The sequence below is a fragment of the Sphingomonas endolithica genome (genome assembly GCF_025231525.1).
Classification (GTDB): Bacteria; Pseudomonadota; Alphaproteobacteria; order Sphingomonadales; family Sphingomonadaceae; genus Sphingomonas; species Sphingomonas endolithica.
Genome location: NZ_CP103057.1, coordinates 623071 through 679354, shown reverse-complemented (window position 1 = coordinate 679354; position 56284 = coordinate 623071). Strand labels below are relative to the sequence as shown.

Below are 56284 nucleotides of genomic sequence, written 5' to 3'. Positions count from 1 at the left end.
GGCGACCGGGACCGCGTCGACATACGGCATCGGCATGATCCCCAACCCGCGCACCTCGATCTTGCCCGATATGGTAGACGGCGCATGCGCGATTAGCGCCGTGCCGTGCGCGGTGAGGATCGTGTAATCGTCGCTGACCAACACCGCGCCACGATCGATCAGGCGCAAGGCGAGGTCGGATTTGCCCGAGCCGGACGGCCCCTCGAGCAACACGGCATGACCATCGATCGCGACGGTGGAGACATGCAGCGTCTCACTAGGCCCTTCGGTCCTGTTCATCGCTGACTTGCCAAGGGTAAGGTCACTGCAAAGCGCGCACCGCTCAACCCATCCTCCCGCCCCGTGACGGCAATGCCACCCTGATGTCCCTCGACAATGGTGCGGGCGATGGCAAGGCCAAGACCGGAATGCTTCCCGAACGCTTCGCCCTCGGGGCGCAGCGAGTGAAAGCGGCTGAACACTTGCTCGCGCGCTTCCTCAGGCACGCCTGGTCCTTCGTCGTCCACATACACCGTCACATCCAGCTCATCAGCTTCTGCGGTGATCTTGATGAGCCCAAGATCAGGGGAAAAGGAGATTGCATTCTCCACCAGATTCTCGAACACGCGTTCCAGCCGCGCGCCATCACCCATGACACGCAACGGCGTGGCCCATGGCTTGTCGAAGCGCAATCGCACGCCGCGTTCGAGCCCGCGTTGCTCGCGCTGTGCGACCAGCCCGACAATCACAGCGGCAACATCGACCGGCTCGAACCTTGCGCGGCTGAGCTGCGCGTCCAACCGCGAAGCCTCCGAAATGTCCGTGATCAGGCGGTCGAGCCGATGCACGTCATCGCGCACGATGGCGAGCAGGCGTTCCTGCAAGTCCGCGTCCCGTACCATCGACAGGCTGTCGATCGCCGAGCGCATCGAGGCGAGGGGGTTCTTCATCTCGTGTGTGACATCTGCGGCAAAGGCCTCGGTCGCGTCGATCCTAGCGCGCAGCGCAAGGCTCATGTCGGACAAGGCGCGCGCCAGCATGCCCACTTCGTCCCGACGCGATGGTAGGCGCGGCACGACCACCTCGCGTGCACGTCCTAAGCGCACCCGCACCGCCGCTCGCGCCAACCGCCGCAAGGGCCGAACGATCGTCCGAGCGAGGAATAGCGAGAGCAGGATCGAAACCAAAGCCACGATCAACAGCACGACGCTCAAGCGGAATCGCTCGACGCGGACCGTTTGCGTGATGTCCGTCGCGTTGCTAGTCATCATCACCACGCCATGACCCGGCACCGCGGCTGCGGCCGTGATCACCGGTGTCCGGTCAGGCGCGCGCCAAACCGTGGCATGGGCCGGTCCTCCCGGGCGAGCGGCACGAACGTCCGGCCAGTCCTGCCCATCGCCACGCTCTCGGTACAGCGGCGCACGAGCGGCACCCACCACGGTATCGATCACCGCGTCCAGGAAGCGCGCCGATCGCTGTCCCCAATCCTGCTTGTCGGGATCCTGCAACACGACGTTGCGCAACCCGAGCGTTCGCGTGTCAGCCGTCAACCGACCTTCGGGGTCGAACAACCGCAAGCGAGCGCCTGTATCTCTTGCCAGTCGCAGCATGAGCGCATCGCTCCGTTCCGGAGCGACCGAGAGCAATGCCTCGGCAATCAGCCGAGCTTCGCTGGTCGACTGGACGATACGGCTGTCGAGAATGCGGCTGCGGTAGGAATCGAGATAGAAGAAACCGCCGGCCAGCAAGGCCAGCGCGAAGATGTTGACGGCCAGGATGCGTGGCGTGAGCGATACGCGCCCGGACCATCGTAGGCTGAGCTCGTCATCGTCGCGTCGGTCGATCATTCTTCCGAGAACCGATATCCCGCGCCGTACAGCGTCTCGATCGCATCAAACTGCGGATCGACCTGACGGAATTTCCGTCGCACCCGCTTGATGTGGCTGTCGATCGTGCGATCGTCGACATAGATGTCGTCCTGGTAGGCCGCATCCATCAACTGGTTGCGCGTCTTCACGATCCCCGGCCGCTGCGCAAGCGTCTCAAGGATCAGGAACTCGGTGACCGTCAAGGTCACTGCCAGGCCTGCCCATGTCACCCGGTGTCGCGCGGTATCCATCACCAGCCGGCCGCGCGCCAGCTCCCCGGCCGCCGCCAGCGGGGCACCTGCCTGATCGCCTTGCGATAATTCAGTACGGCGCAGGATCGCGCGGATGCGGGCGATCAACAAGCGCTGGCTGAACGGCTTTGCGATATAATCGTCCGCGCCCATGGCGAGGCCCAGCGCCTCGTCCATCTCGTCATCCTTGGACGTCAGGAAGATCACGGGCGTCAGCTGCTTTTCTCGCAACCGGCGGAGCAGCTCGAGCCCATCCATGCGCGGCATCTTGATGTCGAACACGCACAGATCTGGCGGATTGTCGGCCAATGCTTTCAGCGCCGTTTCGCCGTCGGAATATACCCGCGTGAGGAAGCCCTCGGCCTGCAAGGCGATCGAAACCGAGGTCAGGATGTTCCGATCGTCATCGACGAGCGCGATTGTTGCCGTCATCGGCGGTCAGCCCTTCCTCGCATCGGCGCGCACATTGCTTAGGTGATCGGTAGTGCAAAGCTGCATGCGGCTCAACCGAGGCGGCACAGCAATTGTCCCGTCTGGACAATTGAGGCGCAGCGTGGATAAGCGCGGTCACACAACGATAATGAGCCGAGCAGAACACCAGAATGGGTTCCTTGGCCTTCTAGGAGAGTGACAGACGTGAGCGATCGCATTCCGGACTCCGGCCTTGAAGCGCAGGGCATCGAAACGCGTGCAAACCTGCACTGGAACCTCGTCACCGCTCGCTTGATCGAGACCGCAGTGGCCAAAGGCGAGGGCAAATTGTCCGCCGATGGCCCGCTTGTCGTGGAAACCGGCGCCCATACCGGACGCTCGGCGCAGGACAAGTTCATCGTGCGCGATGCCGAGACGGAAGCGGTCGTATGGTGGGGCAAGAGTAACAAGGGCATGAGCCCGCACGAGTTCGCCGCCTTGAAAGCCGATTTCATGGCGGCGCTGAAGGACAAGGAAGACCTGTACATCCAGGACCTGTTCGGCGGCTCGCAGCCGGAAAACCGCGTCCGCGTCCGGGTCGTGACCGAACTCGCCTGGCACAATTTGTTCATCCGCACCATGCTGGTGCGGCCGCGCGAGTCCGAAATGCGCGGGTTCGAAGCAGACTATACGATCATCGACCTACCGAGCTTCCGAGCCAACCCGGCCAAGCATGGCTGCCGCAGCGAGGCCGTCATTGCGGTTAACTTTACCGAGAAGCTGATCCTGATCGGCGGCACGCGCTATGCCGGCGAGATGAAGAAAAGCGTGTTCGGGCTGCTCAACTATCTGCTGCCGGCCAACGGCGTGATGCCGATGCATTGCTCGGCCAATATCGGTCCGAAGGGCGATACGGCGGTGTTCTTCGGCCTGTCGGGTACCGGCAAGACGACGCTCAGCGCCGATGCCAGCCGCACGCTGATCGGCGATGACGAACATGGCTGGTCGGACACGGCGGTGTTCAATTTCGAGGGCGGTTGCTACGCCAAGATGATCCGCCTGTCGGCCGACGCAGAGCCCGAAATCTTTGCCACCACAAAGCGCTTTGGCACCGTGCTGGAGAACGTGGTGATGGACCCGGTCACACGGGCACTCGACCTGGAGGATAACAGCCTGGCCGAGAACAGCCGTGGCGCTTATCCGATCGACTTCATTCCCAATGCAAGCGCCGACAATATGGGGCCGGTGCCGCGCAACATCGTGATGCTGACAGCAGACGCATACGGCGTGCTGCCGCCGATCGCCAAGCTGACGCCCGATCAGGCCATGTACCACTTCCTCTCCGGCTACACCGCGCGCGTCGCGGGCACCGAGATCGGCGTGACCGAGCCGGATGCGACCTTCTCCACCTGCTTCGGCGCGCCGTTCATGCCGCGCCATCCCTCGGTCTATGGCAATCTACTCAAGAGCCGCATCGCCAAGGGCGGAGTGGATTGCTGGCTGGTCAATACCGGCTGGACCGGCGGCAAATACGGCACCGGCCAGCGCATGCCGATCAAGGCGACCCGCGCGCTGCTCAACGCTGCGCTCGACGGGTCGCTCAACGATGCCGAATTCCGCACCGATCCGAACTTCGGCTTCCAGGTGCCGGTGAGCGTGCCGGGTGTGGACAGCGCGATCCTCGATCCGCGCCAGACGTGGGCCGACAAGGAGAGCTACGATGCGACGGCCGCCAAGCTGGTCGACTTGTTCGTCGGAAACTTTGCCCAGTTTGCCGAACATGTCGATGAGGGCGTGCGGCAAGCGGCGCCGAGGACATCGGTAGCGGCATAAGGCGGCCTCGCCCGTCTTCGATCTCTCAACCGTTCCCGATCTTGGCCGGGACGGCTATGACACGGCCATCGGTTCGACGATCAAGATGCCGCTTTGGACCTCGACCACGCGCATCGTCGCACCGACGGGCGCGTCCGGCCCGCGGGCCGGCCACACGCCGTCAGCGACCCGGACGCGGCCATTGCCACCGCTGATCGACTGATCGACGGTTACGATCTCGCCCACGAGGCGGGCCGCACGGTCGTTGAGCAGCGGATCGGACGTGGCGACGGGATAGTCACGGTACCAGCGGCGGCCCACCACCACCGTCACCCCGCTCCAAATCGCAAAGGAAGCGAGCTGTGCCGCCGCGGGTAGGTCGGGCAGCGCCAGCGTAGCAACGCCGGTGACCGCAGCGGCGATGGCCAGGAAGACCAGGAACACACCGGGCACGACCAGTTCGGCGACACCCAGCACCAGCGCCGCGATCAACCACAAGCTGCCTGCGCTCATGCCGTCGATGGTCATTCGGCGCTCGGCTCGAACGGACCTTTCGGTCTTGCCGGCGGGGCAGGGGGCGCAGGCACCCTGGGTGCGGCCGGGGCGTCGGACAGCGCCTGTTTGGCGAGCTCGCCGATGCCGCCGAGCGTACCGATCAACTGCGTCGCCTCGACCGGGAACAGGATCGTCTTGGCATTGGGGGAGGTGGCGAACTTGCCGACCGCTTCGACATATTTCTGGGCGATGAAATAGTTGAGAGATTGCGCGCTGCCCTGCTCGATCGCGATCGAGACGAGCTGCGTCGCCTTGGCCTCCGCCTCGGCCGAGCGTTCGCGCGCTTCGGCGTCGCGGTACGCGGCCTCACGCCTGCCTTCCGCTTCGAGGATCTTGGACTGCTTCTGGCCCTCGGCGCGCAGGATCTCCGACGCACGACTGCCTTCCGCCTCCAGGATATTGGCGCGCTTCTCGCGTTCGGCCTTCATCTGGCGGCCCATGGCGTTGACGATATCGGCAGGCGGGCGGATGTCCTTCACCTCGACGCGGGTGATCTTGACGCCCCAGGCGGCAGTGGCGTGATCGACCACCACCAGTAGCCGGGCATTGATCTCGTCACGCTTCGACAAGGTCTCGTCGAGGTCCATCGAGCCCATCACGGTGCGCAGGTTGGTCGTCGTCAACTGCAGGATCGCGACGTACAGCTCGGACACTTCGTATGCCGCCTTGGCGGCATCCAGCACCTGGAAGAACACCACGCCGTCGACCGCGACCATCGCATTGTCCTTGGTGATGATCTCCTGCCCCGGAATGTCGATCACCTGCTCCATCATGTTGATCTTGCGACCGACACGGTAAAAGAACGCAGGATAGAAATTGAAGCCCGGCCGCGCGGTTGAGGTGAAGCGGCCGAAATGCTCGATCGTATATTGATAGCCCTGACGGACGATCTTGATGCTGGTGAACAGGTAGAGCAGCACCAGCGCCATCAGTAGCGCGCCTGCAGTCAATGCCATGATCTCGCCCTCTCCCGAATAGAGCCTAGCAATCTAGCAGAACCGTCGGCGGGCGATAGCGAAATGGCTACCGACCAACGATGTGAAAGTTGATGAAGTTTCGCTGAATCGCGCTGATTCTCTCAACTTTGCCGCCTTCCATTCCGGACTATATGGCCGACCTCCAGGCAAACAGAGCGATGCTTGTGCATAATGGGAACATAGGCAGAACATCCGAAAATAGCAAGCGGAAGTGGGACTCACGGCAGGGCAACATGCCAGGTTGAATTGCTCGGAGATGGTGCCTGCCGATCGCGCCTAGCGCGAATCGATGGTGTTGATTACATGGCACGCCACTCTTCTCCCCGCGCACCAGCGCCTGCAGGAACCGGCATCCCATGGATATTCGCCTCGGCCTCACTTTCGACGATGTCCTGCTGTACCCGAATGCGTCCGATATCGTGCCCAGCCAGGCGGACACCGCCAGTCAGGTGACCAAGTCGATCTCGCTGACCATTCCGATCCTGTCCTCGGCCATGGATACGGTGACCGAGGCTGACATGGCGATCGTCATGGCGCAATTGGGCGGCATCGGCGTGCTCCATCGGAACATGGAAATCGACGAACAGGTCGCCGCGGTGCGCCAGGTGAAGCGCTTCGAAAGCGGTATGGTGGTCAACCCGATCACGATCGCGCCCGATGCGACACTGGCCGAGGCGCAGGCGCTGATGAGCAGCAACCGGATCAGCGGCATTCCGGTCGTGGAGCGCGACGGCAAACTGGTCGGCATCCTGACCAACCGCGACGTGCGCTTCGCCGAGAACCCGCGCCAGCGCGTGGCCGAGCTGATGACGCACGAGAACCTCGCCACCGTCTCCGCCGATGTCGGCAAGGAAGAAGCGCGCCGGCTGCTGCACCAGCGGCGCATCGAAAAGCTATTGGTGGTCGACGAGGCCTATCGCTGCGTCGGCCTGATCACCGTCAAGGATATCGAGAAGGCCGTCACCTATCCCAACGCCACGAAGGACGAGAGCGGCCGCCTGCGGGTTGCCGCCGCCACCACGGTCGGCGACAAGGGCTTCGAGCGCACCGAGGCATTGATCGACGCCGGGCTAGACCTGGTGGTGATCGATACCGCGCACGGCCACAACAGCGATGTCGCGCGTGCGGTGGAGCGCGTGAAGCGGCTGAGCAATTCGGTCCAGGTGATCGCCGGCAACGTCGCCACGGCGGAAGCGACGCGCGCGTTGATCGATTCCGGCGCGGACGGGGTCAAGGTCGGGATCGGCCCGGGTTCGATCTGCACCACGCGCGTGGTCGCCGGCGTTGGCGTGCCGCAGCTAACCGCGGTGATGGATTGCGCCGAAGTCGGGCTCAAGGCGGGCGTGCCGGTGATCGCCGATGGCGGCCTGCGCACTTCGGGCGATCTCGCCAAGGCGCTGGCGGCAGGGGCATCGGCCTGCATGATCGGATCCTTGCTCGCCGGCACCGAGGAAGCACCGGGCGAAACCTTCCTGTACCAGGGCCGCGCCTATAAATCCTATCGTGGCATGGGGTCGGTCGGGGCGATGGGCCGGGGCTCGGCGGACCGTTACTTCCAGGGCGACATCAAGGACCAGCTGAAACTGGTTCCCGAGGGGATCGAAGGGCAGGTCGCCTTCAAGGGCCCCGCTCGCGACGTGATCCATCAGCTGGTCGGCGGCGTGAAGGCGGCAATGGGCTATACCGGCTCGGCGACGATTCCCGATCTTCAGAAACGCGCGCGCTTCGTGCAGATTACGGGTGCTGGATTGATGGAGAGCCACGTGCACGACGTGACGATCACGCGCGAGGCGCCGAACTATCCGACGCGGTAGTCCGTTTTTCTCCCCTCCCTGGAAGGGAGGGGCCGGGGGTGGGTCGGCCCTTGGTGGAACGTTGCTGGTGCCCCAGGCCTACCCACCCCCAACCCCTCCCTTCCAGGGAGGGGAGCAGAAAGATCAAGCATGACCCCCTCCGCCCGCATCCAGGCTGCGATCGACCTGCTCGACGCGATCGTCATCGCCGCGCGTGATCAAGGCGCTGCCGCCGACACGATCATCGCCAAATACTTCGCGCAGCGTCGATACGCCGGCAGCAAGGATCGGCGCGCGGTGCGCGAGCTGGTCTATGCCGCGATCCGCCGGCTGGGCGAGCGCCCCAAAAGCGGCCGCGCCGCGATGCTGGCGATGGCCGAGGCCGACCCGGAGATTGCGGCCTTGTTCGACGGCGGCACGCATGCGCCGCCCGCGATCGGCAAGGGTGAGAACGCTGCGGCGCCCGGCGTCGCGCCCGCCTGGATTATCGCCAAGCTACTCGCCTCGGGCATCGGCGAGGACGAGCTGCCTGCGCTGATCGACCGTGCCCCGCTCGACATCCGCATCAACCGCCTGCAAGCCGCGCCGGCACCGATCGATGCAGCCGAGCCTATCGCGGGCCTGCCCGATGCGCTGCGACTGCCATCGGGCACCAATATCGAGGCGCTCGACGCGTTCAAGGATGGCGCGATCGAGGTGCAGGACGCCGGCAGCCAGATCGTCGCGCTTGCGGCCATGGCGCAGGCCGGCCAGCGCATAGTCGATCTGTGCGCGGGCGCTGGCGGCAAGACGCTGACGCTGGCCGCGGCGATGGAGAATGACGGCGCGTTGCTCGCCACCGACACCGATCGCGCGCGGCTGTCGCGGCTCACGCCGCGTGCTGCACGTGCCGGCGCCAGCATCGTCGAGACGCGGCTGCTCAATCCCGGCCGCGAAAGCGAGATGCTGGCGGATTGGCATGACGGCGCGGATTGCGTGCTGATCGACGCGCCCTGTTCGGGCACCGGTACGTGGCGGCGCAATCCCGAGGCGCGCTGGCGGTTGACGCCGGAGCGGATCGACCGCCTCGCGGCGACCCAAGCCAATGTGCTGGAAATCGGGGCCGCGCTGGTCAAGCCCGGCGGCGTGTTGGTCTATATCGTTTGCTCTCTGCTCGACGAGGAAGGGGCAGGGCAGGCGGCGCGCTTCATGGCCGATCATCCGGGGTGGACCGCAGACGACCTGACGCTGCCGGCCGGTCGCCCGCACGGTGCCGGCATCCGCCTGACGCCGGCGCACGATGCCACCGACGGCTTTTTTGTCGCGCGCCTCCGGCGACCATGCTAGCCCGAACGACTGTGGGTAAACTCGGTATATCTGGGCTGGAGAGCATCATGCGTTATTCGTCCGTCGCCGCTGCCGTCGCGCTGACGCTGGTCACGGTGTCGACCTCGCTGCACGGCCAGCGCCCCGACGATCAGATCAACCCGCGATCGCTGGCGCTGCTGGCACAGGGCCGCGCGGCACAGGCGGCGGGAAATCTCGATGGCGCGACCGATCTGCTGGAGACCGCCCTGGCGGTCGATCCGCGTAACCGCGCCGCCTTCAACACGCTGGGCGACGTCGCGCAGGCACGTGGCCTGCCGGGCAAGGCGATCCGCCTGTACCGTGAGGCACTGCTGCTCGAACCCAATGATCGCGTCGCGCTGAAGGGGCAGGGCGAGGCGCTCGTTGCGAAGGGCGCCGTGATGCAGGCCAAGGCCAACCTCATCAAGATCCGGACCTTGTGCGGCAAGGCGGCCTGCCCGGAAGCGGGAACGCTCGCCGCCGTGATTGCCAAGGGGCCGCCGGTGCAGACGGCCGCGGCACAGACCAAGGTTCCCGACAAGGTGCCGCCTGCGCGGGATTGAGGTGGCGAGGCATGCTTGCTCCCCGGCGTAGGCAGGGGCCTAGTCGCGGCACAGACGTGATTTACGCTGCGCTTCGTTACGACCACCTGTCCGCCTAGGCCCCGGCCTTCGCCGGGGAACATTAGCGAGTTAGCCGCGCCCGGCCGTCCTTACCCGCCAAAAACCGTCAGCCCTGGCGATCCCGTCGCGATCTCACCGCTCGCCACGCGCGCCAGCATGGCCTGCGCATCTCGGTAGCCCGCCTGCCAGCGGTGCCGCACCGATTCCGGGGAGAAGTCCATGCCCTTGCCCGCAACCTCGCGCGACTGATCGGCATAGGCCAGCCGCACCAGCGTCATCGACGACGCGGCCAGCGCCGTATGTGCCTGATAGGCAATGCGCCAGCGCTCGATCGTCCGACGGCTCTGCGCGGCGAAGATGATGTCCTGTGCGCGCCCCATCGCCTCGCCCAGTGTCTGCGGCCGCCCGGCGGCGAGCGGCAGCAGATCGACCGCGACGCATAGGGTCGGCTTGGGCGAGGCTGTACCGAGCACCGGATCGAGCGGCAGGTTGGCCGACAACCCGCCATCGACGAAGATCCGGCCGTCGATCTCGACCGGCGGAAAGGTGGGCAGCAAGGCGGCGCTGGCCCGGATATGATCCGCGGTGATCGGCTGCTGCACGCTGTCGAACAACACGTCGTCGCCGCTTTCGAGATCGACCGCGCCCGCGGTGAAGCGCGGTGTGCCGCCGTTCAGCCGGTCGAAATCCACCATCCGGCGCAGCGTCGCCCCAAGCGGCTTGGAATCGAACAGGCTGGGCGCGGCCGCCAGCGGATCGGGGTCCCACCAGGATCCGAGCGGCCCGACCGCGCCGAAGATGCCCGGACGACCGGTCGCCATCGTCGCCATCACCGAGCTGGTCCGGCGCAGCGTCTCGTTGCTTGACGGCCACCATGCCAGATCGCCGGTGGAGTTGGTCGGCTGCCAAAAATCTGTCAGCCGCTGGAGCCGCTGCTCCGGCGCATTGCCGGCGATGAGCGCACCGTTGATCGCGCCGGCCGACGTGCCAACCACCCAATCCGGCAGATAATCATGTTCGTGGAGCGCCTGGTAGACGCCGGCATGATAGCTGCCCAGCGCGTTACCGCCGCCGAGCACGAGTGCGAGTGCAAAGGGTCGCTGGGTCATGGCGGTGCGCGGCTTTCGGTCGTGGACGATCGCAGGAGGCCGGTGGGCCGAGATCGATCAACGCGGCGCCGCCGGCCATGTATCCCTGATGCGTGCGCTCAGCCGCGCATGGCGCGAGCGACCGCGACGAAATCCGCGACACTCAGCGTCTCGGCCCGGCGGGTGGCGTCGATGCCGACCTGCTCCAGTGCAGCCAGCGCGCCGGGCAGGCCCTTGACGCTCTGCCGCAGCATCTTGCGGCGCTGCCCGAACGCCGCGCCGGTGAGGCGTTCCAGCGTGGCTAAATCCACCCCGTTCGGTGCCGCCTGGGGCAGGATATGCACCACCGCCGACATGACCTTGGGCGGCGGGGTGAAGGCCGAGCGGTGCACCGGCATCGCCAGCCGGGCGGTCGATCGCCACTGCGCCAGCACGGCAAGGCGGCCATACGCATCGTCTTTGATTGCGGCGACGATGCGATCGGCGACCTCCTTCTGGAACATCAGCGTCAGGCTCGCCCACCATGGCAGCCAGTCCGCCGACAGCCAGCGCACCAGCAGCGCGGTGCCGATATTATAAGGCAGGTTGGAGACGATGTGCGGCTTGCCTGCCATGTCGGCGAACAACGCTGCGATATCGAGCTCCAGCGCGTCCTCCTCGATCACCCGCAGCTTGCCGGGGAAAGCCTCGCTTAGTTCGGCAAGTGCGGGGATGCAGCGGCGGTCGCGCTCGACTGCGATGACCTGGGCACCGGCCTGGAGCAAGGCGCGGGTCAGGCCGCCGGGGCCTGGGCCGACCTCGAACACGGTCGCGCCATTCAGGTCGCCGGGGATGCGCGCGATCCGCTCCAGCAACTGGCTGTCGAGCAGGAAATTCTGGCCCAGCGCCTTGCTGGCGGTCAGGCCATGGCGCGCGATCACCTCGCGCAACGGGGGCAGGTCGGCGGTCACGATCAGCGCTGGGCGGCGCGGTGCGCGATCGCCTCGCCGGCCATGCGGATCGCCGCGATCATCGCACCGGGTTCCGCGGCATCCTTGCCGGCAATCCCAAACGCGGTGCCATGGTCGGGCGAGGTGCGCACGATCGGCAGCCCGAGCGTGATGTTGACGCCTTCGTCGAAATGCAGCGTCTTGATCGGGATGAGCGCCTGATCGTGATAGCAGCAGATCGCCGCATCATAGGTCGCGCGGGCGCGGGCATGGAACATCGTGTCGGCGGCAAACGGCCCGGTGGCGTCGATGCCTTCCTCGCGCAGCTGCGCGATCGCCGGCGCGATCAGATCGATCTCCTCGCGCCCGATCGCACCCCCTTCGCCGGCATGCGGGTTCAGCCCAGCAAAGGCCAGGCGCGGCTGTTCGATACCGAAGCTGCGTTGCAGCCCGCGGGCGGTGACCCGCGCCTTGGCGACGATCAGTTCGATCGACAGCAGCTCGGAGACCGCGGCCAGCGCGACATGCGTGGTGACCGGCACGACGCGCAGGGAAGGGCCGGCGAGCATCATCACCGCATTCTCGCCCGAAATGCCGCAGCGCTCGGCGATGAACTCGGTCTGCCCGGGGTAATTGAAGCCGATCTCGTATAGCTGTGACTTCGATACCGGCCCGGTCACCAGGCCACTGGCGGCATCGGATCGTGTCAGTCCGGCGGCGAGCTCGAGCGAGTGGAGCGCGCAGCGGGCGCCATCCACGTCGGGCGTCCCCGGCTGGATTTCTCCACCATCCTCGACCCGCAGCACGGGCAGGCCCTGATCGAAGGCTGCGACCGCGTCACCCGGATCGCTGATCATGGCGATCGGCCCAGACCAGCAGGCGGTGATCGCGCGGGGATCGCCGACGGCGAAGAACGGCAGCAACCGATGCTCGCCCCGCGCAGCCCAGGCCTTGGCGATGATCTCCGGCCCGATCCCGGCCGGGTCGCCCATCGACACTGCCAGCGGCGCGGTCATCTCAGCCGATCCTCACCGATATTCCACGATCGCATCGCGGCGGAGATCGCGCAGCAGCTGCTGCGCCCGCAGATTGACGCGCTGCTGTTCGATCTGGCCCTGCAATGCTTCGGCACGTGGCAAATTGCCGTTCGCCGGCTCGTCGCGCCCACACATCACCAATGCACGCACGCCGTCCTCGGCCGTGCCGAACGGCGGCGTGGACTGGCCGACCTGCATCTTGATCATGATTTCCTGCAGCGCCGGCGGCAGGTCGCGGATCGACACGGCATCGCTGTCCACCACTTCGGCATCGATCTGCGCGGCCACCTTGGCGACGTCGCCGCAGCCCTGGATCGCCTTGGTGGCAGTGGCAAAGGCCGCGACGCGGCTCGATGCCGTCGCCTGTGTCGTGCCGGCCGGGAAACGCACGGTCAGCTGCTTCAGCGACAGTCGCGCATCGCGCGGGTCGGCGGTCAGCACCTGGCGCTTGTCGACCAGGTACAGAACGGAGAAGCCACCCGGCACCTCGATTGGTCCGGCAATCTGGCCGACCTGCATCGTGTCCGCCACCTTGCCCAGCGCATCGGGCAGCTGCGAGCTGCGTACCCAACCCAGATCGCCGCCGACCGCGCGGGTCGATGCCTCGGAGAAGCTGCGGGCGAAATAGCCGAACGGTGCCTCGCCCTTCTGGATCTTCTCGATCATTTGGCGAAGCGTCCCGGCAACCTGCGCCGCGCGCTCGGGGGTCGCCGAGAGATAGATCTCGTTGACGTGATATTCCTCGGTGCCGCGCGATGCCTGCAGCCGGTCGAGGATCGCCTTGACCTCTTCCTCGCCGACGTTGACGTTCGGCTCGACGCGACGGCGCAGGAAGCGCTGCCAGGCAAGCTCGCCCTCGATCTGGCGCTTGAGCGAGCGTTCCGACGACCCGACCGAGCGCAGATACACGCGCATCTCGTCGGGCGACTTCTTGAAATTCTTCGCCACACCCGAGAAGCTTTGGGTAAGCTCGGGCTGCGTGATCGTGATGTCGTTGGCCTTGGCCTCCTGGATCTGCAGCGATTCGTCGATCAGCTGGTTCAGGATCTGCGTGCGCAGCTTCATGCGATCGTCGTCGGTCAGCTTCAGCTGGTTGGCCGCGACGATCAGCGCCACGCGCTGGTCGACATCGGTGCCGGTAATGACGGTGTCGTTGACGATCGCGGTCGGCTTGCGGACGTTCGGGTCGAACTTGCCGTACAGCTGCATGTTGTCGGGGATGTTCAGGCCAACGCCCGGCACGCTATCGTCGGATACGGTCTGCGCAACGCCGCTACCGGTCACGATCGCCACCCCTGCCAGCAACGCCGCCATGCGGCCGATCCGGGCCTTCGTCATCGAAATCATCACGTTTTCACAAATTCCCATATCGCGCCGTCCACACCCCGACGGCTGCCCGAGTAGAGCAAGGCAGGTGAACTCAAGCTTAGCGGCCCAGATTCTTGAACGCCAGTGTCAACAGGAAGCTGTTGCCGCTGCGCGCGTCGCCATTGTCTTGATAGTCGTGCTTCCACGTCAGCCCGAGGCGGAGGCAATCGTCCTCATAGGAGACGCCGAGCCGGTGCCGGACCGGATCGAAGCCGTCGGCCACGGAGAGGACATCCTCGTTACGATCGGTCAGATCGACCACCGCCGAGCCGAACACCGACCAGAATTTCGCGACCTGCACCCGCCCACCGATGCGCGCTTCCTCGCGATCCTGCAGATCTTCCAGTTCGTCGATGTCGCGGTTGAGGCGCAGATAGCCGACCAGCAGATAGGTGCTGCGCGATCCGATCGTCGCATCGATCTCGTTTCGCCGTACCTGGAAGCCGTCCTTGTCGAGCCGGTAGCGGTAGGTGAGCGAGACGAAATCCTTGTAGCGGATCTGCGTGCGGCCGACGAAGTCGGAGAAGCGGTCGGTTAGGCCCGTGCCGTCCGGGAAGATCGCCGGGCGCGAGCCCAGGCGGTAGCTCTGGCCGATATTGGAGGCGATCGAGAAGCCGGGAAGATCGAGCGCATAATCCAGCCCGTACGTGAAACGGGTGGCGTCCTCGACCCGGTCATATCCCGGGAAGCGATTGAGCGCGAACAGGTTCGAATCCTCGAGATCGACCGAACGTGCATCCTCGTTGGGGATCGAGATGTTGCGCGTCGGCGGCGCCGCGACGACCTGAAAGCGCGGGGTGACACGCTGCGTGCCGCCCATGAACTCGCCGATCATCGGCCATCTGACATCCACCGCGAGCGCCCCCACGGCGCGGGCATGGACGCCTTCGGTGCCGCTATAGCTGCCGATCGACGTCGCGAGCGTATCGTTGGCGTGATAGACGTCGCCGCGGGCATAGGCAGTGAACGTCACTTCCTGGCCCCAATTGGTCAGCTTGCGCAGATCCCACCGTGCGCTAGCAAAGGCGCGTTGCGTATCCTGCCCCTCGGTTCGCGTGAGCGCGAGGGTATTGAGCTGCAGCTCCACCTTCCCACCGAGCACGCCTTCGTCGAGGCGGCGGCGATAATCGATCTCGGGTAGCGCGATCGGCTGCAGGCCCTGCTTGTCGTTGAGCCGCAGCGTCTGCACCGCCCAGCCGGTGATCCCGAAATAGCTGTTGGCATCGATCCGCTCCAGGCTGGCGGTCGAGCGCAGGCGATCGTCATAGGAGATGTCGTAGCGGCGCAGGAACGTGCGATCGCTGACCACGCGCAGCGATCCGCTCACGCTCCAGTTCGGATCGAACTGAAAGCGCGCGACGCCGTCGAGATAGCCGCGAAAGCCGGTCTCGGCATCGTCCGCCGCATTGCCCAACAGATCGTCGCGCCGCTTGCCGTAGGTGGCATAGCCGTTCAGGCGGTAGGCCCCCTTGCTGGAGAGCGCGCTGTAATCGGCCTGGATCATCGGCAGCGCATCGGTGAACACGCGCGGTGTGACGGTCAGGCCGCGATTGGGCCCCAGGCCGAAATAATAAGGCTGGGCATATTCGAAGCCGTTGACGCGGTCGTAACGGAAATCGGGTGACAGCAGGCCGCTGACGTTGCCGCCGCCGCCGACGGGGTGCGAAAATGCCGGTAGCGGTATGCCGGGAAGGCCGAACACGTTGATGCGAGCACCGTTGTAATAGATGCGGCCGCGGTCGGGGCGGTACACTACGCGCACCGCGGTGATCTTCCACGAAGGCTCCTTCGGGCAGCCCGCCGAATTGGTCACCGTGCACGGCGTGTAGGCAGCGTCCTGCAGCGTCACCGTCTCGTCGAGACCGCGCGTGCCCTTGCGCGCCGCCAGCCGTCCGCCCCGTTCGAGCACGACGAGCATGTTGTCGACCACGCCGTCCTTCAACGAATCGGTGAGATCGATCGAGTCGCCATAGGCGGTGTCCCCGCCAGGATTGGTGACCGCGACGTTGCCGGTGGCAAGCACTTTGCCCGTCTTGCGATTCCACACGACCTTGTCGGCACGCAGGCGATCGCCACTACGGGTCATCCTGACGTCGCCATTTGCCGTCACGACATCATCGTTCATGTCGTATTGCAGCTCGCCGGCGCTGAACTGAACGTCGTCGCCCGCCTGCGCAGAGCCGGGGATATCGTCCACAGCGGGCGGGGCTACGACCGGAGTCTGGAGATCCTGCGCGGTAGCGGTGCCGGCCAGCAGCAGCGCGGCCGGCAGCGCGCACGTCGAGAGGAGATGGAAACGCTTCACGTCGGGAAACACACCCCCAAACGCGCCGGAATGACGCGCGAACCGCCGCCCTATCGCATCGCCTGCGCCGCGCGGCAATCGCGCGCGTGCTTTGCCAGCGCTTTCGCACTGGCCTAGAGGATCACGACTCACTGTTCCCGCTGTTCCGAGGTTACCCATGCAGATCGCTTTCTCCACCACACCCGCCGATCCGACGGCGACGCTTGCCTTGCCGATCGACAAGGATGCGCTGGCGCGGACGAGCTTCGCCGGGATGGACGATGCCGCCAAGCGCGTCGTGCTCGGCGCGGCGCACGGCAGCCGGTTCGACGGCGAGGCAGGCGCGGTGGTCGAGGCATTCGTGCCCGCTGGCGACAGCGTGCGGCGCGTGCTGCTGCTCGGCGTCGGCAACGGCAGCGAGACGGACTATGAACGTGCCGGCGGCGCATTGGTCGCCAAGCTGCTGACGAGCGGTGAGACCGCCGTGGCGGTCGATTTCGGCACGGCGGCGCCGACGCCCAAGGCAGCGGCACGCTTTGCCGGTGCCGCGGCGCAGCGCGCCTGGCGCCATGACGTCTACCGTACCAAGCTGCCCGAAAAGCACAAGCCGACGCTGGCCACGATCACGCTGATCGGCGCACCGGCGGGCAGCGACGCCGCCTGGGTCGAGCAGAAAGCCCTCACCGAAGGCATGGCGCTGACCCGCACGCTGGTGACCGACCCGCCAAACGTCATCTATCCCGAGACCTTCGTCGCCAAGGTGCTCGCCGAGACCGAGGGCCTGGGCCTAGAGGTCACCGTGCTCGACGAGGCCGCGATGGCGGCGCTCGGCATGGGCGCATTGCTCGGCGTCAGCCAGGGTTCGCGGCGCCAAGCGCAGGTGCTGGCACTGAAATGGAGCGGCAAGGGGGCGGGCGACCCCGACCTCGCGCTGGTCGGCAAGGGTGTCACGTTCGACAGCGGCGGCATCTCGATCAAGCCGGGTGCCGGCATGGAGGACATGAAGTGGGACATGGGCGGCGCGGGCGCCGTCGTCGGCGCGATGAAGGCGATCGCCGGGCGCAAGGCGAAGGCCAACGTCATCGGCGTGTGCGGCCTGGTCGAGAACATGCCCGATGGTAATGCGATCCGCCCGAGCGACGTGCTGACGTCGATGTCGGGGCAGACGATCGAAGTGCTCAATACAGACGCCGAGGGACGCTTGGTGCTGTGCGATTGCGTCACCTGGGTACAGCAGACGCACCATCCAAAGACGATCGTCGATCTCGCGACACTGACCGGCGCGATGATCGTGGCACTCGGCAACGAGCATGGCGGACTGTTCGCCAATGACGAAACATTGGCCGAGCAATTGCTGCAGGCGGGCCTGTCCAGCGGCGACAAATTGTGGCGCTTCCCGCTGTCGGATACCTACAACAAGCTGATCGATTCCCCGATCGCGGACATGAAGAATGTCGGCCCGCGCGGCGCAGGTTCGATCACTGCGGCGCAGTTCATCCAGCGCTTCGTCGATCCGGGCGTCAAATGGGCGCATCTCGACATTGCCGGCATGGTCTGGTCGGACAAGGCCGGCCCGAACTATGACAAGGGCGCGACGGGGTATGGCGTGCGGCTGCTCGACCGCTTCGTGGCGGACAATTTCGAAGGCTGATGAGACCGCCGCTCTTCGTCATCTCAGCGGAAACCGAATGCAGGTCGACTTCTACCATCTGACCACCACGCAGCTCGACCGTGCCCTGCCGCAGATTGCGGAAAAGGTGCTGGCGAGCGGCGCGCGACTGTTGATCGTCGCGGAAAGCGCCGCGCAGCGCTTGGCGCTCGACCGGCTGTTGTGGAGCTATGCGCCCGACAGCTTCCTGCCGCACGGGCAGGTCGGTAGCGGCAACGAGGCGGGGCAGCCCGTCTTGTTGAGCGACGCGGCCGATCCGATCAACGGCGCACGCCACATCGCGTTGGTCGACGGGGTGTGGCGTGATGCGGCGCTCGGTTTCGAGCGCGCCTTCCACTTCTTCGATGCCGATCGCATCGACCAAGCGCGCATCGCCTGGAAGGGGCTGGCCGACCGCACTGGCGTCGAGCGGCGCTACTGGAAGCAGAGTGACGGCCGCTGGGAACAGGCCGCCTGACGCTCCCGGCCTTGCATCGACAGGGCCGCCCGACTATCGAACCGCGACTTTCCGCTATCCCCATTTCAAGGAGCTTCACGGTCATGGCCGCGAACCGCACGTTTTCGATCATCAAGCCAGACGCCACGCGTCGCAACATCACCGGTGCCGTCACCAAGATGCTCGAGGAAGCCGGCCTGCGCGTCGTGGCCTCCAAGCGCATCCAGATGACCCGCGAGCAGGCCGAGGGCTTCTACGCGGTGCACAAGGAGCGCCCGTTCTTCGGTGAGCTGGTCGAGTTCATGATCTCCGGCCCGGTCGTCGTCCAGGTGCTGGAAGGCGAGAACGCCATGCAGCGCAACCGCGACATCATGGGCGCGACCAACCCGGCAAATGCCGAGCCCGGCACGATCCGCAAGGAACTCGCGGAATCGATCGAAGCCAACTCGGTGCACGGTTCGGACAGCGACGAGAATGCCGAGATCGAGATCGCGTATTTCTTCAAGCCCGAAGAAATTGTCGGCTGATAGCGGCCACATGCAATGGCGCGTGCGGGGGGCGGGGGCAGTGGATGCCGACCGCCTGTCGCTCGTCGCCAACGCGTGTTTTCTCGACACCTATTCGACCGCATTGAACGGCGACGACCTCGTCGCTCACTGCCTGAGGCATAACAATGCGGCCGTCTTCACGGCATGGCTGGGCGACCCGGCATCGGTGGTGACGCTGGCGGAGACCGAGCCGCACCATGCGCCGATCGGCTATACGGTGCTGACCGCGCCGCACTTCCCGATCGCGCTCGATATACATGATATCGAGCTCCGACGGATCTACACGCTGCGCCAGGCGCACGGCACCGGCATCGGTGCGGCGTTGATGGCGCGCGCGGTAGAGGATGCCGCACGGCTGGGCGCCAAGCGGATCCTGCTCGGCGTGTGGGAGCACAATGCCCGCGCCCGCGCTTTCTACGAGCGATCCGGCTTCCGGATCATCGGCGCGCGGCAGTTCCAGGTCGGCAGCGAAGTGCACGACGATCCGATCTACGCGCTGGAAATATAGCCTCTCGGCTGGCCTCTTACTTTATCGGCTTCGGCTTTTCGCGCGCCCAGACCGCCTCCAGCCGCGCTGGCGTAGCGGCACGGTCGCGCAGCTTGATGCCGGTCAGCTTCAACTCGCGGCCTTGCAGAACCCGGCCCTTGGTCTCCCAGGTGATATCGTAGATCGCCTTGTCCTGCCGCGCCACATCGGCATCCCAGTAATGGGCCGTGATGATTACCGGCAGGCGGCCGGTGCGATCGTCGGGGCCGCCATCGGTCATCTTCAGCAGCGCGTCATCGAACCAGCCGGCGTCGATCTTGGGCTCGATATCGGTCTGCGCCGCGATCGCCAGCGGCTTGGGGAAGGCAATGTCGATGCTCTGCACGTCATGGCCGGCATCGGCCAAGGTCAGTGCCTTACCGCTCCCGCTGGCCTTTAGCTTCACCAACGTGCGGACCTTCACCTCGCTGACCCGCTCGGCCTGTTTGATGGCATCGTCGGCGCGGCGCTCGGACCAGTTCATCCACAGGCCGAGCGCGGCGATGACGAGGCCAGCGACGCCCACCAGTTCGGCCAACGTCACCCAACGGCGGCGCGTGGCGGCAGCCTCCGCGCGATCGACCGCCGCAGTGACGGTGTCGGAGGAGGGCGGGGGGCTCCGGTCGCTCATCGTCCGCCTGCCTCCAGCAATCGTTGCGGCGCCGCCAATTCCCAGCTGATCGCGATGCGATCCTCCACGCGCTGCCAATCCAGTTCTTCGCCGTCGAGCCGCATTGCGACCCAGCCAGAGGAGCCGAGATAGGGCGGTGCGTAGTACAAGCCGGGGTCGCCCTCGATGAGCATCGCCTGCTCGTCCAGGCCGGTCGTATTGACGATCGCGACCGTCTCGCCATCGCCATGATGATCGTGCCAGAAATAGGCAAAGGCCATGCCGTCCTCGATGAAGAAGCCGGGTGCGCCATGCGACACTTTCTCGCAGGTGGATGGCAGCGCCAGCGCGGCTGCGCGGACTTTGGCGAGGATGGGTTCGGGGTCTGGGCTCATGATGCGCAGAAGTCTGCCAGAACTTTCGGGTAAAGGCGATGCTCGGCAGCAAGGACGCGGATGCCCAGCGTATCGGGCGTGTCGCCGGTAAGGATCGGCACGCGCGCCTGGCCGAGGATGCGCCCGCCATCGAGCTCCTCGGTTACCACATGGACCGAACAGCCGGCTTCCGCATCGCCAGCGGCGATGGCGCGGGCATGCGTGTCGAGCCCTTTATATTTGGGGAGCAAGGAAGGGTGGATGTTGACGATCCGCCCACGCCAGGCGGCGACGAACGCGTCGGACAGCAAGCGCATATAGCCGGCAAGCGCGATGATCTCGACGTCGGCCGCGCGCAATGCCGCGTCGATCTTAGCCTCATACTCGGCTTTGGCGATGCCCTTGGGGGAATGCGCGAAGGTGGGGATGCCGTGTTCTGCGGCCCAGGCGAGCCCGGGGGCCGCCGGCTTGTCGGAGGCGACGATGGCGATCTCGTAACCGCTCGCGGCTTCGACAAGCGCCATCATGTTCGATCCGCGACCCGAAATTAGAACGCCTACCTTGCGCGTCACCAGCTCCGCCCCCAGAGTTCCCCGGCGAAGGCCGGGGCCCAGTGGCGAAGGTGGAAGTCACGACGCACAGCACTTGCCAAAGATCGTCTCCCGACTGGGCCCCGGCCTCCGCCGGGGAGCAGGTTAGCCAAGATGCGTGGCCGTCCAGTCGGCGCGCGCGCCCCAGGTCTCGACCGAGCCGGTGACCGTGCAGCCCTTGTCGCCAGCCTCGATCACGCCGACCTCGAACACCGTCTCTCCTGCAGCCTCGAGCCCGGCGACAACGGCGCCGGCCTGGTCGGCGGCAACCACTACCACCATGCCGATCCCGCAGTTGAACGTCCGCGCCATTTCTTCCGGTTCGATCGCGCCTTGCGCCTGCAAGAAGGCCATCAGCCGCGGCTGCACCCAGCGGTCCGCATCGATCCGTGCATGCACCCCCTCGGGCAATACGCGCGGAACGTTCTCCAGCAGCCCGCCGCCGGTGATATGCGCCAGCCCCTTGATGCGGCGCTCGGCGAGCAGCGGCAGCAGGCTCTTCACGTAAATCCGCGTCGGCGCCATCAGCGCATCGATCAGCCGTACATCCTGGTCGAACAGCGCCGGGCGATCGAGCTTCCAGCCCTTGTCGGCGGCCAACCGGCGGACCAGCGAGAAACCGTTCGAGTGAACACCGGACGAGGCGAGCCCGAGGATGACGTCGCCCGGCGCGATTTCGCGGCCGGTCAACACCTGGTCTCGTTCGACGGCGCCGACGCAAAAGCCTGCCAGATCGTAGTCGCCTGGCGCGTACATGCCCGGCATCTCGGCGGTCTCGCCGCCGATCAAGGCGCAGCCCGCCTGCAGGCAACCCTCCGCGATCGAGGCGATGACGCGTTCGGCAACCACCGGGTCGAGCTTGGCCGTGGCATAATAATCGAGGAAGAATAACGGTTCGGCACCCTGCACGATCAGGTCGTTGGCGCACATCGCGACCAGGTCAATGCCCACGCCGTCATGCGCATCATGCTCGATCGCGAGTTTCAGCTTGGTGCCGACGCCATCGTTGGCGGCGACCAGCAACGGATCGCTGAAGCCCGCGGCCTTGAGGTCGAACATGCCCCCGAAGCCGCCGAGATCCGCATCGGCCCCCTTGCGACGCGTCGATTTGGCCAGCGGCCCGATCGCACGGACAAGGGCATTGCCGGCAGCGATGGACACGCCCGCCTGGGCATAGGTGTAGGGTGCGGGATCGCGCTCGGTTTCGCTCATCTGCGCGCCCTAGCCATATCCTGCTTGGATTTCCACGCCTGCTTCGCCAAAAGGGCCGCGATGTTCGCCCACGCCCCCCATTCGATCCGCATCGCCCTGTCGCTGGCGCTTGCCGCAAGCGGCGGGATGCTGCTTGCGCAGGACAGCACGCCCGGCATGGCACAAGCCGACAGCTCGGGCAGCTATGAGGTCGGCGGAGTCGATGTCGATGTAACCGGCCCGACGGCGGAGGCAGCGCGACTGGCCGGATGGCGGCTGGCGCAACGCAAGGGCTGGACCATGTTGTCGCAGCGGCTTGGCGCGGGCGTGGGCACGCTGTCGGACGGTACGCTGGATGCGATGGTCAGCGGAATTGTCGTCGAGAACGAGCAGATCGGGCCCAATCGCTACGTTGCCCGCCTTGGCGTGCTGTTCAACCGCGGGCGCGCCGGATCGCTGCTCGGCGGCGCGGGCTTGTCGCAGCGCTCACAGCCGATGCTCGTCCTGCCGCTGCAATGGTCCGGCGGGGTGGGGACGATCTTCGAGCAGCGCACGGACTGGGCGGACGCCTGGACGCGCTATCATACCGGCAACAGCACGGTCGATTATGTGCGCCCGGCCGGCACCGGCCCAGACGCGCTGCTGCTGAACGTCGGGCAGATCGGCCGGCCGGGTCGGCTGTGGTGGCGCACGATCCTCGATCAATATGGCGCGATCGACGTCCTGGTCCCCACGGTGCGACTGTACCGCCAATGGCCCGGCGGGCCGGTCGTCGGCGTGTTCGAGGCGCGGCACGGGCCCGATAACGCCTCGGTCGGCAAGTTCGTGTTGCGGGTGGAGCGGGCGGACGGCGTGCCGGCGCTGCTCGACGCCGGCGTCAAGCGGATCGACGAAGCCTATCAGGCGGCGCTGCGTGGTGGCGCGCTGACGACGGATGCCGGGCTGGTCTATGCTCCGCCGCCGACCACCATCGCGGCGCTGCTGCCCAAGCCGGAAGCGACGCCCACGCCGACCGGCACGTCGGCTACGACAAGCGGGCCGACCATCGCCGTCGCCGTACAGTTCGATACGCCGGGCGCCGGGGCGGTGAGTTCCACCGAGGCGGCGATGCGTGCGGTTCCCGGGGTGCGCAGCGCACTCACCAGCAGCCTTGCGCTGGGCGGAGTCTCCGTCATGCGGGTCAGCTTCGATGGCAATGCGGCGGCGTTCCAGGCTGCGCTGCAGGCACGTGGCTGGATCGTGCAAGGCAGCGGTGCCACGTTGCGCATCCGGCGGGCGCTGGCGCCGCCCCAGGTCAGCCGGGCGGCAGACAATCCGGCGGGCGGATGAGCGGGGGGCAGATCGCACTGCCGTTCGAATGGCCTGCCGACCCGCGCGACGACGAATTCCTGGTCGGCGAATCCAACGCGCGCGCGGTGCAGCAACTCGAACATTGGGCGTCCTGGCCGGTAATGACTCTGGTGCTGACAGGCCCGCGCAAGTCGGGTCGTAGCCTGCTGGCGCGGATCTTCGCCGCCAAAAGCGGTGGCACGATGATCGACGATGCCGAGCGCCAGCCCGAGGCCACCCTGTTTCATGCCTGGAACAGCGCGCAGGAAGCGCATCGTCCATTGATCGTGATCGCCGATGCCGCGCCGCCCGAATGGACGGTCAAGCTGCCCGATCTGCGTTCCCGCCTGGCCGCGAGCCCGGTTGCGCGGATCGGCGCGCCGGACGATGTGCTGATGCAGGCCTTGTTCGAGCGGCAGTTCCTGCGCCGTGGGCTGGATGCCCGGCCCGAGCTGATCCAGTGGCTGCTGGCGCGCGTCGAACGCAGCCACGTGGCATTACTGCGCGCGGTCGACATACTCGACCAGGCGGTGATGGAACGGCGGAAACGCTTGTCGATCCCCTTGGCAAAGGCCACATTGACCGAGGCCAGCATGATCATCGATCCCGCGCCAACCCTGCCATTCGAGGTTCCATGACCCGCCCCGCCCATATCGCGCATCTCACCGAGGATGACGACGACCAGTTTGCCGCCAGCGAGGGCAGCGAACGCTATTTCAATCGCGAGCTTTCCTGGCTGGCGTTCAATCGCCGCGTGCTGGAGGAGGCGTGCAATCCTGCGCATCCGCTGCTGGAGCGGGTCCGCTTCCTGTCGATCTCGGGGTCCAACCTCGACGAATTCTTCATGGTGCGTGTGGCCGGCTTGAAGGGCCAGCAGGTCCAGGAAGTCGATCGTCGCTCCGCAGACGGCCTGACCTCGGGCCAGCAGCTCGCCGCGATCGTCGCCGAGGCCGATGCGCTGATCGAGAGTCAACGCTCCGTGTGGCGCGATCTGCGTCGACAGTTGAGTGAAACCGGCATCGACGTGCTGGGATCGCGCACGATCGAAGAATTCCTGACCACGCAGGAAGTCGCCTGGCTGCAGAATCACTTCCGCGAACAGATATTCCCGATCCTGACGCCGCAGGCACTCGATCCCGCGCATCCCTTTCCGTTCATGTCGAACAAGGGGCTGGCGGTGATGTTCGATCTCGTCCGCATCTCGGACGAGGCACCGATCCGCGAACTGGTCATGCTGCCGAGCCAGATGCCGCGCTTCGTACGAGTACCGGGCGAACGCGCGCGGTTCGTCGCGGTCGAATCGCTGGTCAAGCATTTCGCCCCGCTGATCTTCCCCGGCTACAACGTGCTGGGCGGCGCGGAATTCCGCGTGCTGCGCGACAGCGATCTCGAGATCGAGGACGAGGCGGAGGATCTGGTCCGCTACTTCGCCAACGCGATCAAGCGCCGCCGCCGCGGCCGGGTCATTCGGCTGGAACTGGAAAGCGGCATGCCGCCGGCGCTCGGCGCCGCATTGCGCGAGGAACTGGGGGGAGAGCACGCCTTCGTCACCGAAAGCGGTGCCTTCTTGGGCGTCGGCGATCTCGACGCGATCGTCGATGAGGACCGCCCCGATCTGAAATTCCCCGCTTACGCACCACGCTTCCCCGAGCGCATCCGCGAATTCGGCGGCGATTGCTTTGCGGCGATCAAGGCCAAGGACATCGTCGTCCACCATCCCTACGAGACGTTCGAGGTGGTGCTCGCCTTCCTGAAGCAGGCGGCGAACGACCCCGACGTAGTCGCGATCAAGCAGACATTGTACCGCGCGGGCAAGCAGCCGGCGGTGATCAACGCGCTGATCGCGGCGGCCGAGGCGGGCAAGTCGGTGACCGCGGTGGTCGAGCTGAAGGCGCGTTTCGACGAGGAACAGAATATCGTCTGGGCCAGCGCGCTGGAGCGGGCGGGCGTGCAGGTGGTCTACGGCTTCATGGAGTGGAAGACGCACGCCAAGATCTCGATGGTCGTGCGGCGCGAGGGCTCGGTGTACCGCACCTACTGCCATTTCGGGACGGGCAATTATCACCCGATCACCGCCAAAATCTATACCGATATCAGCTTCTTCACCGCCGATCCCCGCATCGGGCAGGATGCCGCGCAGATGTTCAACTACATCACCGGCTATGTCGAGCCGGAGGGGATGGAGTTGGTCAGCCTGTCGCCGCGTGACCTGCGACCGCGGCTCGTCCGTCTGATCGACGACGAGATCGCCAACGCCAAGGGCGGCAAACCCGCGGCGATCTGGGCAAAGATGAATTCGCTGGTCGATCCTGCAGTGATCGAGAAATTGTACGAGGCGAGCAATGCCGGGGTCGAGATCGACCTGATCATCCGCGGCATCTGCTGCCTCAAGCCAGGCGTGCCCGATCTGTCCGAGAACATTCGCGTGAAATCGATCATCGGTCGGTTCCTCGAACACAGCCGGATCTGGGCGTTCGGCAATGGCCAGGCGTTGCCCAATGACGATGCCAAGCTGTTCATCTCCTCGGCGGACTGGATGCCGCGCAATTTCGATCGCCGGGTGGAATATATGCTGCCGATCCTCAACCGCACGGTGCACGACCAGATCCTCGATCAGGTGATGGTCGCCAATCTGCTCGACAATGAACAAAGCTGGGATCTGCAGGCCGATGGCAGCTATGTACGCGAACAGCCCGGCGAGCGGCCGTTCAATCTGCACCGCTATTTCATGACCAATCCCTCGCTATCCGGGCGCGGCGCGGCACTGAAGGGCAAGTCGGTTCCCAAATTGTCGTTCCGGCGCGGTCATTGAGCGTGAGCATTCCGGCGCTGCTGCGCAAAGTGCGCGCGGACACGCCGACCGAACCGCGCACCGGCATCATCGATATCGGGTCCAATTCGATTCGTTTGGTCGTCTATCAAGGGCCGGAGCGACTGCCGGCGATCCTGTTCAACGAAAAAGTGATGGCGGGTCTTGGGCGCGGGCTCGCGCAAACCGGTGCCATCCCGCAAGCGTCGCTCGACCTGGCGGAACAGGCGCTCGCGCGCTTTGCCGCCGTCGCACGCGAGATGGAGGTATCGAGCCTGCGTACCGTCGCCACCGCCGCGGTGCGCGATGCCTCCAATGGCGCGGCGTTGCTGCGGACGGTGCGGGACCTCGGGCTCGACGTCGAGACGCTGAGCGGTGAGCAGGAGGCGATGGCAGCGGGGCAGGGCGTGCTTTCCGGCATTCCCGATGCCGACGGCATCGTCGGTGACCTGGGCGGCGGCAGCCTCGAACTGGTACGGATCGCGCAAGGCGAACTGCGCGACCGCGTGTCCTTTCCGTTCGGCGTCTTGCGTATCGCGGCGCTGCGCGAAAAGGGACCGGGGGTGCTCGAGCGCACCGTGCATGCTGCCCTGAGGGATGCTGGCTGGCTCGGCGGCGGCGCAGGCGTGCCGCTGTATCTCGTCGGCGGATCGTGGCGCGCGCTCGGCCGGCTCGACATGCATCTGTGCGAATACCCGCTGCCGGTGATCCACCAATATTCGATGCCCGCCGCGTCGATCCTGCGCATGGGCCGCACGATCGCGCACGTGAACAAACAATGGCTGAAGGCCGTGCCCGGCCTGTCGTCCGGCCGCGCGACGACGCTGGGCGACAGCGCCGCTCTGCTGAGCGTCCTGCTCAAGCACCTCGGCAGCGATACGACGGTCGTTTCGGCATTCGGGCTGCGCGAGGGGCTGCTCTACGAGGCGCTCGATGCAGGCACGCGGGCGCAGGACCCGCTGATCGTGGCAACCCGCGACGAGGGACGGCGGCATGGCCGCTTCGCCGAGCATGGCGACCTGCTCGACCGCTGGATCGCGCCGCTGTTCCAGAGCGACGATGTGGACATGACGCGGTTGCGCCATGCCGCATGCCAGCTGGCGGATGTCGGCTGGCGGGCGAACCCCGAGTTTCGTGCCGAACGCGGCGTGGAGATCGCGCTCCACGGCAATTGGGTGGCGATCGACGCGCGCGGCCGCGCGCTGATGGCGCAGGCGTTGTTCACCAGCCTTGGAGGCGGCACGAACACGCCTGCACCACTGGCGATGCTGGCACCGGCCGACGATCTGAAATGCGCAGTGACCTGGGGTTTGGCGATGCGGCTGGGCCAACGGCTGAGTGGTGGCCTGGCCGGGCCGCTGCAACGCTCGCGGCTCAGCCAGGATATGGCGGCAGTGACGCTGCATTTGGCGGACCCTGACCGGGCATTGTATGGCGATGCGGTGGAGCGGCGGCACGCCGCGCTTGGTAATGCCGTCGGGCGGGCAACAGTGGTGGCGGGCTGATGCGCGCCGCAACCGCAGCGCCGTCAGGCAGGGCGAATGTAGCGAGGGTGGAGGAACGGACATCATGGCTGATCAGTCGATTACTGAACTTCTCGAAGCGAGCATCGGACGGGTTTGGAACGAGCGGGATGACCGCCAAAGGCTGACCGCGATCGATGAAATCTACCACTTCGATGCGATCATCTATGAGCCCGAGAGATCCGTCACAGGCCATGCGGCGATCTCAGCGGTGGTCGCGGGGGTGCTTGCCGATATGCCGCCCGGCTTCCGATTCGAAGTCATCGGCCAGACATTGGGGCACCACGGCGTTGCCGTAACCCACTGGCAAGGTGGACCGCCGGGGCAGATCATCGTCAGCGGCGCGGACGCCGCGCGCATCGTCGACGGCAAGATTCACGAACACTGGTTTTTCTTCAATCCGGCTGATTGAAGGTGGAAGCGAAGCCGCGCTCCAGCCAAATGGCGCGGCCTCTATCCGGAGCTGAACGGATTACCCGCAGGTAATCCGCTCGGCCTCGCCCTTTAGCCCGACCCACACGTTTACGCGGGTGTCACTGAATTCCATGGTCACGCGCATCTCCGGCGTGATCCGCCGTGCGGTGGCTGCACCCGATGCGCGCTGGACCTGGTCGGTCAGCGCCGGAGTCGCTTGTTGGCCGACGAAGCGCTGTGCCGGCTCAGCTTGGCATATGCCGGTCGGGCTAGGCAGCGGAGCGGGATGCTCCTGCGTACAGCCGGCAACAGCCAGCAGCAGGACCGGGGCGGCAATTACGAGCTTCATGCGATGTTCTCCGTACGTGTCATCTTGAGCTTCCCATCGACGACCGCAAAGGCGAGCCGCCCTTCGACCAGATCGAGCGCGTCGCGGCCGAACTGATCGAAACGCCAGCCTTGCAGGATCGACAGATCGTCGCGCGTGCCGGCGGCCAACGCCTCCAGGTCTTCGCTGCGCGCGAGCAACCGCGAGGCCACGTCGATTTCCTTGGAGCGGATCTTGAGCAGCAGCTTGAGCAGGTCGGCCACCAACGCCCCGTCCTTGCCAAGGCCCGGCTTGCGATCGTCGCGCTGCGGCATTTCACCCGCGTCCATCGGCACCGCTGCATCCAGCGCGGCCATCATGCGCGCGCCGATATCGTTATTGGCCCAGGCGGGGGAGAGCCCGCGTACCTTGGACAGATCGCCCTGCTTGCGCGGCGGATGGCCAGCGATGTCGGCAATCGTCTCGTCCTTGACGATGCGGCCGCGGGGGATGTCCTTTTGACGTGCCTCGATCTCGCGCCACCGCGCCAACGCCTTGAGCCGGCCCAACAGATCGGGCTTGCGGCCCGGAACCTTGATGCGCTTCCACGCTTCCTCGGGATCGTTGGCATAGTTGGCGGGATCGCCGATCCGTTCCATCTCCTGGTCGAGCCAGGCGCCGCGCCCGGTCTTGCGCAACCGGGCGAGCATCTTGGGGAAGATCTCCGCCAGATGCGTCACGTCGCCGATGGCATATTCGATCTGCCGTGCGTCCAAGGGCCGGCGGCTCCAGTCGGTGAAGCGCGCGCCCTTGTCGACGACAATGCCGAGATAGGCATCGACGAGGTTGGAATAACCGATCTGCTCGCCTTGCCCGAGCGCCATCGCCGCGACCTGCGTGTCGAACAAAGGGTAGGGCGTCTTGCCCGTTAAATTATAGATGATCTCCAGGTCCTGGCCGCCGGCGTGGAACACCTTCAGCACGTCTTGATTCTCGGTCATCAGATCGAGCAGCGGCTTCATGTCGAGCCCGGGCGCCATCGGATCGATCGCCGCCGCCTCGTTCACGTCGGCGATCTGGATGAGACACAGTTCCGGCCAGAACGTGTTCTCGCGCATGAATTCGGTATCGACGCAGACGAAGTCGGCCTGGGACAGACGGGCGCACAGATTGGCGAGAGTCGCACTGTCGGTGATGAGCGGATGGATATGCATGGGCGTGCCATAGCGAGGCGGGCGCGGCTTGACAAAGGCGGGCTGGAAAGGGAAGCGCACACCGCTTATCCGTCATCCCCGCGCAGGCGGGGATCCATAGCCTGGAACGCCGGAGAATATGGATCCCCGCCTGCGCGGGGATGACGGCAATTCATAGGAATCGACCATGCACGCCTATCGCACGCACACCTGCGCCCAGCTCCGCGCCGCCGATGTCGGCACCTCGGTCAAGCTTTCCGGCTGGGTCCATCGCAAGCGCGATCACGGCAATCTGCTGTTCGTCGATCTGCGCGATCATTACGGCATCACCCAGATCGTCACCGACAGCGACAGCCCGACGCACGCAATGCTCGACAAACTGCGCGCCGAGTCGGTGGTGACGATCACCGGCGACGTGGTGGCGCGCTCACCCGAGACGGTGAACGCCAATCTGCCCTCGGGCGAGGTCGAGATCCGCGCCCGCGACGTGGTGGTGCAGTCGTCGGCGCAGGAATTGCCGATGCCGGTGTTCGGCGAAAACGAATATCCGGAAGAGACGCGGCTGCGTTATCGCTTCCTCGATCTGCGCCGCGAGCGGCTGCACGCCAATGTGATGCTGCGCTCGAACGTCATCTCCAGCCTGCGCCAGCGCATGATCGGGCAGGGCTTCACCGAATTCCAGACGCCGATCCTGACCGCGTCGAGCCCTGAAGGCGCGCGCGACTATCTCGTGCCGAGCCGCGTGCATCCGGGCAAATTCTACGCCCTCCCGCAGGCGCCGCAGATGTTCAAGCAGCTGTTGATGGTGGCCGGCTTCGATCGCTATTTCCAGATCGCACCGTGCTTCCGCGACGAGGATGCGCGCGCCGATCGTAGCCCGGGCGAATTCTACCAGCTCGATTTTGAGATGAGCTATGTCACGCAGGAAGACGTGTTCGCCGCGATCGAGCCGGTGCTGCACGGCGTGTTCGAGGAATTCGCCGACTGGCAGGGCAAGGGTCGCAAGGTCAGCCCGCTGCCATTCAAGCGCATCCCCTATCGCGACTCGATGCTGAAATACGGCAACGACAAGCCCGATCTGCGCAACCCGATTTTGATCCACGACGTGAGCGAGCTGTTCCGCGGCTCGGGCTTCGGCCGGTTCGCGTCGATGGTCGAGGGCGGCGACGTGGTCCGCGCGCTGGCGGCACCCAACACGCACGAGAAGAGCCGCAAGTTCTTCGACGAGATGAACAGCTGGGCACAGTCGGAGGGCTTCCCCGGCCTCGGCTATGCGACGCAGAAGGACGGCGTGTTCGGCGGCCCGATCGCCAACAATCACGGCCAGGATGGCATGAAGGCGATCGCCGAGGCGCTCGGCCTTGGACCTAATGACGGCATCTTCTTCGCTGCGGGCAAGGAAGCGCAGGCGGCCAAGCTCGCTGGCCTGGCGCGTACCCGTGTCGCCACGCAGCTCGAGCTGATCGACGACAAGAAATTCGAATTCTGCTGGATCGTCGATTTCCCGATGTTCGAATATGACGAGGACGCCAAGAAGGTCGATTTCAGCCACAACCCCTTCTCGATGCCGCAGGGCGAGATGGACGCGCTGGAGACGATGAACCCGCTCGATATCCTGGCCTACCAGTACGACATCGTGTGCAATGGCATCGAATTGTCGTCCGGCGCGATCCGCAATCACAAGCCGGAGATAATGTACAAGGCGTTCGAGATCGCCGGCTACACTCAGGCCGATGTCGATCTGAACTTCGCCGGCATGATCAACGCGTTCAAGTGCGGTGCCCCGCCGCACGGCGGCTCCGCGCCGGGAGTCGATCGCATCGTCATGCTGCTGGCGGACGAACCGAACATCCGCGAGGTGATCACGTTCCCGATGACGCAGAAGGCCGAGGACCTGATGATGGGCGCGCCCAACTTCGCGACCGAGAAGCAGCTCAAGGAGTTGAACCTGAAAACGGTGGCGCCGGTCGCGGCTAGAACAGTCAGCGAAGCGGTTCGTCCGGAATAGGGCGTACCGCGGCGCTCGATTCCCGCCGTCATCCCGGACTTGGTCCGGGATCCAACCCGCGGCTAAGGAAAGTGACGGGCGGGGAAGCGCAGCGTAGCCGGCCAACTGGATCCGGACCAAGTCCGGGATGACGGATGAAAGGACGCCAAGCATGACGATCAACCTGGCCGACTACGAAGCCGGCAAGAAATATGACGGCGACTATTCGGACGATCTCGCCGCGCTGCAGGAGCGGCTGGCGCATATCCAGGTCGCCTATATCGTGTACAAGAAGCGGGCGGTGGTGTTGTTCGAGGGCTGGGATGCCGCCGGCAAGGGCGGGATCATCCAGCGGCTGACGGGCAATTGGGATCCGCGTAATTTCGAGGTCTGGCCGATCAAGGCGCCAAACCCTGACGAGCTCGCCCGCCATTTCCTGTGGCGCTTCTGGAAGCGGCTGCCGGCGGACGGCAATATCGGCGTGTTCGACCGCAGCTGGTATGGTCGCGTGCTGGTCGAACGCGTCGAGGGCTATGCCAAGGAAGCCGAATGGCGCCGTGGTTATGACGAGATCAATGAGTTCGAAGCGCAGCAGGTCGATTCGGGCACGACGATCGTCAAAATGTTCGTGCACACGACGGCGAAGGAGCAGGACGCGCGCCTGCTCGCCCGGCTGGACCACCCGTGGAAGCGGTGGAAAACCGGCGTGGACGATTATCGCAATCGCGAGAAGCGCGATTTGTATCTCGACGCCATGGCCGAGATGTTCCGCCGCACCGATACGCGCTGGGCACCGTGGCATGCAATCGACGGCAACAACAAGAAAGCGGCGCGGATCGCAGCGTTGAACGTGATCGCGGACCAGCTCGAAGCGAATGTCGACATGGCCCCACCCAAGCTCGATCCCGAGGTGGAGAAGATCGCGCGCAAGGCGTTGAAGAAGGACTAAGCGGGGGCGAATTCCCCGACATCGTCCATCACGTGCAGCACGCCGTCGGCGATTGCGAAATAGGCGCCGTGAAGCGTCAGTGTTCCCGCCGCTTCGCGTTCCGCCACGAACGGAAAGCTCCGCAGGTTGGCGATCGAGACGCGAACCGTCTCCAGCTCGAGTGCACGGACTGCTTCAGGCCCGTCGCCATGTTGCGCCACGATCCGGTCGCGCGCTTCATCGAGCATATCCACCCAATGCGCGATGAACCCGCCGGCTCCCGGCGCCTCTCCGGCAAAGCGGCGCGACAATGCCGCGCCCACGCCGCCACAGGCGCCGTGGCCCATTACCACGATCTCCGGCACCTCCAGCTGCGTCACCGCGAATTCCAGCGCCGCCGACACACCGTGACGCCCGCCGCCCATCTCGAAGGGAGGAACGAGGTTTGCCACGTTGCGCACGACGAAGATCTCGCCGGGGACGGTGTCGAACACCTGGGCGGGATCGACGCGACTGTCCGAGCAGGCGATCACCATCACGCGCGGGTTTTGCCCTTCGCTTAGTTCCACCCAGCGCTCGCGATGGCGGCGATACTCGCTGGAGCGAAAGCGGCCATAGCCATCGAGCAGATCGGTGAAATCGGTCATGCAGCCCCTCCTAGCGCGTGTTGTAACGGCTTCAAGCCATCGCTAGATGCAACCCATGAACGAGATGTCTCCGCTCGCCCGCCCCCCCCGTGAACGCAAGCCGGACTGGCTGCGCGTAAAAGCGCCGACCTCTGCCGGATTTGCCGCCACCCGCGCGCTGATGCGCTCGAAAAGCCTCACCACGGTGTGCGAGGAAGCGGCCTGCCCCAATATCGGCGAATGCTGGAGCAAGAAGCACGCGACGGTGATGATCCTGGGCGACACCTGCACCCGCGCCTGCGCCTTCTGCAACGTGAAGACGGGCATGCCGCGGGCAATCGACCGCGCCGAGCCGCAGAATGTCGCCGATGCGGCGGCGCAGATGGGGCTGCAGCATATCGTCGTCACCTCGGTCGATCGCGACGATCTGCCCGATGGCGGCGCGTCGCAGTTCGTGCGCGTGATCCAGGCGCTGCGCGCCACCACGCCGAATACGACGATCGAGATCCTCACCCCCGATTTCCGCAACAAGGCGCAGGCCGCGATCGAGTCGATCGTCGAAGCCCGCCCGGACGTGTACAATCACAATCTCGAGACGGTGCCGCGCCTGTACCCGACGATCCGACCGGGCGCGCGTTATTATGCCTCGTTGCGCCTGCTGGAGAGCGTGAAGCGGCACGATCCGTCGATCTTCACCAAGTCCGGCATGATGATGGGCCTCGGCGAGGAGCGGATGGAGGTCCATCAGGTGATGGACGACATGCGCAGCGCGGACGTCGATTTCCTGACGCTCGGCCAATATTTGCAGCCGACACCGCGCCACGCCAAGGTGCTCGACTTCGTGACGCCCCAGGCGTTCGATGCCTATGCCCAGATTGCCCGCGCCAAGGGCTTCATGCTTGTCGCCTCCTCGCCCCTGACACGGTCGAGCTATCACGCCGGCGACGATTTCGCGCGGCTTCGTGCGGCACGCGAGGCGAAGCTCGCGCGCGGCTGATGCCCAAGCATTCCGAAACCCGACGGCTGCCCTATAGCCGCGAGCAGATGTTCGATCTGGTCGCGGACGTCTCGCGCTATGCCGAGTTCCTGCCCTGGGTGACCGCGATCCGTGTGCGATCGAACAGCGACACGGAAATGGTCGCCGACATGATCGTCGGGTTCAAGGGCTTGCGCGAGACGTTCACCTCGAAGGTCGAGAAGCAGCGGCCGGATCACCTGTCGGTCGATTATATCGACGGGCCGCTGAAATACCTGCGTAACGACTGGACGTTCAGGCCCGATGGCGATGCCGGCTGCTTCGTCGACTTCACGGTCGATTTCGCGTTCAAGAATCGCGTGTTCGAGATGCTGGCCGGCCAGGTGTTCGGCAGCGCGCTGCGCAAGATGATCGGCGCGTTCGAGGAGCGTGCCGCCGTGCTCTACGCCTCTTCTGCCGTTTCCTCTGGCGGCAGCAGCAATTCCAGCGCGCACAAGGCCGCCTGAAGCCGGATACCACCGCGGCCGAGATCACCGAACTGCTTGCGGTCGGCGGTGATGTTACCCGGATCGGCGCCCTTTTCGGCGCGCGCGAACACCACGGTGCCGACCGGCTTCTTCAAGGATCCGCCGCCCGGGCCGGCGATTCCGGTGATCGCCACCGCGACGTCGGCGCCGCTCTGTTCCAGCGCCCCCTGCGCCATGCTCCACGCAACCGCCACGGATACCGCACCGAACGTGTCGATCACATCCGAACTGACCTTGAGGACGTCGTGCTTGGCGTCGTTGGAGTAAGTCACGAATCCGGATTCGAACATCTCGGACGAACCCGCAATCTCGGTGAGCGCCGCCGCGACCAGCCCGCCGGTGCAGCTTTCCGCGACGCTGACACGGCGGCCGATCGCCAGGTTGCGCTCCACCACTTCGCGCGCCGCTGCGACGAGTTCGGGGGGCAGGATGCTGTCGATCATGGCTGCGGCACCACGGGGCAGATCGTGAACGGCGCCTTGTCGCGCTTGCCCTGGGTGCCGAGCGTGAACAGCAGCACCAGGATCCCGGCGGTGTTCCGCGCGGGCAGGGGGCTGAGCAGGCTCACGACCCGGTCGACCTTGGGGCAGTCCGCCGGCTTGATCTCCTTGGCCAGCATCGGCGCCATCATCGCGCCGATCAGTGGCCGCATCAATGCGGGATCGACGCCCTTCATCTCCTCGCCCATCACTTTGCCCAGCGCAGTGCGCGCCTGCGGCCAGACTGTAGGCGCCTCGACCCGGTAGCGGCCGATCAATGCCGGCAATCCGCCGCGCAACGTCGCCTGCGGGGGCAGGCTTGCCGCACATGCCGTGCCCGCCGCGTTGATCACGTCGGGTAGCAGCGTGATCATCAGCGCTTCCGCTTCCGGTTCGCTGAGGCAGGGTGTCGCCGCCTGTGCGGTGGTTGCACCGAGCGCCGCCCAGAGTGCGATCGTATAGCCGATCCGTCGTTTCATGCCGTTCCCTGTCATGCTGCCCCCGCTACCGACACGCCTTACGCCACCGGGGCGATCCGGATCGTGGCGATCGACTGTGCGGCGATGCCTTCGCCCCGCCCGGTAAAGCCAAGGCGCTCGGTCGTCGTCGCCTTGATGCTAACGCTCGACAGCGGCAGCCGCAACAAGCCCGCGATCCGCGTGCGCATCGCGTCGCGGTGTGGGCCGATCTTGGGCGCCTCGCAGATCAGCGTCAGGTCGATGAAGTCGATCACGCCGCCAGCCTGGCGGACGAGGCTGGCGGCATGTTCCAGGAACTGAGCCGAATCGGCGCCCTTCCATTGCGGATCGCTGGGCGGAAAGTGCGTACCGATATCACCCGCCGCGATCGTGCCGAGCAGCGCATCGGTGATCGCATGGAGCGCGACGTCGGCGTCACTATGCCCCGACAGGCCCTTGTCGTGCGGGATCAGCACGCCGCCGAGCCACAATTCCTCGCCGACCTCGAGCCGGTGCACGTCGAAGCCGCTGGCGCTGCGGGAAATGAGCGCGGCGCCATGGCGCGCCTCGGCGGCGGCGAAATCGGCGGGGTAGGTGATCTTGTCGAGCATCGTGTCTCCTTCGACCATCGCAACGCTGCCGCCAAGCCGGCGCAGCATCTGCGCATCGTCTGTCGGCTCTTCGAACGACCAGGCGCGATGCGCGCGCAGGATCGCGTCGAAGCGAAACGCCTGCGGAGTCTGGACGCGCGAAAGGCCGGTCCGGTCGATCGTGTCGCCCTGCGCATTGGTGAGCGTATCGGCAACAGGCAGGGTGGGCAGGGCGCCTTCTGTCTCGTCCAGCGCGGTGAGCAGGCGATCGATTACGGCGGCCGACAGGAAGGGCCGCGCGGCATCGTGGATCAGCACGCGCGCGACTACACGCTCAGCCCTCACCCCGGACTTGTTCCGGGGTCCACCGTGGTTCTCATCCTGCGGCTGCGGGGTCTGCGGCACGGTGGACCCCGGAACAAGCCCAAGGTGACGGGCGGGGGTAGTGGTCAGCCCCTCCAACCCGGCTAGGACCGAAAGACGCCTTGTCGCGCCGCCGATCACATGCTCCACATCGCCAAGCGCGTCGCGGAGCGCCGTCTGCTGCCCCTCACCGATCACGACGATCACGCGATCAATCCACGGATGCGCGCTCAGCACGTCATAGCTATGGGCGATCATCGGCCTGCCGGCGACCTGCGCGAACTGTTTGGGCAGCTCGCTCCCGCTACGCGTGCCGGTGCCGGCGGCGACAATGATGGCAGCGGTGCGGGGCGTCGTCATGCCGCCCGCCTAGCCGAAGCAACACAGGGTCGCCAGCCTTGCCATTTAGCGCCCTCGGCGCTACTGCCCATTTTTCAGGCACGATCGATGAACAGCGCTCCCACCAAGACTTTGGCTCCCATTCAGGTCGGTCCCGTCCGGATCGAACGCCCGGTCGTGCTCGCGCCGATGACGGGTGTCACCGACATGCCGTTCCGCACCTTGGTGCGCCGCTATGGGTCGGGCCTCAACGTCACCGAAATGGTCGCCAGCCAAGCGGCGATCCGTGAGACGCGGCAGTCGCTGCAAAAGGCCGCCTGGCACGTCAGCGAGAATCCGGTGTCGATGCAGTTGGTCGGTTGTACGGCGCAGGAAATGGGCGAGGCGGCGAAGCTCAGCCAGGATCGTGGCGCCGCGATCATTGACATCAACATGGGCTGCCCGGTCCGCAAGGTGACCAATGGCGATGCCGGATCGGCGCTGATGCGCGACCTGGACAATGCCGCGGCGATCATCCGCGGCGTGGTCGATGCCGTCACCGTGCCGGTGACGCTGAAGATGCGCATGGGCTGGTGCCATGACAGCCTCAACGCCCCCGAATTGGCGAAGATCGCGCAGGATCTCGGCGTCAAGCTGATCGCCGTGCACGGGCGGACTCGCAACCAGATGTACAAAGGCTCCGCTGACTGGGCGTTCATCCGCCGCGTGAAGGATGCCGTCGATCTGCCGGTGATCGCCAATGGCGATATCTGTTCGATCGAGGATGCCGAGGCAGCGCTGGAGCAGTCCGGTGCCGACGGCGTGATGATCGGGCGCGGCGCTTACGGTCGACCTTGGCTGCTTGGGCAGGTGATGGAATGGTTCGCCACCGGGCGGCGCCTTCCCGATCCGAGCCTCGAAGAACAATATGACGTCATCGCCGAGCATTACGACGCGATGCTGCATCATTATGGCAATGAGGTCGGCGTCAACATGGCGCGCAAGCATATCGGCTGGTACACCCGCGGCATCCACGGCTCGGCTGAGTTTCGCAACCGTGTGAACCAGATTCCCGATCCCCGGCAGGTGCAGTCGATGCTGGCCGAGTTCTACGCACCATATCGCAGCCGCGCGGCGGCCTGACGGCATGGGCGGGGCGGCGGGGCCGGCCTTTGCCGAGCTGTTTGCCGCCCTGCCGGTGGCGGTCCTGGTGATCGATCCACAAAATCGGATAGCCCATGCCAATGCCGATGGCGAGGCACTGCTCAACCTGTCGGAGCGTGCCATGCTCGGCCAGCCGCTTGCCGCCATCTTGCGCCCGCCACCGGAGCATCTACGGCCCGACGGCCACGATTTCGCCGCCTTCGATGTAGAGTTGGCGCTGGTGCGGGGCGGGCGCATCCGCGTCGATTTCATCGAAGCGCGCATTGCCGACCATCCGGGCTGGCGCGCGATCACGCTGCACCATGCCGCCACGTCGCGTCGCCTGGGCCATAGCGCGGATCGTGCCTCGGCGGCGCGTGCCGCAGTGGGCGCGGCGGCGATGCTGGCGCATGAGATCAAGAACCCGTTGTCCGGCATTCGCGGTGCCGCGCAATTGCTCGCCATGGGCGCCGAGGACGCCGAGGAACTCACGACGCTGATCACGACCGAGGTCGACCGGGTCGCCGCGTTGATCGACCGGATGCAGGACTTCACCGACACCCGCCCATTGAGAATTGCGTCCGAAAATATTTACCCGCTGCTCGATCATGCCCGGCGGTTGGCGCTGGCCGGTTTTGCCAGCGGCGTGACGATCGAAGAGCGGTTCGATCCTTCTCTACCGCCAGTGCTGGTCGATCGCGATGCCATGCTGCAGGTCTTGCTCAACCTGTTGAAGAACGCCGCCGAAGCGCTGGTCGGGCAGGGGGGAGATGGGCTGCAGCCGCGCATCACCCTGTCGACCGCCTATCGTCACGGCATGGCGGTAAGCCCGTCGCCCGGCAAGCCGCGCCAGCCGCTACCGATCGAGATCTGCGTCGGCGACAATGGCCCGGGCGCGCCGGCCGAGATCGCCGACCATCTGTTCGACCCGTTCATCAGCGGCAAGCCCGAGGGGCAGGGGCTTGGGCTCGCGCTGGTCGACAAGCTGGTGCGCGATATGGGGGGGATGATCCAATATGCGCGAGAGGGTTCGCCCGAGACGACCGTCTTCCGCATTCTGCTGCCCCGCGGCCAATGACAGAGGTGGCGATGAACAGCCGTACGATCCTGGTCGTGGACGATGATGCGGCGATCCGCACCGTCATCGCGCAATCGCTGCGCCGGGAGGGCCATCGCGTCATGGCCGTCGCGTCGCTGGCCGAGATGGAGGCACAGCTCACCATCGCTACGCCGGACGTGCTGATTTCGGATGTCGTATTGCCCGACGGCAACGGGCTGGACCGGATCGCGCGGCTGACCACCGAGCTTCCCGGCCTGCCCGTGATCGTCCTTTCGGCGCAGAATACGTTGAGCACCGCTGTGCGTGCCACCGAAGTAGGCGCGTACGATTATCTGCCCAAGCCGTTCGACCTCGCGACCCTGTCGCAAGCAGTGCAGGGCGCGCTGGCGCGGAACAGGGGCGGGCCGATCGCCGCGGTCGGCGATGAGGACGCATTACCGCTGATCGGCCGCTCGCCGGCGATGCAGGATGTGTACCGCGTCATCGCCCGCGTCGTGGCCAACGATCTTACCGTGCTGATCTCCGGCGAGTCCGGCACCGGCAAGGAACTCGTCGCGCGCGCGATCCACGATCTCGGGCCGCGGCAGGGCTCGCCGTTCGTCGCGATCAACATGGCGGCGATCCCGCGCGAGCTGATCGAGGCGGAGTTGTTCGGCCATGAACGCGGTGCCTTTACCGGCGCGCAGGCCCGCGCGGCCGGGCGCTTCGAGCAGGCGGCAGGCGGCACCTTGTTCCTCGACGAGATTGGCGACATGCCGATGGAAGCGCAGACGCGGCTGCTGCGCGTGCTGCAATCGGGCGAATTCACCACAGTCGGCGGCGCGCGCACGATCCGTGCCGACGTGCGCATCGTGGCGGCCACCAACCGCGATCTTGCCGAGCTCGTGGCAAGCGGCCATTTCCGCGAGGATCTCTTCTACCGCCTGAACGTGGTGCCCGTGACATTGCCCGCGCTTCGTGCGCGGCGCCAGGACATCGCGCTGCTGGCGAGGCACTTCCTCGACAAGGCAGCGGACGATGGCTTGCCGCGCAAGCAACTGGAATCCGATGCGGTCGTCGCGCTCGAACATTATGACTGGCCGGGCAACGTCCGCGAACTCGAGAATATCATGCGGCGCATGGCGGTGCTCGCGCGCGACGAGCGGATCGACGGTGGCGAAGTGCGCGCGATGTTGGGGACGCCTGCCGTCGCAACACCGACGATCGCCACCGATCCGGGCATCGCCGCGGCAGTGCAGGGCCGGCTGGAACGATTCGCCCGCGAAGAGCCCGCCGCACTGGAGAACGGCACGTTGTACGACCGCATCATCGGAGAGGTGGAACGCCCGTTGATCGAGGCGATGCTCGCCCGGCATGGCCAGAACCAGCTACGCGCCGCCCGCGCGCTGGGCATCAACCGCAATACGCTACGGAAGCGGCTCGATGTGCTCGGCATTGAACCGGATACCGGGCGGTCGGAGCCGCCCCAGAGGTAGGACGAGCACGAAACTGTGTTCTAATGGCCACAATATCGTTGTAGTATGGCCACGATGGGCGCCGACACGGTAGCGATGGAAGATCCGGAGACGACGAACCGCCGGTTCAGCGTGACCCCTTTTGTCGAACTTCTCGTGCTCGCGGTCGCGGTCGCGATCGCCATCGCCAGCTATTTCACCGTCACGTACGAGGATTCGCCGGATCGGCTGTTGTCGCCGCCGGTGGTCGCGCTGCTGCTGGTCTCCAATCTGGTGCCGGGCGTTGCGTTGCTCGTGCTGATGGGGCGGCGCATCGCGATGCACCGTGCGGCAAGGTCGCCGATCGGCGGCAATGGCCGGCTGCACGTCCGCCTGGTGGCGATTTTCTCGGTCATCGCCACCGTGCCGATGCTGCTGGTCACGATCTTCGCCTCCTTGCTGTTCCAATACGGCGTGGATTTCTGGTTTTCCGACAAGGCGCGCGGGATGCTGGAGAATTCAAAGGTAATGGCGCAGGTTTCCTACACCCAGCTGCTTGAACGCTGGGAAGACGCCACCGTCACCGCAGCGAGCGATACTGCCGCCTTCCTGCGTGAACGGCCGATCGACGGGCCGGACTTTCCCGGCTTTTTTGGGACCCAGATCTATTATCGCAGCCTGTCCGAAGGCGCCGTGTTCGCTGTGTCGCCCAAGAGCGAGATACAAACGCTGGCCATCGTCAACCCCTATGAGATCGATCTACCCAGGCAGATCACGCCGGCCACCATTGCCAAGCTTCGGGCGGGGCAACGCAGCGTCGTCACCGTCACCCGTGACCGCATTCAGACGGTGACGATGTTGCCGGGGTCTGCCGACCTGTTCCTCTATGCCGCTCGGGTAACCGAGGCGAAGATCATGGAAGAACAGAGCGACCGTGCCGAAGCAGTTCTGAACGACTATCGTTCGTTGCTGGCGCGTTCCCGCTCGCTGCAGCTCCGCTTCAACGCCGCATTGCTGCTGGTCTCGCTGCTGATCGTCGGTATCGCCGTATGGATCGCATTGGAGGTGGCGGATCGGCTGGTGCGGCCGGTCGGAGAGCTGGTCGGCGCGGCTCGGCGCGTAGCGGAGGGCGATCTCACTGCCCGAGTGTCCGCGCCCAAGACGCGAGACGAGTTCGGCACGCTCGGCAATGCCTTCAACCTGATGACCGTGCGGCTGCAGGAACAGACCAGCGCGCTGGAAAGCCGTCGCGCGCTGATCGAGGCAGTGATGTCCGGCGTCAGTGCCGGGGTGGTGTCTATCGCCGCCGACGGCACGATCCGGCTGATCAACCGCTCGGCCGCGGCCTTGCTCAACACCGGTGCCGCAAGCCCGGTGGGCCGCCCGCTGGCCGACATCTCGCCGGAACTCGCCGAAGTGATCGGCACCGACAAGCGCGACGCGATCGTCGAGGTCGATGCCGGCGGCGAGGCACGGACGCTGGCGGTGCGCATTGCCCGTGCCGATACCGGCCCGATCCTCACTTTCGACGATATCACGCAGCAATTGCTCGATCAGCGTCGCGCCGCCTGGTCCGATGTCGCGCGGCGTATCGCCCATGAGATCAAGAACCCGCTGACCCCGATCCAGCTAGCCGCCGAACGCCTGCAGCGCCGCTACGGCAAGCAGATCGCCAATGACGACGGCACCTTCGCACGGCTGACAGAAACGATCGTGCGGCAGGTCGGCGACCTGCGCCGCATGGTCGATGAATTCTCCTCCTTTGCGCGTATGCCCAAGCCGCTGTTCAAGCACGAGTCGCTCGTCGACATCGCGCGCCAGTCGCTGTTCCTGCATGAAGTGGCACACGCCAATATCCGCTTCACGCTGATGCACGAGCCGGGGCCGGTCGATTTCGTCTGCGATCGCCGCCAGATCGGGCAGGCGCTGACCAACATTGTCAAGAACGCGGTCGAGGCGATCGAGGCCAAGGGCAATGCAGCCTCGGGCGAGGTAACGATGACGTTGAGCGGCGATCCGACCCGCTGGCTGACGATCGAGATCGCCGACAATGGCGTCGGCCTGCCGGCCGCGCGTGATCGCATCGTCGAGCCCTATATGACGACCCGGGCCCGCGGCACCGGCCTGGGGCTGGCGATCGTCAACAAGATCGTCGAGGAACATTGCGGCACCATGAGCTTCGGCGATCGCGACGGTGGCGGCACGGTGGTGACGATGCGCTTCGATGCCGCGGCCCTCGCACGGCTCGATGCCGGCGGCGCTAATGATGATGTCGGCAGCGATGCCGACGACAAGAACGACCGGCGCCCTGCCGATCTCAGAACACGGACATAACGCCATGGCGCTCGACATCCTCATCGTCGACGACGAACGCGATATCCGGGAACTCGTCGCCGGGGTCCTCGAAGACGAAGGCTATGAAGCCCGCAGCGCTGCCGACAGTGATTCGGCGCTGGAGGCGATCGCCGCGCGGCGGCCGTCGCTGGTGCTGCTCGACGTCTGGCTCAAGGGCTCGCGATTGGACGGCTTGGAACTGCTCGACGAGTTGAAGCGCCGCGATCCCTCGATCCCGGTGCTGGTCATTTCCGGACACGGCAATCTCGATACGGCGGTGGCCGCGGTCAGGCGTGGCGCGGTCGATTTCATCGAAAAGCCGTTCGAGGCCGAACGCCTGCTGCTGATGATCGCGCGCGCTACGGAGACCGAGGCGCTGCGCCGCGAAGTGGCGTCGCTCCGCGCCAGCGTCGGGCGGGACACAGATCTCACCGGCAACTCGACCGCGATAAATGGCGTGCGTGCGACCTTGAAGCGCGTTGCTTCGACCGGCAGCCGGGTGCTGGTGATGGGCGGGGCGGGCGTCGGCAAGGAAGTCGCCGCGCGCCTGCTGCACGGCTGGAGCCAGCGTGCCGACGCGCCGTTCATCATCGTCAGCGCGGCGCGTATGACGCCCGAACGCGTCGAGGAGGAATTGTTCGGCAGCGAAGAGAGCGGCGACCTGGTGCGCCCGGGATTGCTCGAACAAGCGCATGGCGGCACGCTGTTCCTGGACGAGATCGCCGACATGCCGATCGCTACGCAGGGGCGCATCCTGCGCGTGCTGACCGACCAGAGCTTCACGCGGGTAGGGGGGCAGCGCGTGGTAAAGGTCGATGTCCGCGTCGTCTCGGCCACGGCGCGTGATCTGGTGCACGAGATTGCCGAAGGCCGTTTTCGCGAAGACCTGTATTATCGCCTGAACGTCGTTCCCGTGCTCATCCCGAACCTGTCGGAGCGGCGTGAGGATATTCCGGCGCTGGTGAACCATTTCATGGCGCATTACGCCTCGGAACGTCGCGTGCCGACGCCGGAGATCGCCTCCGACGCGATGGTTGCGCTGCAGAGCTACGAATGGCCCGGCAACGTTCGCCAATTGCGCAATGTCGTGGAACGCACGATCATCATGGCGCCCGGCGACCGGATCGGGCGGATCGATCTCGATCTGCTGCCTGCCGAGGTACTGGGTGATCCGGGCGAATTGGGCGGCGGCGGCAGCGCGATCATGGGTTCGCCGCTGCGCGAGGCACGCGAGACCTTCGAACGCGAATATCTCCGCGTCCAGATCCGCCGCTTCTCGGGCAATATCTCCCGCACGGCGCACTTCATCGGCATGGAACGCTCCGCGCTGCACCGGAAGCTCAAGCTGCTGGGCATCACCGAGACGCGCGACGAGTGATCGGATGGCCGGCAACGTGCAGGCCGCTTTCACAGTCCACAGCCCGCGGCCCCAAGCCACGGCATCATCCCGGACTTGTTCCGGGGTCCACCGCGCTGCACGTTTTGCCTCCAAGGCACTATCCGCCTTGCAAGCCGCTGGGTTGAACAAGTCGGCAATTGTACCGCTTAAACAAGTCGTTCGCCGTCATCCCCGCGCAGGCGGGGATCCATATACTCGAACGTCTGCATTTCAGCCGCTAAGCCCGCCACTATGGATCCCCGCCTTCGCGGGGATGACAAATCATGTTTGAAAGGGATAGTTGCCGAACAAGTCCGGAGTGACGCTAATGGTAGTTCCCTCGGAGCGCGGCAGGCGTCGCGTCCGCGCCGCAAAAAAACCGCTGTCCTACACGCCTATGAACCTGCACAACCGCTACGAACATCGCGAGCCGGCCAATCCGACGCCCGGTTGAAAGTTGATAAAACCAACACGATACAGGCCGACTTTCTCAACTTTGTCTTCGCCCGGACCACCCTTTTTGCTGGACGCCGGTAGACGTTGGGGCGGGCAGTGCCTAAATTAGCGATGGCGGAGCAACCTGCGCCGGCCGACGCCGGGAAACGGCGCCATGCGGGAAATTCCCGCCAAGAACAAAGGATCGACCGATGGCCGACAAACAACCCGCTCTCCAGGATCTCTTCCTCAACGCCCTACGCCGGTCGAAGACGCCGGTGACGATGTTCCTCGTCAAGGGCGTCAAGCTGCAGGGGATCGTCACCTGGTTCGATAACTTCTCAGTGCTGCTGCGCCGCGACGGCCAGTCCCAGCTGATCTACAAGCACGCCATTTCGACGATCATGCCGTCCGGCGCGATCGATGTCGCCGCGATCGTCAATGCGGTGGGCGAGGCGCAGAAGCGGCAGCCATTGCTGCAGGAGATCTTCCTGAACGCGGTCCGCAAATCGGAGGACAGCGTCACCATGTTCCTGGTCAACGGTGTGATGCTGCAGGGGCAGATCGCGGCGTTCGACCTCTTCTGCATGCTGCTGCAGCGCGATGGCATGTCGCAACTGGTCTACAAGCACGCTGTGTCGACGATCCAACCGGCGCATCCGCTGAATTTGGCAGACGAGCCGGCCGATATGTCGGATGATGAAGAGCAGGATTGAGAGTGCAGCTTTGACCAACGGTTTCGAGCGTGATCGTGACGAGTTCGCCCGGGGCGCCCGGGCCGTTGTGGTGTTTCCAGAACACGGCGCATCCTCCCGCGATGTAGCCGCACGACTGGACGAGACCGCGGGGCTTGCAGCCGCGATCGGCGTCGTCGTCGCCGACAAGGTGTCGTTCCGTATTCGCGCGCCACGGCCCTCGACCCTGCTCGGCAGCGGGCAGGTCGAGATGCTGGCGACGACCGTACGAATGGAGGAAGCGGACCTCGTCGTGTTCGATGCGGCGCTCTCGCCGGTGCAGCAGCGCAATTTGGAGAAAGAGCTGAAGGCCAAGGTGATCGATCGTACCGGCTTGATCCTCGAAATCTTCGGCGAGCGCGCGGCAACGGCAGAGGGCCGTTTGCAGGTCGAACTCGCCCATCTCGACTACCAGGCCGGACGCCTGGTGCGCAGCTGGACTCACCTCGAACGCCAGCGCGGCGGCTTCGGCTTCCTGGGCGGCCCGGGTGAAACGCAGATCGAGGCCGATAGGCGCTTGATCCGCGATCGCATGGCCGGGCTGAAGAAGGAATTGGAAAAGGTCGCCCGCACGCGCGGGTTGCACCGTGATCGGCGGCAACGTGCGCCGTGGCCGGTGATCGCCTTGGTCGGCTATACCAATGCCGGCAAGTCCACCTTGTTCAACCGCCTGACCGGCGCTGCCGTGATGGCCGAGGATCTGCTCTTCGCCACGCTCGATCCGACGCTCCGGCAGATCAGCCTGCCCGGGATCGACAAGGTGATCCTGTCCGATACGGTCGGCTTCGTGTCCGAACTGCCCACGCAGTTGGTCGCGGCGTTCAAGGCGACGCTGGAAGAAGTGGTATCGGCCGACCTGCTGATCCACGTACGCGACATCGCGCACCCCGACACGACGGCGCAGCGCGACGATGTCGAGGCGGTATTGCGCGATATCGGGGTGGCCGACACCACGCCGCGGATCGAGGCATGGAACAAGCTCGACTTGTTGGACGAGCAAGACCGCGCCGAGCTGATCGGCGAAGCGGCACGGCGCGACGATGTCGTGGCGATCTCGGCGCTGAGCGGGGAAGGGGTCCCCGGACTGCTCGAGACGATCGCGACCTTGGTCACCGAAGGGCACCGTGACTATCATATCGAGCTGGATGCCGGTGACGGCGCCGGTGCGGCCTGGCTACACGCCCATGGCGAGGTGCTGGGTCAGGACGTCGAGGGTGACCGTGCCAGGTACGACGTGCGCATGGCTCCACGCGACTTCGACCGTTTCGGGCAACGCGCCGGGCACTAGCGTGGGCGCCGACCCCGATCTTGTGGCGGGTTGGCTTCACGCTCGCTCGATCGCCCGTGGGCTTCCGCTGCCCGTTCCCGATTGCGGTGGCTGGCGGGTGGACACGCGCTCCGAGGTTGAGTGCAGCCGCTATGTATTCGCTGCGCCAACGCCTGAGATCGTCGCACTGAGCCAGAAGATCGATCGGACGCGCATCTTCATCAAGCTGTGCACTGAGGATTCGGCGTTGCGGCAGTTGTTATCGACCCGTTGGCAGTTACAGGCCCCATCCTGGATGATGACCGGCCCGATGCACGTTCCTGGCGCCGAGCTACCGGTCGGCTATCATGTGGAGATCGACTGGACCGGTGGCTCGGTCCGAGTACAGGTCATTACGCAAGACAGTACTTTAGCCGCCAGCGGCTACGCTGCCGAGGCACAAGGCGTGTTCGTCTACGATAGGATCGTTACCGCCGGCGAGCACCGGCGGCGTGGACTCGGACGCGTGGTCATGTCGCAGCTTTCTCAGCAGCGGCGATCAGGCCTGTCACGCAATGTTCTGGTGGCAACGGTCGAGGGAAGGGCGCTCTACACCGCGCTCGGCTGGCAGGTGCATGCGCCGTATGCCAGCGCGGTCATTCCCGAGCCGGTGTCTTGACCGACTGCCACAACGCTTCCTTCTGCTCCAGCGGCAAGCCGGCGAACGTCTCGCCAGCCAGTTTTTCCATACCTTGGAAACGGCGCTCGAACTTTGCATTGGCGGAGCGCAACGCCGCCTCCGGATCAATGCCCAGGTGGCGCGCCCAATTGACGACCGAGAAGAGCAGGTCGCCAACCTCTTCTTCGCGTTCGGCCTCGGATGCAGCGTCGATCTCGGGAATCTCTTCGATCACCTTGGCACGCGGACCCTCGGCGTCGGGCCAGTCGAACCCGGTTCGCGCGGCACGTTTCTGTAGCTTTTCGGCACGCAACAAAGCGGGCAGCCCGATCGCCACGCCGTCCAGCGCGCCGCCTGCACCTTTGCGGCGACGTTCCTCGGCCTTGATCTGCTCCCAAAGGTGATGCCCGCCATTGGCCGTATCACCAAAGATATGGGGATGCCGACGTTCCATTTTGTCGCTGATCGAGGCTACGACATCGTTCAGCGCGAACACACCGGCTTCCTCGGCAATGCGGCTGTGAAAGATCACCTGCAGCAACAGATCGCCGAGTTCGTCCTTCAACTCAGCCATATCGTTTCGCGCGATCGCATCAGCAACCTCATACGCTTCCTCGATCGTGTACGGCGCGATCGAGGCAAAATCCTGGGCGACATCCCATTCGCAGCCGGTTTCGGGATCGCGCAGGCGTGCCATGATGGCGACTAAGCGATCGATCGGGGACGATGGGCCGCCCTGCTTACCCGACATCGGCAAGTCCGATAATATACATTATGTTAAATCCAAATCGATCAGGGGACGAATGAAGTATGCGGCTCAAGGATCAGGAAGCCGTTCTCCACGCGCCAGGATTTGAGCTGTGACAGAAAGTTCATGCCGATCACGTCGGTATCGCCAAATGCCGGCGACACTACGACCGGAAGATCGACCGCGTGGATCGCACCAAGATCGAGCTTCGCTACGGTCGCACGCTGTACGCTGATTTGCCCGTTGGCGGTGCTGATGATCGTCGGAAAGCTATTCTCAGCCAAATCCAGCCCAGCGGCCTGTGCAGTGCGCGCCGAGATCGCCGTCGTTGCGGCGCCACTATCCACCAGCATGCGACGCTGCACGCCGTTAATGGCGACGGATGCCCAGAAATGACCATCCTCCGCCATTCGTATGCGGACTGTTCCACCGGATACCGCTTGATCGCTGATGCCGAGCGTGTCTGCCGCTGATTGGAACATGGGTGCGACGCGTGGCCAGTTGCCGACGAGCACGATCAAGACGCCGAAGATCGCCACCCAGGCAAGCGCCATCTTGATCATCGAGCCGAGCGGCAGCCGGCGGGCGATCAACGCCGACAGCGGCAACACCAACATCAGCGCCAGATAGGCGAAGCTGGCGCCATCATCGTTCATACAGTGAATTCCAGCCCGTCATAGCCGGGCTCCACGCCGGGAGGGAGTTCGCGCAACAGTGTCGCATAGTCCATGGACTGGTCCATATGGATCAGTGCCGATCGCCCGGGATGCAACTCCCCTACCCAGCCGAGCACTGCCGCGAGTTCCGGGTGCGACGGATGCGGATAGCGCCGCAGCGCGTCAACAATCCACACGTCGAGATCCTGATACAGAGACCTCATTTCGCTAGTCAACACGTTGAAATCGGTAGCATATCCGATCGATGCGCCGCTGTTATCGAAGCGCAGGCCGGCGGAATGGATGCTGCCGTGCGGTTGATCGACCACCCGCACCTGAATGTCGCCGATCGTCAGGCCGTCGGGCAATTGTTCACCTGCGACGATCGGTGGATAGCCGTCATTGCCGCCGAACACATAGCCGAAGCGCGTCGTGAGCGCCGTCAGTGTGGCTTGCCGGGCCAGTCCGCGTACCGGTCGCCCGCGGGCGTGATACACCTGCCGCAGATCGTCGATGCCGTGGCAGTGGTCGGCATGATCATGCGTCCAGATCACGGCATCCACGTCGGCCACATCGGCAGCGAGCAGCTGTTCACGCATCTCAGGGCTGGTATCCACCAGGATGCGCGTCGTTGCCGTTTCTACCAGGATCGACGCGCGCGTACGGCGGTTGCGTGGCTCCGTGGGATCGCAGGCGCCCCAATCGTTGCCGATCCGAGGCACGCCGGACGAGGTACCCGAGCCAAGAATGCGAACCTTCATCGTCACTGCAGGGTTTTCGCAAACAGACGATGGAAGTTGTTTGCCGTCGCTTGGGTCAGATCCTCTACGCTCTCACCGCGCAGCGCGGCGAGGAACGCCGCGGTATCCGCCACGAAGGCGGGTTCGCCCGTCTTGCCACGATGCGGCACCGGCGCCAGAAATGGGGCGTCCGTCTCGACCAGCAGCCGATCGAGCGGCAGCCGCGTAGCGGTTTCCTGCAGATCGCGCGCGTTCTTGAACGTGACGATCCCGGAGATCGAGATCATGAACCCAAGATCGAGCGCGATGTCAGCGAAGGCTCCGCTCGCGGTGAAGCAATGGATGACGCCAAGATAAGCCCCCTTCCCCATCTCCTCGCGCAGGATCGTTGCCGTATCCTCCTCTGCATCGCGCGTGTGCACGACGATCGGCAACTGAGTCTCGCGAGCGGCGGCGATGTGCGCCCGGAAGCTCGCTCGCTGGCGCTCGCGGTCGCTATGCTCGTAATAATAATCCAGCCCACTCTCGCCCAGGCCGACGACGCGCGGATGCGCTGCGCGCTCCACCAGCTTGGCCGTATCGACATGCGCGTGCTTGTCGGCTTCGTGCGGATGGATGCCGACCGTCGCCCAGACATCGCGTTCGCGCTCCGCCGTGCCCAGCACGTCATCCCACTCGCTTTCACGCGTGGCGATGTTCAGCATGGCCGTCACGCCGCGCGCGCGGGCACGTTCCAGCACCGCCTGCTGATCCTCGACCAAGCCCTTGTAATTGAGGTGACAATGGCTGTCCGCAAGCATCAGGCGGGCTCCGCTGGAAGGTCAAGCCGCGGGAACACGCCCTGCGGCGCAGGCAAGGTGATTCCGGCGCTAAGCCGCACGGCCAGCGCGGCAAAATCGCGTGCATCTGACGTCTGCGCAAGGAGATCGAGCAGCTTGTCGGCGCTGTCCGGCACCACCCAGCGCACGAGGATGGCGAGTTGGCGCACCACCTCGGCCGTATGGTACAACACGCCATCGGCACGCGCCGGATCGGTCTTGCGCAGTGCCCAGGGTGCCATCTCGGCGAAGTAACCATTGGCGATGCGTACGCCCTCCCAGATCGCCTCCAGCGCTTCGTTGAGCTTCAGTTCCGCCATCAGCGCGGTGACGCTGGCAAGAATGTCCCCCAACTCAGGCGCGGGGGTCTCGACCGTATCGGCCGGCACCACACCGCCGCAATTCTTGGCGATGATCGACAGGCAGCGCTGCGCAAGGTTGCCCAGCCCATTGGCAAGATCGGCATTGGCGCGCGTGACGATCGCCTCTGCCGAATAGCTGCCGTCCTGCCCAAAGCTAACTTCACGCAGCAGGAAGTAGCGCAGCGCATCAACCCCGAACGTGTCGGCCAGCGCGATCGGATCGACGACGTTGCCGATCGACTTCGACATCTTCTCGCCACGGTGGAGCAGGAAGCCGTGGCCGAACACCGTCTTCGGCAACGCCAACTTCGCAGACAGCAGAAATGCCGGCCAGTAAACCGCATGAAAGCGCACGATATCCTTGCCGATCAGGTGCAGGTGGGCAGGCCACCATCTGGCAAGTTCGTCTGCAGTGTCGGGATAGCCGGCGCCGGTCAGGTAGTTGGTCAGCGCATCGACCCACACGTACATGACGTGCCCGTCGCTGCCCGGCACCTTGACGCCCCAATCGAAGCTCGTGCGCGATACGGATAAGTCCATCAGCCCGCCTTCGATGAACTTGACCACCTCGTTGCGGCGGCTCTCGGGGCGGATAAACTCGGGGTTGGCCGCGATATGGTCGAGCAACGGCTGCTGGTATTTCGACAGGCGGAAGAACCAGCTTTCCTCGGCGGTCCATTCGACCGGCGTACCCTGGGGGGAAAGCTTACCCCCCTCCCCGTCGACCAGCTCCTTCTCTTCGTAAAATGCCTCGTCGCGCACCGAATACCAGCCTTCATAGCGGCTGAGATACAGGTCGCCATTATCCGCCATCGCCTGCCAGATCGCCTGGCTGGCGCGGTGGTGATCTGCCTCGGTGGTGCGGATGAAGCGATCATAGCTGATGTTCAATGCATCATCCATGTCGCGAAAATGGCCCGACATTTCCGCGGCGAGATCAGCCACGGCAACGCCCTTGTCACGGGCGGCTTGCACCATCTTCAGCCCATGTTCGTCGGTGCCGGTCTGGAAACGCACATCGCGCCCGGCCTGACGGTGGAAGCGGGCAATCGCGTCAGCCGCAATCGCCTCATAAGCGTGGCCGATATGCGGGCGTCCGTTGGGGTAGCTGATTGCGGTGGTGATGTAATAGGGGTCGGCCATGCGCGTGGCTCTAGCGCGATTTCCTAGAGGGTGGAACCACCAGATCCCCGTTCATGTCGAGCGACGTCGACACTCCGCCCCGCGATCCACCTCTCTATTGGCTGCGAGCGAGCGTTACCGGTCGGGCGCAAGCGTCGCCACCAAGCCCGCCATCTCGAACACCGTCGCTTGCGCGTCCAGCGATAGCGCCCGTGCGCTGGCCGAGAGCGCGCGCGCCGCGTCGTAACTGTCGAGCGCGGTGCGCAACGCCGGGCCTTGCCGCCCCGGCGCCGCAGCGGCGATGAAGGCCGGTGCCCGGTCGAGGAACGCTTCATAGCGCGGCTGGGCTGCCTTGGGCGCCAGCAGCTTGGCAAGTTTGGCACGGCGCGCGTTGCTCGGGTCACCATCGGCAGCGATCGCGCCGAGCGTGGCGTCGAGCTGCGCCATGTCGAGCCCGGCAAAGCGCAGAGCACGGCCCGGTGAGCCCTGCCCCACAGCCACCAAGGCGGCGATCTCGGCATCGGGCGCGTTCGGCTGTTCGGCACGGAGCACCTGCGCCATCGCCTCGTCGTCCAGCGCCTCGAAGCGCAGCATCCGGCAGCGCGAGCGGATCGTCGGCAGCAGCCGCCCGGGCGCGTGGCTGATCAGCAGGAAGATAGTACCCTGCGGCGGCTCCTCGAGACTCTTCAACAAGGCATTCGAAGCACCTGGGCGCTCGACCTCGTCGATCGCATCAATGATGATCACGCGACGAGAGGATTGCGACGGCGCCATGGCAAACATCGGGCCCAGCGCACGCACCTGTGCGATCGGGATGCTTCGCGCCAATTCCGTGGTCTTGTCGTCCTTCGGCTGTCGCGAGAGCACGCGGTAGTCGGGGTGCGCGCCAGATGCGATCAGCCGACTGGTCGGATGATCGTCGGGCACGTCGAAACCGGGCGGCAGCGGGGCACCCGCCGTTCCTTCGGCGAGCAGACGCCGCGCCGCGATGCGCGCGAAGCTCGCCTTGCCAACACCCTCCGGCCCGGCGAACAGCCATGCATGGTGGAGCGAGCCGCTCGACATGGCCGAGAGGAACGCCGCCTGCGCCGCCGCATTGCCGATCGGCAACGTCATGGCAGCAGGTCGGTGAGACCTGCGAGCAATGCCGCAGTAACCGCCTCCCGATCGGCAGCCGCGTCGATCAGACGAATGCGGTCGGGCTCTTGCGCGGCATAGGCGCGAAACGCAGCGGCGACATCCGCATGAAAGCCGTGATCGCGGGCCGCAAACCGATCGGCGGCAGCACCGTCACGCCCCTCGGCTCGCGCTCGGCCTTGTTCCACCGGCACCTCGAGCACGAAGGTGCGATCTGGTAGGAGGCCGCGCGCGCCAAAGGCGTGCAACGCGATCAACGCCGCATCGTCGATCCCGCCCGCCGCGCCCTGATAGGCACGGCTGCTGTCGACGAAGCGGTCGCAAATCACCCAGGTGCCGGCGCCGATCGCGGGCTGGATGAGTTTTTCGACGTGATCGGCGCGCGCGGCGGCAAACAGTAGCGCCTCGGCATGCGGGCTCCACCGTGTCACCGCGCCCTGCATCAGCAGATTGCGGATTGCCTCCGCGCCTTCGCTACCGCCGGGTTCGCGCGTGACGCGTACGGGAATACCGCGGCCCTCCAGCGCAGCTGCAAGCGCACGTACTTGCGTCGATTTACCTGCTCCCTCGCCGCCTTCGAGCGAGATGAAGCGTCCCCTCACCCGCCGAACAGGCCCTTGAGCCCGGCCCAGGCGCGGCCGAAGAAGCCGGCTTCGGCGACATCGCTTTCGGCGACCAGCGGCAGTGTCTGCGTGGTAAGATCAGGACCGCTGACGACGAGATCGGCGATATGCTGGCCGGCCTTGATCGGCGCCTTAATCGGGCCGTTATAGACGACGCGCAATTGCATGTCCGGGCTGGTGCCCGCGGGCACGGTGACGGAGAGCGCTGTCGGCGCGACCAGCCCGACAGTCGGTGCGGCGCCAAGCTGCACCTCGGCATTCTCGATTTTGCGGCCCTTGGCGGCGATCGGCTTTGCCTGCCACGCACGGAAGCCCCAATTCATGAACTTGACCGATTCCTCGATCCGCTGGTTCGCACTGGTCAGGCCGGCCATCACCATCACCAGGCGGCGGCCGCTCTGATCGGCGGAGCCGGTAAAGCCATAGCCCGCCTCGTCGGTGTGCCCGGTCTTCAAGCCATCGGCGCCGGGCACGCGGCCAAGCAACGGATCGCGATTGGCCTGCGTGATATCTGCGCCCGCGCCCAGCGTCTTGCCCCAGGTGAACGAAGGCAGCGAGTAGAACTTCTTGTAGTAAGCCGGATGATCCTGGATCGTCGCGGCTGCTAGCTTGGCGAGATCGCGCGCGGTGACATAGGTCACGCCATTGTCGGGCCAGCCGTTCGACGTACCAAAATGGCTGTTGTTCAGGCCGATGCGCTTGGCCGCCTGGTTCATCCGCTCGGTGAACGCCGCCTCGGTGCCGGAGATGCCCTCCGCCAGCACGACACAGGCGTCGTTGCCCGACAAGGTGACAATGCCCTTCAGCAGGTTCTCGACGCTGACATTCTCGCCCGTCGACAGGAACATGGTCGATCCCGCTTGCGGCCCGTGCCACTTCTGCCACGTCTCGGGGCGCACCGGGAAAGTCTGGTTGAGCTTAAGCTCGCCCTTCTTCAGCATGTCGAACGCGACATAGACGGTCATCATCTTGGCCATCGACGCCGGAGGCATGCGACGATCCGCATCCTTGGAGAACAGCACCGCGCCGGTCGACAGGTCGGTCAGATAGGCGACCGGTGCCGGCGTCGGGAAATCGGGCGCTGCCGCCCCTGGGGTCGCGGCGATGATGGCCAAGGCGGAGGCGGCGAGCAATTTCTTCATGGGGCAGTCCGTGGCGCTTGGAGGAATGGTTAGTTCGTTTTCACGATCCTGGCGCCGCCATAGCCGCGCCGCGCGGCGTCGTCACGCGCCTGTTGCGCCGCGCGCATGTTTGCGAACGGCCCGATCTGTACCCGGTAGAACGCGCCGGCGCGCGCGACCCGGCCGCGCAGGCTGGTGGCAAGCGCCTGTGCGCGGCCTTCGTTGGAGAGGGCCGCGACTTGCACGAAGATGCCCGCGGTAACGGGACGAGCCGGCGCTGGCGGGACGTACGGTGCGCCTGCGGGCACAGGTCGCGTAGCAGGACGACGCGGCGGCGGCGGCACTGCCGCATCGGCTCGCGTTGGCAGCTTGCGGCGGAGCGCGGCCAGCAATGCCGGCGGCGAATCGATGCGCGGCGGCGCGGCACGCCCGCCACGTAGCGCCATGATGTCCGAGGGCGGCGCGTTGACCAGCCGCACGCGCACCGGCGCCGGGCCGTTCAGACCCAGTTGTGTTGCGGCACCGCGCGACAGATCGATCTCGCTATCGGGAGCCGCGCCGCTGCTATCGGTGACCAGCACCAGGATCGTGCGGCCGCTGTCGAGTGCCGTTACCTCGACGACCGACCCGATCGGCAAACGGCGGTGCACCGCGGTGACCGCCTCGCCCTCTTCACTAGATCGCCCAGCATAGCCGACCGCATCATAGCGCTGCGCCTCGCCCGACGTACCGCGCGGGCCGGTGCCGCCGGCAATCTCCGGCGGCAGCGTGGCAGGCGGCGCGATCGGGCGCGCGGCATCACGCTCGCCGGGCGGCGCATAGCTTGCGCCAGGCTGCGACGGTGGCAGGTCCACCTGCTCGAGCGGTGCTTCGCTGGCGCGACCGGCAGGATAGCCGTCGTCCTGGATCGGGCCCGTCATGCCCGCGGCTGGATGAGAGGGGCGCGCCGCGCGATACCCCTGATCGCTGGCGCAAGCGCCGAGCATCAGGAGGACGCCCAGCGTCAGCGTGGGAGAGATGAGCTTATTGTTCGACAGCATCCGCGAGCAACCCGACTGAAAGAGCGTAGAAATTCGAGCAATTATAATCCAGGATCACCCGATAATTTCCGGTTAGCAGATATCCCGTTCGTCCAGGGCCGTCAGGCTCGATCAACGTGGCGAGCACGCGATCGTCCGGCCAGGTGCGCGTCTGCGGGCTGAAGCCCAGCGCACGCCATTCCGCCATCGTCTTCCACTGGCTATGCCGCGCGAACACGCGCGGACAGCGCGGCGACACCAGCCGGTTGGTTACTGCCGAGCGATCGAACGCCGCCGGCACGTTGACCGCCAGCCCCCAGGGCTGCCCTGCCCGCCACCCGGCATTGCTGAAGTAATTGCCGATCGACGCGAGCGTATCGGCATCGCTGTTCCAGATGTCGCTGCGCCCATCCCCATCGCC

Annotated in this window: 55 protein-coding genes (2 of these 55 running past the window's edge); 25 read left to right on the top strand and 30 right to left on the bottom strand. The window is 65.5% G+C overall.

From position 1 onward, the window contains the following. The 3 genes in view from NV382_RS03305 to NV382_RS03295 are tightly spaced (each overlapping or abutting the next) and all read right to left on the bottom strand, a layout consistent with a single transcriptional unit that may run on beyond the window. On the bottom strand, nucleotides 1–279 hold the 5' portion of the coding sequence (locus NV382_RS03305; protein ID WP_260599119.1) for an HPr kinase/phosphorylase. 153 nt of this gene lie to the left of the window's left edge; 279 of the gene's 432 nt are visible here — the first part of the coding sequence; its start codon is at nucleotides 277–279; its stop codon lies beyond the left edge, outside the window. Then, the gene (locus NV382_RS03300; protein WP_260599118.1) at nucleotides 276–1829 is read right to left on the bottom strand and encodes a sensor histidine kinase; all 1554 of its coding nucleotides are present in this window, start codon (nucleotides 1827–1829) and stop codon (nucleotides 276–278) included. The genes NV382_RS03305 and NV382_RS03300 overlap by 4 nt, the downstream gene beginning before the upstream one ends. Beyond that, on the bottom strand, nucleotides 1826–2533 hold the full coding sequence (locus NV382_RS03295) for a response regulator transcription factor (protein ID WP_260599117.1): 708 nt from the start codon (nucleotides 2531–2533) through the stop codon (nucleotides 1826–1828). Before NV382_RS03295 ends, NV382_RS03300 begins: the two co-directional genes overlap by 4 nt. A 204-nt stretch (nucleotides 2534–2737) precedes the next feature. Here NV382_RS03295 and NV382_RS03290 point away from each other — a divergent pair, with 204 nt between their 5' ends. Beyond that, entirely contained in the window at nucleotides 2738–4345 is a 1608-nt protein-coding gene (locus NV382_RS03290) for a phosphoenolpyruvate carboxykinase (RefSeq protein WP_260599116.1), read from the top strand. 54 nt (nucleotides 4346–4399) lie between these two features. On the opposite strand, the gene NV382_RS03285 is transcribed toward NV382_RS03290, so the two are convergent. Beyond that, a complete protein-coding gene (locus NV382_RS03285; RefSeq protein WP_260599115.1) occupies nucleotides 4400–4852 on the bottom strand; it encodes an NfeD family protein in 453 nt (150 codons plus the stop codon). Beyond that, nucleotides 4849–5835, bottom strand: coding sequence for an SPFH domain-containing protein (locus NV382_RS03280; RefSeq protein ID WP_260599114.1), 987 nt, complete (start codon nucleotides 5833–5835; stop codon nucleotides 4849–4851). The genes NV382_RS03285 and NV382_RS03280 overlap by 4 nt, the downstream gene beginning before the upstream one ends. A gap of 377 nt (nucleotides 5836–6212) precedes the next feature. Here NV382_RS03280 and guaB point away from each other — a divergent pair, with 377 nt between their 5' ends. The 3 genes from guaB (at nucleotide 6213) to NV382_RS03265 (ending at nucleotide 9538) form a co-directional block, all read left to right on the top strand. Then, nucleotides 6213–7670, top strand: a complete 1458-nt coding sequence (gene guaB, locus NV382_RS03275) for an IMP dehydrogenase (protein ID WP_260599113.1) — start codon at nucleotides 6213–6215, stop codon at nucleotides 7668–7670. 129 nt (nucleotides 7671–7799) lie between these two features. Then, on the top strand, nucleotides 7800–8975 hold the full coding sequence (locus NV382_RS03270; RefSeq protein WP_260599112.1) for an RsmB/NOP family class I SAM-dependent RNA methyltransferase: 1176 nt from the start codon (nucleotides 7800–7802) through the stop codon (nucleotides 8973–8975). A 47-nt stretch (nucleotides 8976–9022) separates the two neighbouring features. Continuing rightward, the gene (locus tag NV382_RS03265; protein WP_260599111.1) at nucleotides 9023–9538 is read left to right on the top strand and encodes a tetratricopeptide repeat protein; all 516 of its coding nucleotides are present in this window, start codon (nucleotides 9023–9025) and stop codon (nucleotides 9536–9538) included. A 149-nt stretch (nucleotides 9539–9687) separates the two neighbouring features. Here the strand turns inward: NV382_RS03265 and NV382_RS03260 are convergent, their stop codons facing one another. From NV382_RS03260 to NV382_RS03240, 5 genes are all read right to left on the bottom strand, one after another. Continuing rightward, nucleotides 9688–10707, bottom strand: coding sequence for a patatin-like phospholipase family protein (locus NV382_RS03260; protein ID WP_260599110.1), 1020 nt, complete (start codon nucleotides 10705–10707; stop codon nucleotides 9688–9690). A 98-nt stretch (nucleotides 10708–10805) separates the two neighbouring features. Next, a complete protein-coding gene (gene rsmA / locus NV382_RS03255) occupies nucleotides 10806–11639 on the bottom strand; it encodes a 16S rRNA (adenine(1518)-N(6)/adenine(1519)-N(6))-dimethyltransferase RsmA (protein ID WP_260600292.1) in 834 nt (277 codons plus the stop codon). Beyond that, nucleotides 11639–12631, bottom strand: coding sequence for a 4-hydroxythreonine-4-phosphate dehydrogenase PdxA (gene pdxA / locus NV382_RS03250; RefSeq protein ID WP_260599109.1), 993 nt, complete (start codon nucleotides 12629–12631; stop codon nucleotides 11639–11641). Before pdxA ends, rsmA begins: the two co-directional genes overlap by 1 nt. 12 nt (nucleotides 12632–12643) lie before the next feature. Further along, nucleotides 12644–13999, bottom strand: a complete 1356-nt coding sequence (locus NV382_RS03245) for a peptidylprolyl isomerase (protein ID WP_260599108.1) — start codon at nucleotides 13997–13999, stop codon at nucleotides 12644–12646. Between the two features lie 79 nt (nucleotides 14000–14078). Beyond that, nucleotides 14079–16325, bottom strand: coding sequence for an LPS-assembly protein LptD (locus tag NV382_RS03240; RefSeq protein ID WP_260600291.1), 2247 nt, complete (start codon nucleotides 16323–16325; stop codon nucleotides 14079–14081). Between the two features lie 157 nt (nucleotides 16326–16482). Between NV382_RS03240 and NV382_RS03235 the strand changes: the two genes are divergently transcribed. From NV382_RS03235 to NV382_RS03220, 4 genes are all read left to right on the top strand, one after another. Then, nucleotides 16483–17955 carry a leucyl aminopeptidase gene (locus tag NV382_RS03235; protein WP_260599107.1) on the top strand — a complete coding sequence of 491 codons (1473 nt, stop codon included), beginning with the start codon at nucleotides 16483–16485 and terminating at the stop codon, nucleotides 17953–17955. Between the two features lie 37 nt (nucleotides 17956–17992). After that, nucleotides 17993–18430, top strand: a complete 438-nt coding sequence (locus NV382_RS03230; RefSeq protein ID WP_260599106.1) for a DNA polymerase III subunit chi — start codon at nucleotides 17993–17995, stop codon at nucleotides 18428–18430. An 83-nt stretch (nucleotides 18431–18513) separates the two neighbouring features. Continuing rightward, nucleotides 18514–18936: a nucleoside-diphosphate kinase gene (gene ndk, locus NV382_RS03225; RefSeq protein WP_260599105.1), complete on the top strand. Its 423-nt coding sequence runs from the start codon at nucleotides 18514–18516 to the stop codon at nucleotides 18934–18936. A 10-nt stretch (nucleotides 18937–18946) separates the two neighbouring features. After that, nucleotides 18947–19465 carry a GNAT family N-acetyltransferase gene (locus tag NV382_RS03220; protein WP_260599104.1) on the top strand — a complete coding sequence of 173 codons (519 nt, stop codon included), beginning with the start codon at nucleotides 18947–18949 and terminating at the stop codon, nucleotides 19463–19465. 16 nt (nucleotides 19466–19481) lie between these two features. On the opposite strand, the gene NV382_RS03215 is transcribed toward NV382_RS03220, so the two are convergent. The 4 genes from NV382_RS03215 to purM all read right to left on the bottom strand — a co-directional run bounded on the left by NV382_RS03215 (nucleotide 19482) and on the right by purM (nucleotide 22269). Continuing rightward, entirely contained in the window at nucleotides 19482–20114 is a 633-nt protein-coding gene (locus tag NV382_RS03215; protein WP_260599103.1) for a phage holin family protein, read from the bottom strand. Then, nucleotides 20111–20488 (bottom strand): MmcQ/YjbR family DNA-binding protein, encoded by a 378-nt coding sequence (locus NV382_RS03210; protein WP_260599102.1) that lies wholly within the window; start codon nucleotides 20486–20488, stop codon nucleotides 20111–20113. The genes NV382_RS03215 and NV382_RS03210 overlap by 4 nt, the downstream gene beginning before the upstream one ends. After that, nucleotides 20485–20994: a phosphoribosylglycinamide formyltransferase gene (gene purN, locus NV382_RS03205; RefSeq protein ID WP_260600290.1), complete on the bottom strand. Its 510-nt coding sequence runs from the start codon at nucleotides 20992–20994 to the stop codon at nucleotides 20485–20487. Before purN ends, NV382_RS03210 begins: the two co-directional genes overlap by 4 nt. 168 nt (nucleotides 20995–21162) lie before the next feature. Then, nucleotides 21163–22269, bottom strand: a complete 1107-nt coding sequence (gene purM, locus NV382_RS03200; protein WP_260599101.1) for a phosphoribosylformylglycinamidine cyclo-ligase — start codon at nucleotides 22267–22269, stop codon at nucleotides 21163–21165. A 60-nt stretch (nucleotides 22270–22329) separates the two neighbouring features. On the opposite strand from purM, the gene NV382_RS03195 reads away from it, so the two are divergent. From NV382_RS03195 to NV382_RS03175, 5 genes are all read left to right on the top strand, one after another. Next, the gene (locus NV382_RS03195) at nucleotides 22330–23577 is read left to right on the top strand and encodes a cyclin family protein (protein ID WP_260599100.1); all 1248 of its coding nucleotides are present in this window, start codon (nucleotides 22330–22332) and stop codon (nucleotides 23575–23577) included. Then, nucleotides 23574–24215 (top strand): HdaA/DnaA family protein, encoded by a 642-nt coding sequence (locus NV382_RS03190; RefSeq protein ID WP_260599099.1) that lies wholly within the window; start codon nucleotides 23574–23576, stop codon nucleotides 24213–24215. The genes NV382_RS03195 and NV382_RS03190 overlap by 4 nt, the downstream gene beginning before the upstream one ends. Next, complete coding sequence (locus NV382_RS03185; RefSeq protein WP_260599098.1) at nucleotides 24212–26389, top strand: RNA degradosome polyphosphate kinase; 2178 nt, start codon at nucleotides 24212–24214, stop codon at nucleotides 26387–26389. The genes NV382_RS03190 and NV382_RS03185 overlap by 4 nt, the downstream gene beginning before the upstream one ends. Nucleotides 26390–26391: 2 nt before the next feature. After that, complete coding sequence (locus NV382_RS03180) at nucleotides 26392–27891, top strand: Ppx/GppA family phosphatase (protein ID WP_260600289.1); 1500 nt, start codon at nucleotides 26392–26394, stop codon at nucleotides 27889–27891. A 64-nt stretch (nucleotides 27892–27955) separates the two neighbouring features. Then, entirely contained in the window at nucleotides 27956–28321 is a 366-nt protein-coding gene (locus tag NV382_RS03175; protein ID WP_260599097.1) for a nuclear transport factor 2 family protein, read from the top strand. A 60-nt stretch (nucleotides 28322–28381) separates the two neighbouring features. Here the strand turns inward: NV382_RS03175 and NV382_RS03170 are convergent, their stop codons facing one another. Then, nucleotides 28382–28672 carry an I78 family peptidase inhibitor gene (locus NV382_RS03170; RefSeq protein ID WP_260599096.1) on the bottom strand — a complete coding sequence of 97 codons (291 nt, stop codon included), beginning with the start codon at nucleotides 28670–28672 and terminating at the stop codon, nucleotides 28382–28384. Then, nucleotides 28669–29844, bottom strand: coding sequence for a ribonuclease D (gene rnd / locus NV382_RS03165; protein ID WP_260599095.1), 1176 nt, complete (start codon nucleotides 29842–29844; stop codon nucleotides 28669–28671). Before rnd ends, NV382_RS03170 begins: the two co-directional genes overlap by 4 nt. Before the next feature lie 166 nt (nucleotides 29845–30010). On the opposite strand from rnd, the gene aspS reads away from it, so the two are divergent. Together aspS and NV382_RS03155 are read left to right on the top strand one after the other, a co-directional pair. After that, nucleotides 30011–31831, top strand: a complete 1821-nt coding sequence (gene aspS, locus NV382_RS03160; RefSeq protein ID WP_260599094.1) for an aspartate--tRNA ligase — start codon at nucleotides 30011–30013, stop codon at nucleotides 31829–31831. Between the two features lie 151 nt (nucleotides 31832–31982). Then, nucleotides 31983–32759: a polyphosphate kinase 2 family protein gene (locus NV382_RS03155; protein WP_260599093.1), complete on the top strand. Its 777-nt coding sequence runs from the start codon at nucleotides 31983–31985 to the stop codon at nucleotides 32757–32759. Here the strand turns inward: NV382_RS03155 and NV382_RS03150 are convergent. Further along, nucleotides 32756–33385, bottom strand: coding sequence for a carbonic anhydrase (locus tag NV382_RS03150; RefSeq protein ID WP_260599092.1), 630 nt, complete (start codon nucleotides 33383–33385; stop codon nucleotides 32756–32758). The two genes, NV382_RS03155 and NV382_RS03150, sit on opposite strands and share 4 nt — an antisense overlap. A 55-nt stretch (nucleotides 33386–33440) precedes the next feature. On the opposite strand from NV382_RS03150, the gene lipA reads away from it, so the two are divergent. Then, nucleotides 33441–34361 carry a lipoyl synthase gene (lipA, locus tag NV382_RS03145; protein WP_260599091.1) on the top strand — a complete coding sequence of 307 codons (921 nt, stop codon included), beginning with the start codon at nucleotides 33441–33443 and terminating at the stop codon, nucleotides 34359–34361. Next, entirely contained in the window at nucleotides 34361–34846 is a 486-nt protein-coding gene (locus NV382_RS03140) for a type II toxin-antitoxin system RatA family toxin (protein ID WP_260599090.1), read from the top strand. Before lipA ends, NV382_RS03140 begins: the two co-directional genes overlap by 1 nt. Here the strand turns inward: NV382_RS03140 and NV382_RS03135 are convergent. From NV382_RS03135 to ispF, 3 genes are read right to left on the bottom strand one after another with little or no spacing between them, the layout of a single operon-like run. Next, a complete protein-coding gene (locus NV382_RS03135; RefSeq protein WP_260599089.1) occupies nucleotides 34783–35310 on the bottom strand; it encodes a CinA family protein in 528 nt (175 codons plus the stop codon). The genes NV382_RS03140 and NV382_RS03135 overlap by 64 nt on opposite strands. Continuing rightward, nucleotides 35307–35825 (bottom strand): hypothetical protein, encoded by a 519-nt coding sequence (locus NV382_RS03130; RefSeq protein WP_260599088.1) that lies wholly within the window; start codon nucleotides 35823–35825, stop codon nucleotides 35307–35309. The genes NV382_RS03135 and NV382_RS03130 overlap by 4 nt, the downstream gene beginning before the upstream one ends. Nucleotides 35826–35863: 38 nt before the next feature. Then, on the bottom strand, nucleotides 35864–37117 hold the full coding sequence (gene ispF / locus NV382_RS03125; RefSeq protein ID WP_260599087.1) for a 2-C-methyl-D-erythritol 2,4-cyclodiphosphate synthase: 1254 nt from the start codon (nucleotides 37115–37117) through the stop codon (nucleotides 35864–35866). Nucleotides 37118–37204: 87 nt separating this feature from the next. Between ispF and dusB the strand changes: the two genes are divergently transcribed. The 8 genes from dusB to NV382_RS03085 all read left to right on the top strand — a co-directional run bounded on the left by dusB (nucleotide 37205) and on the right by NV382_RS03085 (nucleotide 47517). Next, on the top strand, nucleotides 37205–38218 hold the full coding sequence (gene dusB, locus NV382_RS03120) for a tRNA dihydrouridine synthase DusB (protein ID WP_260599086.1): 1014 nt from the start codon (nucleotides 37205–37207) through the stop codon (nucleotides 38216–38218). A 4-nt stretch (nucleotides 38219–38222) separates the two neighbouring features. Further along, a complete protein-coding gene (locus NV382_RS03115) occupies nucleotides 38223–39296 on the top strand; it encodes a two-component system sensor histidine kinase NtrB (RefSeq protein WP_260599085.1) in 1074 nt (357 codons plus the stop codon). Between the two features lie 11 nt (nucleotides 39297–39307). After that, nucleotides 39308–40753: a nitrogen regulation protein NR(I) gene (gene ntrC / locus NV382_RS03110; RefSeq protein ID WP_260599084.1), complete on the top strand. Its 1446-nt coding sequence runs from the start codon at nucleotides 39308–39310 to the stop codon at nucleotides 40751–40753. Between the two features lie 54 nt (nucleotides 40754–40807). Further along, complete coding sequence (locus tag NV382_RS03105) at nucleotides 40808–43045, top strand: sensor histidine kinase (protein ID WP_260599083.1); 2238 nt, start codon at nucleotides 40808–40810, stop codon at nucleotides 43043–43045. 4 nt (nucleotides 43046–43049) lie between these two features. Then, nucleotides 43050–44423, top strand: a complete 1374-nt coding sequence (gene ntrX / locus NV382_RS03100; RefSeq protein WP_260599082.1) for a nitrogen assimilation response regulator NtrX — start codon at nucleotides 43050–43052, stop codon at nucleotides 44421–44423. A 647-nt stretch (nucleotides 44424–45070) separates the two neighbouring features. Next, on the top strand, nucleotides 45071–45574 hold the full coding sequence (gene hfq / locus NV382_RS03095) for an RNA chaperone Hfq (RefSeq protein WP_260599081.1): 504 nt from the start codon (nucleotides 45071–45073) through the stop codon (nucleotides 45572–45574). 10 nt (nucleotides 45575–45584) lie between these two features. Next, nucleotides 45585–46880 (top strand): GTPase HflX, encoded by a 1296-nt coding sequence (gene hflX / locus NV382_RS03090; protein WP_260599080.1) that lies wholly within the window; start codon nucleotides 45585–45587, stop codon nucleotides 46878–46880. A gap of 1 nt (nucleotide 46881) precedes the next feature. Continuing rightward, complete coding sequence (locus NV382_RS03085) at nucleotides 46882–47517, top strand: GNAT family N-acetyltransferase (RefSeq protein ID WP_260599079.1); 636 nt, start codon at nucleotides 46882–46884, stop codon at nucleotides 47515–47517. Here NV382_RS03085 and mazG read toward each other — a convergent pair. From mazG to NV382_RS03035, 10 genes are all read right to left on the bottom strand, one after another. Further along, on the bottom strand, nucleotides 47495–48268 hold the full coding sequence (gene mazG, locus NV382_RS03080; RefSeq protein WP_260599078.1) for a nucleoside triphosphate pyrophosphohydrolase: 774 nt from the start codon (nucleotides 48266–48268) through the stop codon (nucleotides 47495–47497). The two genes, NV382_RS03085 and mazG, sit on opposite strands and share 23 nt — an antisense overlap. Nucleotides 48269–48309: 41 nt before the next feature. Beyond that, the gene (locus tag NV382_RS03075; RefSeq protein WP_260599077.1) at nucleotides 48310–48921 is read right to left on the bottom strand and encodes a retropepsin-like aspartic protease family protein; all 612 of its coding nucleotides are present in this window, start codon (nucleotides 48919–48921) and stop codon (nucleotides 48310–48312) included. Then, a complete protein-coding gene (locus tag NV382_RS03070) occupies nucleotides 48918–49682 on the bottom strand; it encodes an MBL fold metallo-hydrolase (RefSeq protein WP_260599076.1) in 765 nt (254 codons plus the stop codon). The genes NV382_RS03075 and NV382_RS03070 overlap by 4 nt, the downstream gene beginning before the upstream one ends. A gap of 2 nt (nucleotides 49683–49684) precedes the next feature. Next, entirely contained in the window at nucleotides 49685–50461 is a 777-nt protein-coding gene (locus NV382_RS03065; RefSeq protein ID WP_260599075.1) for a TatD family hydrolase, read from the bottom strand. Beyond that, complete coding sequence (gene metG / locus NV382_RS03060) at nucleotides 50461–51984, bottom strand: methionine--tRNA ligase (protein WP_260599074.1); 1524 nt, start codon at nucleotides 51982–51984, stop codon at nucleotides 50461–50463. The genes NV382_RS03065 and metG overlap by 1 nt, the downstream gene beginning before the upstream one ends. Nucleotides 51985–52098: 114 nt before the next feature. After that, nucleotides 52099–53079 carry an AAA family ATPase gene (locus NV382_RS03055; protein ID WP_260599073.1) on the bottom strand — a complete coding sequence of 327 codons (981 nt, stop codon included), beginning with the start codon at nucleotides 53077–53079 and terminating at the stop codon, nucleotides 52099–52101. Further along, on the bottom strand, nucleotides 53076–53702 hold the full coding sequence (gene tmk, locus NV382_RS03050; RefSeq protein WP_260599072.1) for a dTMP kinase: 627 nt from the start codon (nucleotides 53700–53702) through the stop codon (nucleotides 53076–53078). Before tmk ends, NV382_RS03055 begins: the two co-directional genes overlap by 4 nt. After that, nucleotides 53699–54865 (bottom strand): D-alanyl-D-alanine carboxypeptidase family protein, encoded by a 1167-nt coding sequence (locus NV382_RS03045; protein ID WP_260599071.1) that lies wholly within the window; start codon nucleotides 54863–54865, stop codon nucleotides 53699–53701. The genes tmk and NV382_RS03045 overlap by 4 nt, the downstream gene beginning before the upstream one ends. 29 nt (nucleotides 54866–54894) lie before the next feature. Then, the gene (locus tag NV382_RS03040; protein ID WP_260599070.1) at nucleotides 54895–55764 is read right to left on the bottom strand and encodes an SPOR domain-containing protein; all 870 of its coding nucleotides are present in this window, start codon (nucleotides 55762–55764) and stop codon (nucleotides 54895–54897) included. A 103-nt stretch (nucleotides 55765–55867) separates the two neighbouring features. Beyond that, nucleotides 55868–56284 carry the end of a lytic murein transglycosylase gene (locus tag NV382_RS03035; RefSeq protein WP_260599069.1) on the bottom strand. Its footprint extends 627 nt past the window's final position, so the window shows 417 of its 1044 coding nt (coding positions 628–1044); its start codon lies off the right edge, out of view; the stop codon is at nucleotides 55868–55870.

Bases quoted from the DNA above. Each gene is read 5' to 3' on its own strand.
- mazG (WP_260599078.1), bottom strand. From the start codon at position 48,268: ATGTCGGGTAAGCAGGGCGGCCCATCGTCCCCGATCGATCGCTTAGTC.
- dusB (WP_260599086.1), top strand. From the start codon at position 37,205: ATGAACAGCGCTCCCACCAAGACTTTGGCTCCCATTCAGGTCGGTCCC.
- NV382_RS03185 (WP_260599098.1), top strand. From the start codon at position 24,212: ATGACCCGCCCCGCCCATATCGCGCATCTCACCGAGGATGACGACGAC.
- NV382_RS03175 (WP_260599097.1), top strand. From the start codon at position 27,956: ATGGCTGATCAGTCGATTACTGAACTTCTCGAAGCGAGCATCGGACGG.
- guaB (WP_260599113.1), top strand. From the start codon at position 6,213: ATGGATATTCGCCTCGGCCTCACTTTCGACGATGTCCTGCTGTACCCG.
- NV382_RS03135 (WP_260599089.1), bottom strand. From the start codon at position 35,310: ATGATCGACAGCATCCTGCCCCCCGAACTCGTCGCAGCGGCGCGCGAA.
- NV382_RS03215 (WP_260599103.1), bottom strand. From the start codon at position 20,114: ATGAGCGACCGGAGCCCCCCGCCCTCCTCCGACACCGTCACTGCGGCG.
- aspS (WP_260599094.1), top strand. From the start codon at position 30,011: ATGCACGCCTATCGCACGCACACCTGCGCCCAGCTCCGCGCCGCCGAT.
- ndk (WP_260599105.1), top strand. From the start codon at position 18,514: ATGGCCGCGAACCGCACGTTTTCGATCATCAAGCCAGACGCCACGCGT.
- NV382_RS03220 (WP_260599104.1), top strand. From the start codon at position 18,947: ATGCAATGGCGCGTGCGGGGGGCGGGGGCAGTGGATGCCGACCGCCTG.
- NV382_RS03065 (WP_260599075.1), bottom strand. From the start codon at position 50,461: ATGCTTGCGGACAGCCATTGTCACCTCAATTACAAGGGCTTGGTCGAG.
- NV382_RS03155 (WP_260599093.1), top strand. From the start codon at position 31,983: ATGACGATCAACCTGGCCGACTACGAAGCCGGCAAGAAATATGACGGC.
- NV382_RS03170 (WP_260599096.1), bottom strand. From the start codon at position 28,672: ATGAAGCTCGTAATTGCCGCCCCGGTCCTGCTGCTGGCTGTTGCCGGC.
- NV382_RS03235 (WP_260599107.1), top strand. From the start codon at position 16,483: ATGCAGATCGCTTTCTCCACCACACCCGCCGATCCGACGGCGACGCTT.
- NV382_RS03230 (WP_260599106.1), top strand. From the start codon at position 17,993: ATGCAGGTCGACTTCTACCATCTGACCACCACGCAGCTCGACCGTGCC.
- NV382_RS03190 (WP_260599099.1), top strand. From the start codon at position 23,574: ATGAGCGGGGGGCAGATCGCACTGCCGTTCGAATGGCCTGCCGACCCG.
- rnd (WP_260599095.1), bottom strand. From the start codon at position 29,844: ATGCATATCCATCCGCTCATCACCGACAGTGCGACTCTCGCCAATCTG.
- NV382_RS03045 (WP_260599071.1), bottom strand. From the start codon at position 54,865: ATGAAGAAATTGCTCGCCGCCTCCGCCTTGGCCATCATCGCCGCGACC.
- purN (WP_260600290.1), bottom strand. From the start codon at position 20,994: ATGATGGCGCTTGTCGAAGCCGCGAGCGGTTACGAGATCGCCATCGTC.
- NV382_RS03130 (WP_260599088.1), bottom strand. From the start codon at position 35,825: ATGAAACGACGGATCGGCTATACGATCGCACTCTGGGCGGCGCTCGGT.
- NV382_RS03280 (WP_260599114.1), bottom strand. From the start codon at position 5,835: ATGGCATTGACTGCAGGCGCGCTACTGATGGCGCTGGTGCTGCTCTAC.
- NV382_RS03070 (WP_260599076.1), bottom strand. From the start codon at position 49,682: ATGAAGGTTCGCATTCTTGGCTCGGGTACCTCGTCCGGCGTGCCTCGG.
- NV382_RS03285 (WP_260599115.1), bottom strand. From the start codon at position 4,852: ATGACCATCGACGGCATGAGCGCAGGCAGCTTGTGGTTGATCGCGGCG.
- purM (WP_260599101.1), bottom strand. From the start codon at position 22,269: ATGAGCGAAACCGAGCGCGATCCCGCACCCTACACCTATGCCCAGGCG.
- NV382_RS03300 (WP_260599118.1), bottom strand. From the start codon at position 1,829: ATGATCGACCGACGCGACGATGACGAGCTCAGCCTACGATGGTCCGGG.
- NV382_RS03245 (WP_260599108.1), bottom strand. From the start codon at position 13,999: ATGATTTCGATGACGAAGGCCCGGATCGGCCGCATGGCGGCGTTGCTG.
- NV382_RS03075 (WP_260599077.1), bottom strand. From the start codon at position 48,921: ATGAACGATGATGGCGCCAGCTTCGCCTATCTGGCGCTGATGTTGGTG.
- NV382_RS03295 (WP_260599117.1), bottom strand. From the start codon at position 2,533: ATGACGGCAACAATCGCGCTCGTCGATGACGATCGGAACATCCTGACC.
- NV382_RS03265 (WP_260599111.1), top strand. From the start codon at position 9,023: ATGCGTTATTCGTCCGTCGCCGCTGCCGTCGCGCTGACGCTGGTCACG.
- NV382_RS03115 (WP_260599085.1), top strand. From the start codon at position 38,223: ATGGGCGGGGCGGCGGGGCCGGCCTTTGCCGAGCTGTTTGCCGCCCTG.
- lipA (WP_260599091.1), top strand. From the start codon at position 33,441: ATGAACGAGATGTCTCCGCTCGCCCGCCCCCCCCGTGAACGCAAGCCG.
- NV382_RS03150 (WP_260599092.1), bottom strand. From the start codon at position 33,385: ATGACCGATTTCACCGATCTGCTCGATGGCTATGGCCGCTTTCGCTCC.
- NV382_RS03105 (WP_260599083.1), top strand. From the start codon at position 40,808: ATGGGCGCCGACACGGTAGCGATGGAAGATCCGGAGACGACGAACCGC.
- NV382_RS03040 (WP_260599070.1), bottom strand. From the start codon at position 55,764: ATGACGGGCCCGATCCAGGACGACGGCTATCCTGCCGGTCGCGCCAGC.
- metG (WP_260599074.1), bottom strand. From the start codon at position 51,984: ATGGCCGACCCCTATTACATCACCACCGCAATCAGCTACCCCAACGGA.
- hfq (WP_260599081.1), top strand. From the start codon at position 45,071: ATGGCCGACAAACAACCCGCTCTCCAGGATCTCTTCCTCAACGCCCTA.
- NV382_RS03270 (WP_260599112.1), top strand. From the start codon at position 7,800: ATGACCCCCTCCGCCCGCATCCAGGCTGCGATCGACCTGCTCGACGCG.
- ispF (WP_260599087.1), bottom strand. From the start codon at position 37,117: ATGACGACGCCCCGCACCGCTGCCATCATTGTCGCCGCCGGCACCGGC.
- ntrX (WP_260599082.1), top strand. From the start codon at position 43,050: ATGGCGCTCGACATCCTCATCGTCGACGACGAACGCGATATCCGGGAA.
- ntrC (WP_260599084.1), top strand. From the start codon at position 39,308: ATGAACAGCCGTACGATCCTGGTCGTGGACGATGATGCGGCGATCCGC.
- pdxA (WP_260599109.1), bottom strand. From the start codon at position 12,631: ATGACCGCGCCGCTGGCAGTGTCGATGGGCGACCCGGCCGGGATCGGG.
- NV382_RS03055 (WP_260599073.1), bottom strand. From the start codon at position 53,079: ATGACGTTGCCGATCGGCAATGCGGCGGCGCAGGCGGCGTTCCTCTCG.
- NV382_RS03260 (WP_260599110.1), bottom strand. From the start codon at position 10,707: ATGACCCAGCGACCCTTTGCACTCGCACTCGTGCTCGGCGGCGGTAAC.
- NV382_RS03210 (WP_260599102.1), bottom strand. From the start codon at position 20,488: ATGAGCCCAGACCCCGAACCCATCCTCGCCAAAGTCCGCGCAGCCGCG.
- NV382_RS03140 (WP_260599090.1), top strand. From the start codon at position 34,361: ATGCCCAAGCATTCCGAAACCCGACGGCTGCCCTATAGCCGCGAGCAG.
- NV382_RS03195 (WP_260599100.1), top strand. From the start codon at position 22,330: ATGTTCGCCCACGCCCCCCATTCGATCCGCATCGCCCTGTCGCTGGCG.